The sequence below is a fragment of the Treponema sp. Marseille-Q4132 genome, from assembly GCF_014334835.1.
GTDB lineage: Bacteria > Spirochaetota > Spirochaetia > Treponematales > Treponemataceae > Treponema_D > Treponema_D paredis.
On sequence record NZ_CP060591.1, the window covers coordinates 2,535,061 to 2,592,731 of the forward strand.

Annotated in this window: 45 protein-coding genes, 1 tRNA gene, 2 rRNA genes and 2 pseudogenes (2 of these 50 only partly in view); 30 read left to right on the top strand and 20 right to left on the bottom strand. The window is 50.4% G+C overall.

Annotated elements, in window-relative coordinates:
* The 4 genes from ilvD to H9I35_RS11515 all read left to right on the top strand — a co-directional run.
* On the top strand, positions 1-1,636 hold the 3' portion of the coding sequence (ilvD, locus tag H9I35_RS11500; protein WP_187419497.1) for a dihydroxy-acid dehydratase. It extends 44 nt beyond the left edge of the window; 1,636 of the gene's 1,680 nt are visible here — the last part of the coding sequence; its start codon lies beyond the left edge, outside the window; its stop codon occupies positions 1,634-1,636.
* Positions 1,637-1,651: 15 nt separating this feature from the next.
* Positions 1,652-3,361: a biosynthetic-type acetolactate synthase large subunit gene (gene ilvB / locus H9I35_RS11505; RefSeq protein ID WP_187419498.1), complete on the top strand. Its 1,710-nt coding sequence runs from the start codon at positions 1,652-1,654 to the stop codon at positions 3,359-3,361.
* Between the two features lie 114 nt (positions 3,362-3,475).
* A complete protein-coding gene (locus H9I35_RS11510) occupies positions 3,476-3,844 on the top strand; it encodes a metal-dependent transcriptional regulator (protein WP_016521520.1) in 369 nt (122 codons plus the stop codon).
* A 526-nt stretch (positions 3,845-4,370) separates the two neighbouring features.
* Entirely contained in the window at positions 4,371-5,870 is a 1,500-nt protein-coding gene (locus H9I35_RS11515; RefSeq protein WP_187419499.1) for a carbon starvation CstA family protein, read from the top strand.
* A gap of 67 nt (positions 5,871-5,937) precedes the next feature.
* On the opposite strand, the gene murJ is transcribed toward H9I35_RS11515, so the two are convergent.
* Entirely contained in the window at positions 5,938-7,545 is a 1,608-nt protein-coding gene (gene murJ, locus H9I35_RS11520) for a murein biosynthesis integral membrane protein MurJ (protein WP_187419500.1), read from the bottom strand.
* A 152-nt stretch (positions 7,546-7,697) separates the two neighbouring features.
* Here murJ and H9I35_RS11525 point away from each other — a divergent pair, with 152 nt between their 5' ends.
* Positions 7,698-8,651, top strand: coding sequence for an L-lactate dehydrogenase (locus H9I35_RS11525; protein ID WP_187419501.1), 954 nt, complete (start codon positions 7,698-7,700; stop codon positions 8,649-8,651).
* A 375-nt stretch (positions 8,652-9,026) separates the two neighbouring features.
* On the opposite strand, the gene H9I35_RS11530 is transcribed toward H9I35_RS11525, so the two are convergent.
* The gene (locus H9I35_RS11530; RefSeq protein WP_187419502.1) at positions 9,027-10,169 is read right to left on the bottom strand and encodes a glycerate kinase family protein; all 1,143 of its coding nucleotides are present in this window, start codon (positions 10,167-10,169) and stop codon (positions 9,027-9,029) included.
* An 88-nt stretch (positions 10,170-10,257) separates the two neighbouring features.
* The gene (locus H9I35_RS11535) at positions 10,258-10,890 is read right to left on the bottom strand and encodes an adenylate kinase (RefSeq protein WP_187419503.1); all 633 of its coding nucleotides are present in this window, start codon (positions 10,888-10,890) and stop codon (positions 10,258-10,260) included.
* 540 nt (positions 10,891-11,430) lie between these two features.
* Here H9I35_RS11535 and H9I35_RS11540 point away from each other — a divergent pair.
* The 16 genes and pseudogenes from H9I35_RS11540 to H9I35_RS11615 form a co-directional block, all read left to right on the top strand.
* Positions 11,431-12,068 (top strand): annotated as a pseudogene (locus H9I35_RS11540) (Rpn family recombination-promoting nuclease/putative transposase); the annotation flags it as partial.
* A 147-nt stretch (positions 12,069-12,215) separates the two neighbouring features.
* A pseudogene (locus tag H9I35_RS11545) lies at positions 12,216-12,488 on the top strand (hypothetical protein); the annotation flags it as partial.
* Positions 12,489-12,494: 6 nt separating this feature from the next.
* Positions 12,495-12,704, top strand: coding sequence for a hypothetical protein (locus tag H9I35_RS11550; protein WP_252722666.1), 210 nt, complete (start codon positions 12,495-12,497; stop codon positions 12,702-12,704).
* 318 nt (positions 12,705-13,022) lie between these two features.
* Positions 13,023-13,733 (top strand): DNA-binding domain-containing protein, encoded by a 711-nt coding sequence (locus tag H9I35_RS11555; protein ID WP_187419504.1) that lies wholly within the window; start codon positions 13,023-13,025, stop codon positions 13,731-13,733.
* Positions 13,734-14,107: 374 nt separating this feature from the next.
* Positions 14,108-15,442 (top strand): DUF1566 domain-containing protein, encoded by a 1,335-nt coding sequence (locus tag H9I35_RS11560; protein WP_252722667.1) that lies wholly within the window; start codon positions 14,108-14,110, stop codon positions 15,440-15,442.
* Between the two features lie 197 nt (positions 15,443-15,639).
* On the top strand, positions 15,640-16,074 hold the full coding sequence (locus H9I35_RS11565; RefSeq protein WP_187419505.1) for a hypothetical protein: 435 nt from the start codon (positions 15,640-15,642) through the stop codon (positions 16,072-16,074).
* 308 nt (positions 16,075-16,382) lie between these two features.
* Positions 16,383-16,742, top strand: coding sequence for a hypothetical protein (locus tag H9I35_RS11570; protein ID WP_187419506.1), 360 nt, complete (start codon positions 16,383-16,385; stop codon positions 16,740-16,742).
* Position 16,743: 1 nt separating this feature from the next.
* A complete protein-coding gene (locus tag H9I35_RS11575; protein ID WP_187419507.1) occupies positions 16,744-18,702 on the top strand; it encodes a tRNA uridine-5-carboxymethylaminomethyl modification enzyme MnmG/GidA in 1,959 nt (652 codons plus the stop codon).
* Between the two features lie 68 nt (positions 18,703-18,770).
* Positions 18,771-19,322 carry a signal peptidase II gene (gene lspA / locus H9I35_RS11580; protein ID WP_187419508.1) on the top strand — a complete coding sequence of 184 codons (552 nt, stop codon included), beginning with the start codon at positions 18,771-18,773 and terminating at the stop codon, positions 19,320-19,322.
* Positions 19,312-19,686 (top strand): hypothetical protein, encoded by a 375-nt coding sequence (locus H9I35_RS11585; RefSeq protein ID WP_187419509.1) that lies wholly within the window; start codon positions 19,312-19,314, stop codon positions 19,684-19,686. The genes lspA and H9I35_RS11585 overlap by 11 nt, the downstream gene beginning before the upstream one ends.
* Positions 19,687-19,725: 39 nt before the next feature.
* Positions 19,726-20,448: a 5'-methylthioadenosine/adenosylhomocysteine nucleosidase gene (locus tag H9I35_RS11590; RefSeq protein ID WP_187419510.1), complete on the top strand. Its 723-nt coding sequence runs from the start codon at positions 19,726-19,728 to the stop codon at positions 20,446-20,448.
* A 23-nt stretch (positions 20,449-20,471) separates the two neighbouring features.
* Complete coding sequence (locus H9I35_RS11595; RefSeq protein ID WP_187419511.1) at positions 20,472-21,968, top strand: DUF1538 domain-containing protein; 1,497 nt, start codon at positions 20,472-20,474, stop codon at positions 21,966-21,968.
* 2 nt (positions 21,969-21,970) lie between these two features.
* Positions 21,971-22,618, top strand: a complete 648-nt coding sequence (locus tag H9I35_RS11600; protein ID WP_187419512.1) for a P-II family nitrogen regulator — start codon at positions 21,971-21,973, stop codon at positions 22,616-22,618.
* Positions 22,615-23,625 carry a biotin--[acetyl-CoA-carboxylase] ligase gene (locus H9I35_RS11605; RefSeq protein ID WP_187419513.1) on the top strand — a complete coding sequence of 337 codons (1,011 nt, stop codon included), beginning with the start codon at positions 22,615-22,617 and terminating at the stop codon, positions 23,623-23,625. Before H9I35_RS11600 ends, H9I35_RS11605 begins: the two co-directional genes overlap by 4 nt.
* A gap of 94 nt (positions 23,626-23,719) precedes the next feature.
* Positions 23,720-25,405 carry a hypothetical protein gene (locus H9I35_RS11610; protein ID WP_187419514.1) on the top strand — a complete coding sequence of 562 codons (1,686 nt, stop codon included), beginning with the start codon at positions 23,720-23,722 and terminating at the stop codon, positions 25,403-25,405.
* Between the two features lie 122 nt (positions 25,406-25,527).
* Positions 25,528-27,366 carry an FAD-dependent oxidoreductase gene (locus H9I35_RS11615; RefSeq protein WP_187419515.1) on the top strand — a complete coding sequence of 613 codons (1,839 nt, stop codon included), beginning with the start codon at positions 25,528-25,530 and terminating at the stop codon, positions 27,364-27,366.
* Positions 27,367-27,544: 178 nt separating this feature from the next.
* Here H9I35_RS11615 and H9I35_RS11620 read toward each other — a convergent pair whose 3' ends face one another.
* The 4 genes from H9I35_RS11620 to H9I35_RS11635 form a co-directional block, all read right to left on the bottom strand.
* Positions 27,545-28,159: a DUF2271 domain-containing protein gene (locus H9I35_RS11620; protein WP_187419516.1), complete on the bottom strand. Its 615-nt coding sequence runs from the start codon at positions 28,157-28,159 to the stop codon at positions 27,545-27,547.
* Entirely contained in the window at positions 28,156-28,755 is a 600-nt protein-coding gene (locus H9I35_RS11625; protein WP_187419517.1) for a TetR/AcrR family transcriptional regulator, read from the bottom strand. Before H9I35_RS11625 ends, H9I35_RS11620 begins: the two co-directional genes overlap by 4 nt.
* 199 nt (positions 28,756-28,954) lie before the next feature.
* Positions 28,955-30,148 (bottom strand): TraB/GumN family protein, encoded by a 1,194-nt coding sequence (locus tag H9I35_RS11630; RefSeq protein ID WP_252722668.1) that lies wholly within the window; start codon positions 30,146-30,148, stop codon positions 28,955-28,957.
* Positions 30,145-31,722: a tetratricopeptide repeat protein gene (locus tag H9I35_RS11635; RefSeq protein ID WP_187419519.1), complete on the bottom strand. Its 1,578-nt coding sequence runs from the start codon at positions 31,720-31,722 to the stop codon at positions 30,145-30,147. The genes H9I35_RS11630 and H9I35_RS11635 overlap by 4 nt, the downstream gene beginning before the upstream one ends.
* A 169-nt stretch (positions 31,723-31,891) precedes the next feature.
* Between H9I35_RS11635 and H9I35_RS11640 the strand changes: the two genes are divergently transcribed.
* Positions 31,892-33,682: a hypothetical protein gene (locus tag H9I35_RS11640; RefSeq protein ID WP_187419520.1), complete on the top strand. Its 1,791-nt coding sequence runs from the start codon at positions 31,892-31,894 to the stop codon at positions 33,680-33,682.
* A gap of 196 nt (positions 33,683-33,878) precedes the next feature.
* The gene (locus tag H9I35_RS11645; protein WP_187419521.1) at positions 33,879-35,309 is read left to right on the top strand and encodes an MGH1-like glycoside hydrolase domain-containing protein; all 1,431 of its coding nucleotides are present in this window, start codon (positions 33,879-33,881) and stop codon (positions 35,307-35,309) included.
* Between the two features lie 103 nt (positions 35,310-35,412).
* On the opposite strand, the gene H9I35_RS11650 is transcribed toward H9I35_RS11645, so the two are convergent.
* The 6 genes from H9I35_RS11650 to H9I35_RS11675 all read right to left on the bottom strand — a co-directional run bounded on the left by H9I35_RS11650 (position 35,413) and on the right by H9I35_RS11675 (position 41,155).
* On the bottom strand, positions 35,413-35,961 hold the full coding sequence (locus tag H9I35_RS11650) for an ATP-binding protein (protein WP_187419522.1): 549 nt from the start codon (positions 35,959-35,961) through the stop codon (positions 35,413-35,415).
* Positions 35,962-36,100: 139 nt separating this feature from the next.
* Positions 36,101-36,439: an anti-sigma factor antagonist gene (locus tag H9I35_RS11655; protein WP_016521480.1), complete on the bottom strand. Its 339-nt coding sequence runs from the start codon at positions 36,437-36,439 to the stop codon at positions 36,101-36,103.
* Between the two features lie 20 nt (positions 36,440-36,459).
* Entirely contained in the window at positions 36,460-38,100 is a 1,641-nt protein-coding gene (locus tag H9I35_RS11660; protein WP_187419523.1) for a GAF domain-containing SpoIIE family protein phosphatase, read from the bottom strand.
* A 60-nt stretch (positions 38,101-38,160) separates the two neighbouring features.
* Entirely contained in the window at positions 38,161-39,087 is a 927-nt protein-coding gene (locus H9I35_RS11665) for a transcriptional regulator (RefSeq protein ID WP_187419524.1), read from the bottom strand.
* The gene (locus tag H9I35_RS11670; protein ID WP_187419525.1) at positions 39,084-39,791 is read right to left on the bottom strand and encodes a metallophosphoesterase family protein; all 708 of its coding nucleotides are present in this window, start codon (positions 39,789-39,791) and stop codon (positions 39,084-39,086) included. The genes H9I35_RS11665 and H9I35_RS11670 overlap by 4 nt, the downstream gene beginning before the upstream one ends.
* The gene (locus H9I35_RS11675; RefSeq protein ID WP_187419526.1) at positions 39,788-41,155 is read right to left on the bottom strand and encodes a tetratricopeptide repeat protein; all 1,368 of its coding nucleotides are present in this window, start codon (positions 41,153-41,155) and stop codon (positions 39,788-39,790) included. The genes H9I35_RS11670 and H9I35_RS11675 overlap by 4 nt, the downstream gene beginning before the upstream one ends.
* A gap of 154 nt (positions 41,156-41,309) precedes the next feature.
* Between H9I35_RS11675 and H9I35_RS11680 the strand changes: the two genes are divergently transcribed.
* From H9I35_RS11680 to H9I35_RS11690, 3 genes are read left to right on the top strand one after another with little or no spacing between them, the layout of a single operon-like run.
* Positions 41,310-42,080, top strand: a complete 771-nt coding sequence (locus tag H9I35_RS11680; RefSeq protein ID WP_187419527.1) for a tetratricopeptide repeat protein — start codon at positions 41,310-41,312, stop codon at positions 42,078-42,080.
* 42 nt (positions 42,081-42,122) lie between these two features.
* Positions 42,123-42,818 carry a type VII secretion EssA family protein gene (locus H9I35_RS11685; RefSeq protein WP_187419528.1) on the top strand — a complete coding sequence of 232 codons (696 nt, stop codon included), beginning with the start codon at positions 42,123-42,125 and terminating at the stop codon, positions 42,816-42,818.
* 11 nt (positions 42,819-42,829) lie between these two features.
* Positions 42,830-44,896, top strand: coding sequence for a tetratricopeptide repeat protein (locus tag H9I35_RS11690; protein WP_187419529.1), 2,067 nt, complete (start codon positions 42,830-42,832; stop codon positions 44,894-44,896).
* 59 nt (positions 44,897-44,955) lie between these two features.
* Here H9I35_RS11690 and mutL read toward each other — a convergent pair whose 3' ends face one another.
* The 7 genes from mutL to H9I35_RS11725 all read right to left on the bottom strand — a co-directional run bounded on the left by mutL (position 44,956) and on the right by H9I35_RS11725 (position 51,534).
* Positions 44,956-46,980: a DNA mismatch repair endonuclease MutL gene (gene mutL / locus H9I35_RS11695; RefSeq protein ID WP_187419530.1), complete on the bottom strand. Its 2,025-nt coding sequence runs from the start codon at positions 46,978-46,980 to the stop codon at positions 44,956-44,958.
* Complete coding sequence (gene xseB / locus H9I35_RS11700; protein WP_187419531.1) at positions 46,977-47,255, bottom strand: exodeoxyribonuclease VII small subunit; 279 nt, start codon at positions 47,253-47,255, stop codon at positions 46,977-46,979. The genes mutL and xseB overlap by 4 nt, the downstream gene beginning before the upstream one ends.
* Before the next feature lie 20 nt (positions 47,256-47,275).
* The gene (xseA, locus tag H9I35_RS11705) at positions 47,276-48,514 is read right to left on the bottom strand and encodes an exodeoxyribonuclease VII large subunit (protein ID WP_187419532.1); all 1,239 of its coding nucleotides are present in this window, start codon (positions 48,512-48,514) and stop codon (positions 47,276-47,278) included.
* A gap of 162 nt (positions 48,515-48,676) precedes the next feature.
* Positions 48,677-49,435 (bottom strand): FHIPEP family type III secretion protein, encoded by a 759-nt coding sequence (locus H9I35_RS11710; protein WP_187419533.1) that lies wholly within the window; start codon positions 49,433-49,435, stop codon positions 48,677-48,679.
* 21 nt (positions 49,436-49,456) lie between these two features.
* Positions 49,457-50,089 (bottom strand): hypothetical protein, encoded by a 633-nt coding sequence (locus H9I35_RS11715; RefSeq protein ID WP_187419534.1) that lies wholly within the window; start codon positions 50,087-50,089, stop codon positions 49,457-49,459.
* A 53-nt stretch (positions 50,090-50,142) separates the two neighbouring features.
* Positions 50,143-50,718: an HD domain-containing protein gene (locus tag H9I35_RS11720; protein WP_187419535.1), complete on the bottom strand. Its 576-nt coding sequence runs from the start codon at positions 50,716-50,718 to the stop codon at positions 50,143-50,145.
* A 99-nt stretch (positions 50,719-50,817) separates the two neighbouring features.
* Positions 50,818-51,534, bottom strand: coding sequence for a hypothetical protein (locus H9I35_RS11725; RefSeq protein ID WP_187419536.1), 717 nt, complete (start codon positions 51,532-51,534; stop codon positions 50,818-50,820).
* A 103-nt stretch (positions 51,535-51,637) separates the two neighbouring features.
* Here H9I35_RS11725 and H9I35_RS11730 point away from each other — a divergent pair, with 103 nt between their 5' ends.
* The 4 genes from H9I35_RS11730 to H9I35_RS11745 form a co-directional block, all read left to right on the top strand.
* Complete coding sequence (locus tag H9I35_RS11730; RefSeq protein WP_187419537.1) at positions 51,638-52,666, top strand: helix-turn-helix transcriptional regulator; 1,029 nt, start codon at positions 51,638-51,640, stop codon at positions 52,664-52,666.
* A gap of 431 nt (positions 52,667-53,097) precedes the next feature.
* Positions 53,098-54,634: ribosomal RNA gene (locus H9I35_RS11735) — 16S ribosomal RNA — on the top strand.
* A 144-nt stretch (positions 54,635-54,778) separates the two neighbouring features.
* Positions 54,779-54,852: transfer RNA gene (locus H9I35_RS11740), tRNA-Ile, on the top strand.
* Between the two features lie 246 nt (positions 54,853-55,098).
* Positions 55,099-57,671: ribosomal RNA gene (locus H9I35_RS11745) — 23S ribosomal RNA — on the top strand (it continues 369 nt past the right edge of the window).
* The 16S and 23S rRNA genes sit together here with 1 tRNA gene alongside, the layout of an rRNA operon.

Sequence of the window (57,671 nt, forward strand, 5' to 3'; positions counted from 1 at the left end):
TCGTTCGTTGTTTTATGCGATGGGCTATACGGACGAAGAGCTCGGCCGTCCGTTCGTCGGCGTATGCTGTGCGAAAAACGAAATCATTCCGGGACACTTCGAACTCGACCGCATCGCCGAAGCGGTAAAAGCGGGCGTCCGTATGGCCGGCGGTACTCCGATGGAATTTCCGGCGATCGGCGTATGCGACGGTATCGCGATGGGGCACGAGGGGATGAAATACTCCCTCGTAACGCGCGAGCTTATAGCCGATTCGATCGAATGCGTCGCAAAAGCGCACCGGTTCGACGCGCTCGTGCTTATTCCGAATTGCGATAAAGTCGTTCCCGGCATGCTCATGGCGGCAGCTCGTCTCAATCTTCCGACCGTCATCGTTTCAGGCGGTCCCATGATGCCCGGCCACGTTGCGAATTCTTCGAACCCGTACGCGGCAAGGGGCTTGAGTTTAAGCGATATGTTTGAAGCCGTCGGTGCCGTCGCTGCGGGTAAAATCGACGAGGCGCAGCTTAAAGAGCTCGAAGAGCGCGCCTGTCCCGGCTGCGGTGCATGCTCGGGTATGTTTACGGCGAACAGCATGAACTGTCTTACCGAAGTGCTCGGTCTCGGGCTTCCCGGAAACGGGACGATCCCCGCAGTGACCGGCCGGCGCATAGCCCTGGCAAAAAAAGCGGGCATGCAGGTTATGGAAATGTTTGACAGGGGGATCACCGCACGCTCCATGATGACGGCCGATTCGTTCCGAAACGCGCTTACGGCGGATATGGCGCTCGGCTGTTCGAGCAATACGGTACTCCACGTTCCGGCGATCGCGCACGAAGCGGGCGTCGCAATCGATCTGCACATGATAAACGAAATAAGCGAAGTAACTCCCAACCTCTGTCACCTCGCTCCGGCAGGGCACACGTTTATGAACGAACTCGACGACGCCGGCGGCGTTGAAGCGGTACTCGCGGAACTTGCAAAAAAACAATTGATAAAAACCGATTTGATTACGGTTACCGGAAATACGATCGCTGAAAATATTAAGAGAGCCGTCAACAGAAATCATTCGGTTATTCGGCCGATCGAAAATCCTTTTTCGCCCAACGGCGGCATTGCGGTTTTGTTCGGCAATCTCGCGCCCGACGGTACGGTCGTAAAGCGGAGCGCTTGTGCGAAAGAATTGATGAAGCACACGGGGTCTGCCCGCGTATTCGACGACGAAAAGGACGCGATGGCGGCGGTGCAAAAGCGAGAGATCAAACCGGGAGATGTAGTCGTCATCCGTTACGAGGGACCGAAAGGCGGACCCGGTATGCGCGAAATGCTCGCCGTTACGGCAGCTCTTGCGGGGCAGGATCTCGACAAAGATGTCGCGCTCATCACCGACGGACGCTTCAGCGGTGCAACGCGCGGCGCATCTTTCGGCCACTGTTCACCCGAAGCGGCCGTCGGAGGTCCCATAGCGCTCGTGCACGAAGGCGATAAGATAACGTTCGACATAAACGCGTATACGATCAAGCTCGAAGTGAGCGACGAAGAGCTTCAAAAGCGGAAAGCGGCGTGGCAGGCGCCTTCTCCGAAAGCGACGGAAGGTTATCTTGTCCGCTATGCAAAGCTCGTGTCGTCCGCAGATAAAGGCGCGATTTTACAGTGACGCGGAGGATAATCGATGAAATATACCGGTGCGCAAATCGTTGTGGAATGTCTTATCGAACAGGGGGTCGATATCGTTTTCGGCTACCCCGGAGGGGCGATCCTCAATATCTACGACGAACTGTATAAAAATGAAAAACGTCTCCGCCACATCCTCACCGCTCACGAACAGGGAGCTTCTCACGCCGCTGACGGCTATGCGCGTTCGACCGGCAAAGTCGGCGTCGTTATGGCGACAAGCGGTCCGGGCGCGACGAACCTCGTTACGGGAATTGCGACGGCGTACATGGACTCCGTTCCCATCGTTGCGATCACGTGCAACGTTATAGCGCCCCTGCTCGGCAAAGACAGTTTTCAGGAAATCGATATTGCAGGCGTGACGATGCCCGTCACAAAGCACAATTTTATCGTGCGCGATGTCGGAAAGCTTGCCGACACGATACGCGAAGCGTTTTTTATCGCAAAGACGGGGCGCCCCGGTCCCGTACTCATCGATATTCCGAAAGACGTGACGGCATCTTCGTGCGATTACGTTCCCGCAGATGCTTCTCCCGATGCGCAGTTTTCCAAGCGCAAAGCGAGTCTGCACCGCATTATGAAAGTATGCAATGTCTCGGATGAAAAAATTAACAAACTCGCTTCGCTCATCAATGTGTCGGAGCGGCCCCTTATTTACGCGGGCGGAGGAGTCGTCATATCGGATGCGTGCGAAGAACTCAAAGCGCTCGCTGAAAAAGCGCAGATCCCCGTTTCGATGAGTCTTATGGGAAAGTCCGCTTTTCCGAATACTCACGCGCTTTCGACCGGCATGATCGGTATGCACGGAACGAAAGCGTCGAACACGGCTGTCGATAAGTGCGACCTTTTGCTTGCGATAGGCACGCGTTTCAGCGACCGTGTCATAGGCGATCCCAAGAGATTTGCGGGAAAGGCGAAGATCGTGCAGATCGACGTGGATCCCGCCGAAGTGAACAAAAATATCGCAGTCCACGATTCTCTGGTCGGCAATATAAAGGATGCCCTTTCGCGCCTTTTGCCCCTCGTCGAAAAGAGAAAAGCGTCCGAATGGAACGAGAAGATAACCGAATGGAAAGCCGAAGTTCCTCCGAGTTGGAAACAAAGCGGAAAGCTTTTTCCGAAATCGATTTTCGAATATGTCAACGGCAAGGTTCCTTCCGATACGATCGTCACGACGGAAGTCGGGCAGCATCAAATGTGGACGGCGCTTTTTTATCATTTTGAAAAACCGCGCACCTTTCTTACGTCGGGAGGATTGGGAACGATGGGATTCGGCACGGGTGCGGCGATCGGCGCACAGCTTGCGAACCCCGATAAAAAAGTCGTTCACTTTGCAGGCGACGGTTCGTTTCGCATGAACTGCAACGAACTTGCGACGATAAGCCACTACGGTCTTCCGATCATCATTATCATTTTCAATAACGGCGCGCTCGGAAACGTCCGCCAGTGGCAGACGCTTTTTTACGAAAAGCGCTACAGCGCGACGACGCTCGATTTTGCACCCGACTTCGTAAAGCTCGCCGATGCCTACGGCGTGGCGGGCGTCCGCGTTACGAGCGAAGCGGAATTCAAAAAAGCTTTCGATGCTGCCCTCGCTTCCGGAAAGCCTGCAGTGATCGACGCTGCGATCGACAAAGATGAAATGGTGCTTCCGATGATTCCGCCGGGAAAATCCGTCGACCGCATTATGATGGATATCAATCTGTAACACGCCGTACCCGTTCGGACGATGCTTTTTAAAATACGGCATTTTAAAGATGGCAATTAATCGATATATGCGGTATACTAAATGTGCCGTATAGTGACGGAAACGGAGGCATATATGTACGAGTCCGGCGAAGATTATCTTGAAGCGATCCTCAGAGTCAAAGAATCCAAAGGTACGGTTCACTCGGTCGATGTCGCAAAAAAGCTCGGCGTTTCCAAACCGAGCGTGAGCAGGGCGGTCGGCATATTGAAGCGTGACGGCTATCTCGAAGACAGCGAAGGCACGGAACTCGAATTTACGAAAAAGGGTCTCGAAAAAGCGACAAATATATATTCCCGTCATCGCCTGCTCACCGATTTTTTTGTGAAGATCACCGGTGTTTCCAAAGAACAGGCGGAAGAAAACGCATGCCGCGTCGAGCACGATATCGATGCGGATATCGTTGCGGGCATCGAAAATTGGATGAAAAAAAAGAATAAGTAGGATGCCGCGAGAATAATCTTCCGATCAATCTGACAAGCGGCACCTTTAGCCTACGCCCGCCCGGCGCGGGGCTAAAGGCAGCGACCGCAGCGGAGCGAGGACGCCGAGCGTGAGCGAGCCGCAAAGGGCGGGTTGGCCGATCCGCGTCGTCCGTATTTTCCTTATCGATCCTACAACGAGTTTTCCTCTTTTTTCTCCCCTTGTTTTTCATATTTTATTTTACAAATTATATAAGTAGGTGTATACTGTTCTAAACAAGTGATGTATTGCACTTGCGATTTGTATGGCGGTTGTCGGACGGTAAAGATCGGCACAATCTGCCGCTTTATCTCGATTTTGCGTAAAGTGCATATTGCGATCTGTGCGTAAAATCGTATTAATTATTTATTATTAAAAGTGTGCGCTCGCTCGAAGAGGCGGAGTGGAACTTTTCGTTGTGACCTACGCGCACGGCTAAAAATTTTCGGGATTGCGCTTTGCTTAAAGCTTTGCCGCAAGTTTTTTCGAAGGTTTTTAGGGAGGATCTATGGTTTCTTTCTTTTTATGTATCGGTCTGCTTATAGCAGGGTATTTTGTGTACGGAACGATCGTCGAAAAAGTGTTCCAGCCCGATGCGAATCGGGTGACGCCCGCCATGGCAAATCCTGACGGTATCGACTATGTTCCGATTTCGACGCCGCGCGCGTTCCTTATTCAGCTTTTGAATATCGCCGGTCTCGGACCGATTTTCGGCGCGATTTCGGGCGCTTTGTGGGGACCGAGCGTCTACCTTTGGATCGTCGGCGGTACGATTTTGGCCGGTGCGGTACACGATTATCTTTCGGGTATGCTGTCGGTGCGGAACGACGGCGCGAGTATTTCGGAAATCACGGGTAAATATTTGGGTCCCGTTATGATGACCGTCATGCGCGTATTCAGCGTCGTTTTGCTCGTCATGGTCGGCGTCGTCTTTATGGTGGGTCCGGCGGGCTTGCTTGCGCTTTTGACGCCCGAATGGCTCAATGTAAAAGTGTGGACGGTGATCATCCTCGTCTACTATTTCCTTGCGACGCTGCTTCCGGTCGATAAAGTCATCGGTCGTTTTTATCCGATTTTCGGTATCTTCCTCATCCTCATGGCGCTCGGCGTTTCGGTTGCGACGATCATGAACCACGGCGTCCGCCCGATGATGGATATTACGCTTCAAAACCTGTATCCTGCGGCAACGCAAAAACCGATTTGGCCGCTTATGTTCATCACCGTCGCGTGCGGCGCCATATCCGGTTTCCACGCAACGCAGTCGCCGATCGTTTCCCGCACGATACGGAACGAAAAAGAGGGACGCAGAGTATTTTACGGCGCAATGGTCGCTGAAGGCATCATCGCGATGATTTGGGCATCCGCTGCGATCGCGTTTTTCTGGAATAAAGACGGTGCCGGCACAGGCTTGAAATCGATGCTTGAAATGGGCGGCGGAAACCCGAAATCGGTATACGCAATCTGCACGGGTCTTCTCGGAAAAGTCGGAGGGGCGATTGCGCTTATCGGTGTTATCGCTTGTCCCATCACGTCCGGTGATACGGCATTCCGAAGCGCGCGTATGGTTATCTTCGACTGGTTTAAGCTCGACGAAAAAGATCTCAAAATTCGCCTTTCGATTGCGATTCCGCTGCTTTTGATCGGTTACGGTATTTCGTGGATCAAGTACGGCGTCGTCTGGCGGTATTTTTCATGGTCGAACCAAACGCTTGCGATGATCGTATTGTGGGCGGGAGCGGCTTACCTTGCGACGAATTACCCGAACAGAAACCGCTGCTGGCTCGCTGTGGTTCCCGCAACCTTTATGTCCGCCGTGTCGATCACGTATCTGTGTTACGCACCCGAGTGTTTTAACCTCGTGCGGCTCGGACAGCAGGGTATTACGATTTCCTATGCGGTCGGTATCGCCTTCGCGGTCGTTTTCCTCTTTGTGTTTATGTTCAGAATTTATTTGAATCCGAAACGCAGCCTCGAACTGCAAAACAAAACGATTATCGGACGCAAATAAATCATACGGCGCATGATGCGTAAAAGCCGCCCGAACGTCAGCGATGGCGTCGGGCGGTTTTTTTATACTACCGTGAAGAGAGGCTCTTTTTGAACAGTTTTTCCGCACAGGCTTTTGCGATTTCATCCCTCGTGAAAAAAAGGAGGGCGACGCCGACGGCCGCGAAAATGAGCGCGGAAATGGCGACGACGCTTCCGTCCGAAACGATGCGGCCGTGTCCTGCAAAAAAAGATACGAGGTAGGGCCGTACGATATAGACGGGAAGAGAGGCGGCGAGTGAAAAAATTATTATTTTCAATTCATACAGTACCGACGATTTAATAATCTTTTTTGTATCGACGGAGCGCAGGCGCGGAAGAACCGCGCATAAAAAAACGGTATTCGCAAAGCTTGCGATCGAAAGGGCGAGCGCGATGCCCGCTCCCTTCATACGTCCGACGAAAAGAGACGCGAGTGCGATATTGACGGCGAAGTTGAAAATGCCTGCAAGCGTCGGAAGCACGGTATTTTTTTGCGCGTAAAACGACGGAGACAAAACGCGGTTTTGCGCGATAAAGACGAGGCCGATCATGTGAAAGCGGAATACCGAAAGCGTCATCGCTACCGATTCGTCGGTAAAGTTTTTCGTTTTATAGACGAGCGAAATGATTTCCTTTCCGCAGATAAGCGAATAAAACGTAACCGGAAGCGCTATCAGCGTGATGATTTTTACCGCGCGGATGAGCAGCGCCGTAAAATCGTCCCAGCGTTTTTTTTGCGCAAGCGCCGACATGTCCGGCAAAATAACCGAACCGATCGATACGGCGAATATGCCTAAAATCAATTCCTGTAGCCGAAGCGAATATTGCAGACTCGCGTAGATGCCGATGCCCGCGCGCTTTGCGAGCGTACTCGATACGACGTCGTTTATCTGGTATGCGGCCATACCGACGACGGTCGGAAGGACGAGGAGCATGACGCGTCTCGTGCCGGGATTTGTAAACGCGCTTTTAAGCGACGCGAACGAAACGCGCCACTTCGTGCGCAGTACGAAGGGCAGCTGAAAGAGCATTTGCGAAACGCCGCCTGCGATGACGCCTGCCGCCATAGCGCGCGCGGGATTCGCCGTATACGGGGCGAGTATGTACGTGAGAGCAATGACGACTGCGTTGAACAAAACGGGAGCGAAGCCCGACGGAGTGAAAATGCCGACGCCGTTTAAGATTCCCTGAAAGAGGGCGGCGACGGAAACGACGGCGAGATAGGGAAACATGATACGCGTGAGAAGCACCGCTTCCGGCATTGTCGCCGCATCGGTACTGCCGTAAAATACTTTAATGATCGCGGGCGTAAAGGCGATACCCAAAGCGGTGACGGCTCCCGTCAAAAAAGTGACGAGGGTAAGCGTCGATGAGATAAAATCCTGCGTTTTTTTTCTGTCGGCATCCGACGAAATGTCTTCGACGTATGCGCGGAAAGTCGGGATGAAGGCGACGGAAACGCTGTTTTCCGCGAAGAGCCTTCGAAAGAGATTCGGCAGTTGAAATGCGATACCGAATGCGTCCGCTATGGCTCCGGTTCCGAGAAAAGCCGCTTTGGTCATTTCGCGCACGAGGCCGAGTATGCGCGATAAAAGCGTGACGATCGAAAGGCGGATGCCCGACCGTACGAGTGAATGCGATTTTGTTTCCGTCATTCGCTAAGCATAGCGCAAGAAGCGCCGCTTGTGCAATGTGCCGCGCTTGTCCCGGTAACGCTTTCAGTACACGGACGGCGATTTTTTTGCTATATTTATTATATGCGTATGATCGATATACGATCGAAATCGAAGCTGTAAGGAGCAGAACTATGAGTGTCGTCAACGCGAGAAAAATAGGTGTTATCGGATGCGGATTTGTCGGCGCATCGTCGGCGTTCGCATTGATGGAAAGCGGTCTGTATTCGGAAATGGTTTTAATCGATGCGGATCAAAATAAAGCCGAAGGTGAAGCGCTCGATATAAGCCACGGGCTTCCCTTTGCCGGTCCGATGAAAATATATGCGGGCTCATACGACGATATACGCGATGCGTCGATCGTCGTCGTGACGGCGGGCGCGGGGCAAAAACCCGGAGAGACGCGGCTCGATCTCGTAAAAAAGAACGTCGGGATTTTCAAGTCGATTATTCCGGAAATCGCAAAGCGGGATTTTCAGGGCGTACTGCTCATCGTCGCAAATCCCGTCGATATTTTAACGTATACGGCGGCAAAGCTTTCGGGTTTGCCGGAAAATCGAGTGTTCGGTTCGGGTACCGTTCTCGATACGGCGCGGCTGAAATATCTTTTGGGCGAACACTTGAGTGTCGACAGCAGAAGCGTTCACGCCTTTATCATCGGCGAACACGGGGACAGCGAAATCGCCGCGTGGAGCTGCGCGAACGTTTCGGGTATCAAGCTCAACCGCTTTTGCGATATGCGCGGTTTTCACGAACACGAAGCTTCCATGCGCAGGATCGCCGAAGAAGTTAAAAACAGCGCGTACAAAATCATCGATAAAAAGAAAGCGACGTATTACGGCGTGGCGATGGCGGTCAGGCGCATCTGTCAGGCGATCAGCCGCGACGAAAAATCGATTTTGCCGGTATCGACGATACAGCACGGTGCTTTCGGGATCGAAGGTGTTGCGTTGAGTATGCCCGCTGTCGTCGGAAAGGACGGAGTGGAAACGCAGGTGCCGCTCGAACTCGACGAAAAAGAAAGGGAAGCGCTTTTGCATTCGGCGAAGACGCTCAAAAACGTCATCGACGAATCGGTGTGTCTGTAATAGAAAAACTCTGAAATCCGGCAGACTTTTTTAAAGGCATCCGCTCTTTAAATGCGGCGGTGTTTTTAAAATACGTTTAGCCCGGATGCGGAGAGCGGCAGTTCGCGGCCTTTGCCGCGAATGCGGGGCTGTCTCAAAAGTCGGTTACTTTTTCGACAGCCCGTCGAGTTTAAAATCAAGTCTTTGTATTATAATGACTTGATTTTAAACGTCGCATATAAAATCAAGGAAGCTGTCCAAAAACTTCAGTTTTTGGACAGCCCCATGAGCGCGAGCGAACTCGGAGCAGCCGGCTCTTCCGACCGACCGCTCCGAAAGATATTTTAACGCTTATTTGTGCGGAAATTTGATGCTCCGCTTGTTGACTGACGGCTTTCAGGCTCGCGCTTTTATGCATTCGATAAAGCGCATGATGTTTTCGACCGTGAGTTTGAGATCGTTTTTGGCGCGCGGTTTTGCGCGGCTGTAGTCGACTGCGACGCGGTTTATGCTGAAGACTGCCGATACGCCCGTGTCGTACGCTTCTTCGATGTCGTCTCCGATATCGCCGACGACTGCGATGAGCGGTACTCCCGCTTTTTTCGTGCGGCGCGCGATGCCGATGACGACTTTTCCGCGAAGGCTCTGCGTGTCGATTTTTCCCTCGCCCGAAAAAACGCAGTCCGCGTCTTTGACGAGTTCGTCGAATCTCACCGTATCGAGCACCGTTTCGATGCCCATCTGCAGCTTTGAATCGAAAAAGACGTTCATGCCGTAGCCCATGCCGCCTGCAGCTCCCGCGCCCGGCATGAGAGAAGCGTCTTTGTGCAGATCCCGTTCGACGACTTCGGCGAGGCGGCGGAGTCCCGAATCGAGCCTCTTTACCGCTTTTTCGTCGGCGCCCTTTTGCGGTCCGAATACGTATGCGGCTCCCGTCTCTCCGTAGAGCGGATTGTCTATGTCGCACATCGTGACGATTTCGATGCCCTTGAGCGAGGGATGCAAACCAGACGAGTCGATGTGTTCGATGTCGCAGAGCGTGCCGCCCGTCGGGATGAATTCTTTTCCGGTTTTATCGATGAACTTTACGCCGCATGCCGCAGCCGCTCCGCAGCCTCCGTCGTTCGTCGCGCTTCCTCCGAGTCCCATGATGAGTTTCGTGCAGCCGTCTTCGATCGCGCGAAGAACGAGAGCGCCCACTCCGAACGTCGTCGTCTTTTCGGGATCGCGCCTGTCTTCGACGAGGGGAAGCCCCGCGCAGGCAGCCATTTCGATGACGCCCGTTTTTCCGTCGGAAAGCTTTCCGTAAAACGCGTCCATTTTGTTAAAGTAGGGATCGTCCGCGGATACGGTGATTTTCTTTCCGCCGACTGAGGTGAGAAACGCGTCTACGCTGCCTTCTCCTCCGTCTGCAACGGGAATGCTTATGACGTTCGTTTCGGGATAAAATTTTTTTATCGCTTTTTCCATGATGCCGCATATTTCTGCCGAACTCATCGTGCCTTTAAATGAATCGGGGATCAGTACGATTTTTTTCACTGCATCGCCTCCTTAAGTCCGCTGTCCGTTTTTACGTACAATTTACAGCGCGCACCGCTGCATACGATGCCGTGCGCCGCAGCGGATATCATTTTTTCGGAAAGATTTTTCCGAACTCGTTTAATAATTGAGGGGTTTGAATTGCACCGTCTATATCGGTAAGCTTTCCCCTCGTACGGTAAAAATCGATAAGCGGTTCGGTCTGTTCGCGGTACACGTCCATGCGGTGCAAAATCGATTCCTGCTTGTCGTCGTCCCTCTGGTAAAGTTCGCCGCCGCAGTTGTCGCAAACGCCTTCTTTTTTCGGCGGCAGTGTGAGCACGTTGAAGTTCGTTCCGCATTTTTTGCAGACACGCCTCGTCGAAAGGCGCTTGATGACTTCTTCATCTTTGATAACGAAATTGACGACCCTTACGTCGCCGCAGATTTTCGTAAACGCTTCGGCTTGCGCGAGGGTGCGCGGAAATCCGTCGAGGATAAAACCGTCTTTCGTATCGTCCGCTTCGAGCCGTTCTTTTACGAGCGCGCACGTGATGTCGTCGCTCACCAAGCCGCCCGAGTCGATGATGTTTTTGACTTTTTTTCCGAGTTCCGTTTGATTTTTTATCGCCGCGCGGAAAATATCGCCCGTCGAAATGTGCGGGATTTTGTACTCCTGTGCGACTTTGACGGCGAGAGAGCCTTTACCCGCTCCCGGAGGCCCTAAAAAGATGAAATTCATACTTACCTCTGTGTTTGTTTATACGTTTCGATGATGATGTATTTTAACCGCTCGTGTAAAATACGTCTAGGGCATGGGCGTGTTCCGCACCGGCTGCGGCAGTCTCGCTCTTTCTCGCAGGTTCCTGAGGATTCCTGTTCGCTTCAATTTTATCGGCATATCCGATAATCCGATCCGGCTTTCGAAATCGTTATCTATAAATATAGAGTTTAAGGGGGAAAGCCTTCCCCTCGCGCGCACTCCGTTGCGCGCTGCCCCTTCCTGCGGGGACACCCCGCAACGCCCCGTCCTCCGTACGGTTTGCCACCGCAGAAAATTTTTCGAAAAAACTCCGAAATCACAATATCTCAGCGATTTATATTACTGAAGTATTATCAGGATAACCGTACCGGAAATTGTATTCCTAAAAAATAGCGTATAACGTAAAAAATCGGCTGCACTCCTGGCGGCAGTTCCGCTGCCTCGCGTTCCGCCTTTTTTATGTAAGTATGCGCTTCTTTTCTAAGAACCCATTTCCGGTGCGGTTATCCCGGAGGTTTTATGGCAAAGCATAATCGCCGGTATAAGGATTCGGTCTTTGTCGATTTTTTCGGCGAAGATAAAAGTGCAAAAGAAAACTTTTTGGCTCTGTATAACGCGCTGCACGGACGGAACTCAAGCGGCTGCGCTTGGAGCAAGTGATGTACATGACGTTTTATAACGATGTCGCTCACCTCGTTGATGATAGAATCATCGTTTTAGTCGAACATCAATCGACGATAAATCTAAACATGCTGCTTCGTTGTCTGCAATACGTCGCCCGCCTGTACGAGCAAATCCAAAACCCGCGCGACCGCTATCTCAAGTACTTGAAAAAAATCCCTACGCCCGAGTTTTATGTGTTCTATAACGGAGAAGAAGATTACCCTGAAAGCACGACTCTCCGTCTTTCCGATGCTTTTATGACGATGTCCGAAAAACCTGTACTCGAACTCGTTGTCAGCGTGACGAATATCAATTATAATAAAGGCAGTAAGATATTGCATACATGTAAACCGCTTGCGGAGTACACGCTGTTTATCGAAGCCGTACGCAAGCATACGAAGCTCGACAGTGAAAACGGCTTTAAGAACGCGATCAAAGAGTGCATACAAAACGACATCCTGCGGGAGTATTTACAGAGAAAAAGTCGGGAGGTACGATAACAAGCATCGGCCGAAATTGCGCCTCTGCTTGTTATCTCGAGTTTGCAACGCAAACTCGACTATTGAACGTGTGCGCTCTTGCACACAGAAAAAACTTTTTCGGAAGTTGCAACTTCCTGCAAAAGTTTTTTGCGAGGAATGAACATGCTCATAGCCGAATACGATTACGACGTCGATATAGCCGTGCAGCGGGAAGAAGAACGGGGAATCGCATTGAAAGAAGGCATTGCACAAGGCGAAGCGAAAGGTTTTTCATTGGGCATTGCGCAGGGTGAAGCGAACGGCATTTCGAAAGGCGCATATCAAAAAGCGCTTGAAACGGCGAGACTGATGAAGCAGTCACATTGTAAACTTGATTTTATTATGCAAATGACTGGCCTTTCTGCTGAAGAAGTTGAAAATCTTTCAGAATGAGCAGGAATGAACATGCTCATAGCCGAATACGATTATGACGTCGATATTGCCGTGCAGCGGGAAGAAGAACGGGAAATCGCATTGAAAGAAGGCGAAGTGAAAGGCTCATATCAAAAAGCGCTTGAAACGGCGAGACTGATGAAGCAGTCACATTGCAAACTTGATTTTATTATGCAAATAACCGGTCTTCCCCTGTCTGAAATCGAAAAGCTGTAGCTCCGGTTTCATATTATTAATCCCTTTACTTTTGCACACATACGGCATATACTGTAGGCGATGAAAAACGTATTTGCAGCGTATAAGTCGTACGACGTACTTGACACGCATACGCACCCCGCGCAAAATTCACGGCTTCACGGCTTCACGGCTTCGGGCGAACTCTCTTTAAAATCGAAAACATACGATCGTCTCACTCAATGCGGCGTACGAAAGGCATCTTTCGTGCGCCGTATCCGTTTCGTTTATTGTCGGCTTCAAAGCGGCGCACCCCCGTTTTGAAGGGATCGCTCTTTTTTCCGAAAAGAGGAGGATTCTATGCTGAAGTATGCATTGCGCGAAAACCTGCTGACGCCGGCGCCTGATAAGTATATGGCGCAGACAGCGGATGTGAGATCGTACACGCTTGACGAAATCATCAGCTTGATGATGGAAAAAGGTTCGTCGGTAACCCGAGCGGATGCTGCGGCGGTGCTGCAAGTGTACGGGGAAGTGTGCGCCCTCATCGTCGCGAACGGATCTGCTCTCAATACGCCGCTTTTCAACACGAGTATGAGCATTTCGGGCGTATTCGACGGAGCGAACGACGTTTTCGACAAAAAGCGTCACGCGGTGAACCTGAACCTCACGGCGGGAACCCTCCTTCGGGACGCCGTGCAGGAAGTGAAGTGCGAAAAAACGCAGATTGCAAGCACCGATCCGTACATCACCGAAGTGAAGGACGTGGTTTCCGACACGGTAAATACGGTGCTGACGAAGGGCGGCATCGTGCAGATAACGGGGAGCCGCCTGAAATTCGACGCGAAAGATGAAACGCAAGGCATCTTTTTCGTGCCGGAAACGGGAACTGCCGTCCGCGCTGCGGTTATCGCCGAAAACAAGCCCGCCCGCCTTACGGCGCTGATACCGCCCTCGCTCGATGCGGGGATACGGTATATAGAGATACGCACGAAAATGCTCGACAACAATAAATCGCTTAAAACGATGAAAGTCGGGCGTTTTGCAAAACCGCTTACGGTTACGGCCTGAGCGAAAAAGGGAGGACTGCAATACCGCATAGGGTAGGACTGCGCTCCCTTATGCGGTAGGGATGTCTTACCCTATGCGGTATTACCCTCATACCGCATAAGGGAGGCATGAATTCAAACAGGTTTAGGAGGTACGATAAAAAGCGCCGTCTGAAATATCGCCGTCGCTTTTTATCTCGAGTTTGCGCGGATGTTTGCGGAAGCTATGTATACGTATTGTTTTGATGAAAATCGAATGAATACGATACAGTATAGTTTCGCAAACTCGATTATTGAACGTGTGCGCTTTTGCGCACGACTAAAAACTTTTTCGGAAGTTGCAACTTGCTTGAAGCTTCGCTGCAAGTACCTGCAAAAGTTTTTATGGGAGGAATTATGATACACAAAATCAAATCGTTTACGGCTGCGGCGCTTACCGCAGTATTTTTGCTTGCAGGCTGTCAGCAAAATGCCGAAACGCCGGCAACGGCAACGGTAGAAGAAATCATCCTTTTGCCGGCGCAGATCAAATTCGGCTCGGCGTCGAACGTTTCAGTAACGGTAAAGGGTGCGAATTTCGATATCAGAGGCGAAACGAAGATAAAACTGTGGGACTCTGCCGGACAGGAAGTAAGCGCGAGCACGGTAACGGTCGCTCCGGGCGCCGGGACCGCATCGGAGTTCACCGCTTCCGTCCCGCTTCCGTCCGAAAGAGGCGTCTTTACGGTTACGGTTTATTTTGACGGCAAAAAAGAAGCAAAAACCGCAACGCTGCACCTTTATGACGACCCCGCCATTACAAGCATTGCGATCCCCCGTGCGGGCATAAGCTATGCGGGCAATAAACTTCCGGTAACGATCGTCGGGAAAAACTTTACCGCTCCCGGCATAAGCGCAGCTTCTTTCAGCGGTACGGGCGCGTCCTTTTCGAATTTCAACGTTATAAGCGATGTAAAAGCGACCGCGGAAGTAAGCTGCCCCTCTACGGCGGGAGAGGATCCCGTTACGGTACACTGTAAAAGCGCAAGCAAAACGGGTACTCTTTCCGTAAAAGACTACAGCCTCTGGACGCCCGGAAAGATTGTCCTTGCCGACAATACGCTCGTCGATAAAGACAGTTTTACACTGACTACGAGTAACCCGCCCGTCGCGGTCGTCTGCGGAACGAACCCATACGGAGTTGCGATCGGCGTCGCGCTGCACAGGAGCAGTGATTTGCAGTGGGCAAAAGAAGGTACGACGGGCTATACCACGAAATTCGAAGGGATCGTCTGCACGCCGAGCGTAACGGGGAGCGGAGCGGCCGCTACGGCGACTTTTACGGGAGATGAGGACGGAAGCGACAACTGGGACTATATATGTTCCGTAGACCCCGAAGGTACGGCGAATGCCGCGGTGAACTACCCCGCTTTCAATTGGGTGAATACGTACAACACGGCGTATGCGTCCAAGCTCGGCTCTGCCCGGCCTGCATGGTATATGCCGAGCATAGCAGAGCTCTGCCGGGTGTACAAAAACCGCGAGGCGATAAACGCAAGTCTTTCGAAAATCAACGGGCTTGACGGTGCCTATGCGGACGCAAATCTCGGAACGAGTTTCATCTGGTCGTCGTCGCAGCGTTCCAGCGACAATGACAATGCGTGGTTTGTGTATTTCGACAGCGGCGACCTTTTCAACAACTACGGCAACAAGAGCTACTATTTCAATGTGTGTTGTGTAGCCGGCTTTTAACGTGAGCGGAGCGAACGAACTCGAACGGTTCGATCTGCAGTGCGCTTATGTGCGGTGTGCCGCTTCGAACACGGGGCGACATACCGCGTGAGTGCGCAGCGGTATTGCTTTAAGGATTTGCGTGCACGATCTTCCGTACGGATCGTGCACGCAGGAGATCGGGTACGGAGAGCGGCAAAGCGCCGCAGGAGTCTTTTATGGTTAAGATGTTTGTATTGCAGGGCGTTTACGACAGCGGTAAAACGAGCACGCTTAGAATTCTGGATGAACTGCTTCGGAAAAAATATCCCGATATGAGCGGGGAACCGAAGTATTCGACACGAGGCAAAAATAAGGATTTCCAAGTTATCTATACGCTTAAAGTAAACGGTAACAAGCGGCTCATAGGCATAAAAACCGACGGTGACAACGGCGAGGCTGTATATGAGGATGTGGGCTGGCTCGTAGACAATCAGTGTAACATTATCTTTTGTTCCTGTCGCTCGTACGGAAGCACGGTAGAATCCGTCAAGCGTTTGTCGGAAGAAGCCGATATTACGTTTGTAAAAAAGACCCTTGAAGCGGATGAAGCGAAGCGGCGCAAAGCGAACGTTGCCGACGCACAAAAGCTCCTTACGCTTGCGGGCTTATGATCGGCCGCCGCATATGAGCGCAAAAGCCCGTGCACACGCTTACGATTGTCGCGCGTATCCCGCATCGGGTGCGGCGGTCTTTCCCTCTTCATGTACAGTCCGATTCCGATGACGGTCAGCCGCGGCACTTGCAACGAGGGCGGAGCCCGAAGTTCCCCGCGCAAACGGCAGGGCTGCTGCCGGGAGTGCAGCCTATTTTTTAAGGTAACGGTTATTTTTGGGGAATATAGATTTTCATGCGTAAGCCATGCCCATTAGCTCCCCTCCCGTTGCAGAAAAAACGGCGATGTGATAGTGTTGCACTGCCTATGAAATCCAAACCTTTCGTATCCCTGCTGCTCCTCTCTCTTCCGCTTCTTTTTACCGGCTGTTCGTCCTTTTCCGGTGAAAGCCTTGGTGCGCTCTATGTGATTTTTTTGTGGATAGGCGGCGCTGCGGGTTACGTCATATCGGATTTTATTTGGTCGGGCGACGATGCGGGAAACGAATACACGCCCGCATGGGAAGTGATCGCGTGGTTTTTCTTTACCGCGCTCGGCATCGTTTTAGGCTATGTGAAGCCCTTTTTCCTTTTTTCGGGATTTCTCATTTCCGTTATGACGCCCGTCACCGGCATGACGGTCATTATGCTCATCGTCCGCGTTTTGAGAAAGAGACGGAAAAACTGACATGTCCGGTTTTTACGATTTTTATGACGTCGCTGTCGTCGGTGCGGGGCACGCCGGGATCGAAGCTGCCCTCGCGTGCGCGCGCATGGGATTGAAGACGCTCGTCGTAACGCAGGCTATCGAGTCGGTCGGTCGCCTTTCGTGCAATCCTTCGATCGGCGGTATCGCAAAGGGCAATATCGTCCGCGAAATCGACGCGCTCGGCGGTGAGATGGCAAAGCTCACGGACTCATCTCTCATTCAATTTCGCCTCCTCAACAAAAGCAAGGGGCCGGCCGTACGCGCTCCGCGCGCTCAAGCGGACAAAATCGTCTATTCCGGGCTTGCACGGAAAGCGCTCGAAGCGGAGCCCAATCTTTCGACGCTCATGGACACCGTTACCGATATCGTGACGGCGGAAAGTTCGACGCCGCTTCCGCCGCATTCGGAGGGGAGCGCGGAGGCGGGAACGATACCGGGCGAAAAGAGGGGCGAAACGAAAGGCTCGGCTATGCGCCGGAAAATTACCGGCATCGTAACCGAGCGGGGCCGCGTCGTTCCCGTGCGCGCAGTCGTGCTTACGACGGGAACCTTTTTGGGCGGGCGCATATTTATCGGCGAATACGACGCTCCGTGCGGAAGGCTCGGAGAGGCCGCTGCACAGGGTTTGACGGACTCTCTTCGGAAACTCGGCTTTACGACGGGTAGACTGAAAACCGGCACGCCTCCTCGCGTGCTTAAAAAGACTGTCGATTTTTCGAAGCTCGACGTACAGGAAGGAGACGCCGACGTTATCCCCTTTTCATACGACAATACCTCAGTCGATCGCCCGCTCGTACCCTGCCACATCGTATACACGAATGGCGAAACGCACCGGATAATCCGCGACAACGTTCACCGCTCGCCGCTTTTCAGCGGAAAGATTTTGGGGATAGGGCCGCGCTACTGTCCGTCCATCGAAGATAAAGTGGTGCGCTTTGCCGACCGCGAGCGGCACCAGATTTTCGTAGAACCGGAAAGCCTTGAAACCGATGAAATCTATTTGAACGGATTTTCCTCTTCGCTTCCCGAAAGCGTGCAGGATGCGTTTTTGCGTACGCTTCCGGGCTTTGAAAACGCCGTGCCGTCGAGACCGGGTTATGCGGTCGAATACGATTACGTCGAACCGACCCAGCTTTTTTCGTCGCTCGAAACGAAGCGTGTCGCGGGATTGTTCAATGCGGGGCAAATCAACGGGACGTCGGGCTACGAAGAAGCTGCGGGGCAGGGCATCGTCGCGGGCATCAACGCGGGCTATTACGCGAAAGCGCATCGGAAAATATGCGGCCCCATGTGCGCTGCGTCCGACGATATGCGCTCGTCTCCCGAACGCTTGAACGACGCTCTCGAAAAAGCCCAAAGGGATGCGGGCTTTAACAATTTTCGAACGATACCCGAATGGCAGCCGCTCGTACTTCGCCGCGACGAAGCGTATATCGGCGTATTGATCGACGATTTGGTGACGCTCGGCACAAAGGAGCCTTACCGCATGTTTACCGCGAGAGCCGAATATCGCTTAAAACTCCGAAGCGATACGGCCGACCGCCGCCTTTCTTCCTACGGTTTTGCCGCGGGCTTAAAGACGAAAGCGCAGTTCGACGCCGTAAACCGAAAGTATGCCCTGCGGGAAGAGATATTCGAAAAATTATTAAAAGATCCCGCGCTTGAAAACCCCGGCTACGACGAAAGCGAATGGGAAGAAGCGAAAATCGATTTCAAATACCGCTACTATATCGAAAAGCAGGACAGGCGTGTCGAAAAGATGCACCGCATGGAAAGCGCGCGCATCCCCGACGATTTCGACTACGCATCCGTCGTATCGCTTTCCGCCGAATCGCGCGCAAAGCTCGAAAAGATACGCCCGCGCACGCTCGGGCAGGCGGGACGCATTTCAGGCATCCGCGTAAGCGACGTCATGCTGCTCATGGTATATTTGAGATAGCAAAACCTGTTATCGGCTCGACTGCGGCTATATACGGCAATGCCGTTTATCGGTATACTTATACAATTATGGAAAACAAAACGAAGATCGAAAAGTTCGTGCCGCTCGTTTTGACGCTTTTAGTCGTCGCGGCCGATCAAATTACGAAATATATTGTCGTAAAAACGATTCCGCCGTTTACAATAGGCGCATCGTTTTTCGGCGGCATACTGCGTCTCGTGCACGTTTCGAATACGGGCGTCGCATTCAGCGTCGGCGACAGCTTGCCCGATACGGTGCGGCGTTTTTTGTTTGCGATCCTTCCGCTCGTCGTGATCGGCATCGTATTCGCCGTATACTTCAAAAACAATACGTTTACGAAGCTTCAGCGATGGACGATTTGCGGTATCGTCGGCGGAGGACTCGGAAATCTCATCGATCGGTTTATGCGCGCCGAAGGAGTCGTGGACTTTATCGATATCGATATCCCGAATATCGCCGTGCCGGGATTGTTTTCGCTTGAACGGTGGCCGACCTTCAATATTGCAGACGCGTCTATCGTCGTGTGCTGTGCGATCCTTATCGTTTCGTTTATAAAATCGGCCGGTGAAGAAAGCGGGAGAAGTTCGCATGGAACATAATAATTTTTCCGATATCGACCGCACGGAAATCGAAGCGGAAAAGAAACGGCGTCAGGAAATTATTAAAAAGGGAGAGATCAGACGCAATACGATTCTTTTTACGATTGTAAGCTGTATCGTCCAAGTGATCCTTATGCTCGTTCTTATGATAGCGCTGTATGCCGTCGCGGCCGTTATTTTTTATCGTATCCTCCGACTGCAATCGGCGCTTCCTATCCAAATCGCTTCTCCGCTCGTATTTGTCGGGGGGATGATCTTCGGTTTTATCCTGCATAAAAAAATCATGTTCGTGATTATCGACAAATTGAATCTGTACGGTAAATTGCAAAAGGGACTCGGCGATTATTATCGTCCGCGCAAATAGCGGGATAAAAATCAGGGTAATTCGTAAACCGGAGCATCCATGAAAAAAATCGGCATTATCGGAGCGATGGAAGTCGAAGTGCAAACGCTTGCATCTTCCATGACCGGAGAAGACGGAAGGGGCAGTGTAAAATTAATAAAATCAGGGCATCTTTCGTTTTACGACGGCATGCTTTCGGGTGTCCGCGCGGTCGTCGTAAAAAGCGGCGTCGGTAAAGTAAACGCCGCTCTCTGCGCCGCACGTCTCATATCGGAATTCGGCGTAACGCATATCGTAAATACCGGCATCGCGGGAGCCGCCGCTTCATCGCTCGGCGTATTCGATGTTGTCGTTTCAACCGACGCGATGTATCACGATGTCGATGCGACCCTTTTCGGCTATAAACCCTGCGAAATCCCGCAGATGGATGCGTATCGTTTTCCGGCGGATGAGAATTTGATAAGGGCTGCCGAAAAGGCGTTTGCAAAAACGGATGCGGCGAAAAAATATACATTATTAAAAGGCCGTGTCGCTTCAGGCGATCAGTTTATCGCTGACGGAAAAGTAAAACGGCATATAAAAGAGCTGTGCGATCCCGCGTGCATAGAAATGGAAGGAGCCGCTATCGCACATACGTGCTATTTGAATGATGTACCCTTTGTGATCATACGCGCCATGTCGGATGCCGCGGACGACAACGGGGGAAAAGCGATTGCGTTCAACGAAAAAGCGGCCGCCGAAGAGAGCGCGGCCATCGTTATTGAAATGATGAAATTATTATAAGCGGAGTGTGTACTTAAGCATCTATGAACCTTTTGGAAAAATTTAAAGAGACGGCGTCGTCCGTTCTCCCCGTTATGGCCATCGTGCTCATACTCGGAGTCACTGCAGCTCCGCTCGGAAGCGATCTGCTTTTGCGATTTTTTGTCGGCGGCATTCTGCTCATCACGGGCTTGACGATTTTTTTGCTCGGCGTCGATGTCGGCATTCTTCCGCTCGGAGAGCAGGGCGGTTCGGAGCTGACAAAGCGGAGGAACCTTCCGCTTTTGCTCGGTGCGTCTTTTCTTATCGGCTTTCTCGTTACCGCATCGGAACCCGATATCCAAGTACTCGCCGATCAGGTGCGGAGCGTTTTCCCGCTCGTAAACAAATTGATTTTTATCATGATGATTGCGCTCGGAGTGGGTCTGTACGTTATGCTCGGACTTTTACGTACGGTCATGCGCCTGTCGCTGAAGATGATCCTCGCGATTTCGTACGTCGTTATTTTCATACTGGCCTTTGCGGCTCCGCAGAGTTTTATCGGTATCGCCTTCGATTCGGGAGGAGCGACGACGGGACCGATGACGGTGCCCTTTATCATGGCGCTCGGTATCGGCGTTTCTTCCGCGCGTATGAATTCGAAAGGCGGATCGAGCGATTCGCAAAGCGATAATTTCGGTCTTACGGGTATGGCGTCCGTCGGACCTATTATGGCGGTGCTGTCCTACGGTTTGATGCTTTCGCATCATGCATCCGTCGTTTCCGAAACGGCTGCAGCCGGTGCGGGAGGGGAAGCGGTACAGGGACTTCGCGCATTTACTGCGGTGCTGCCCCATATCGTGCAGGAAGCCGCTTTTTCGCTTCTTCCGGTCGTCACTCTCTTTGTCGTGTTTCAGATTTTTTTGCTCCGTCTGCCGCCCAGACAAGTTGCCCGTATGATCGCGGGTTTTATCTACAGTTATATCGGACTCGTCGTTTTTCTCGTCGGCGTCAACGGCGGTTTTATGACGGCGGGACGAAAGCTCGGTGAACTGCTCGGTATGCGCGCGGCACAAAGCGGCGGTCTTTGGACGGCCCTCCTTATCGGCACGGGGCTTTTGATCGGTGCGGTCGTCGTGTGCGCTGAGCCTGCCGTATGGGTACTTACCGATCAGGTCGAATCGATTTCCGGCGGTACGATAAAGCGAAAAGCGCTTCTCGTCTTTTTGTCGGCGGGTGCGGCCATCGCGATAGGTCTTGCGATGGTGCGGGCGCTTACCGGATTCAACATCATGTATATCCTCGTGCCCGGCTATGCGACCTCTCTTATATTGATGATCTTTTGTCCGAAGCTCTTTACCGGCATCGCCTTCGATTCGGGGGGCGTCGCGTCGGGTCCCATAAGTTCGACCTTTGTGCTTTCGTTTGCACTCGGCGCATCGCAGGCGGCAGGCGGCAGTTCCGACGCTTTCGGCGTTATTGCGCTCATCGCGATGACGCCGCTCATCGCGATCCAAGTGCTCGGCCTCGTGTTTCAATATAAAAAAAAGAGGAGAGGATAAAGATGACGGCATACAATTTAATAATCTGCATCGTTCCGCACGATGAAGGCGAGTTTATCACAAAGACTGCGGTGAGTGCGGGCGCGGGCGGCGGAACTGTTATGATGGGGAGAGGTACGACGGCGAGCGGCGTGCTGCATGTACTGGCTCTCGGCGATATGCCGAAAGACATCGTGTACATACTTGTTCCCGCAGAAAAAAAATCGGATATTGTCGGCGCGATTGCCGCCGCATCGGAAGCGAAAAAGAAAAAGTTCGGCGTACTCGTTACGGCCGATGCTGCAAAATTATTAAAAACCGGAACCGTTTCGGGAGGCGGAGATTATATGACTCAAAAAACGACACATCAGATGATTACCGTGATTGCAAATAGAGGCTATGCGGACGATATTATGGCGGCGGCGCGGAAAGCGGGCGCCGGAGGCGGTACGGTCATCAATGCGCGGGGGACTGCGACTCCGGGAGACGCGAAATTTTTCGGTATGGAAATCATACCCGAAAAAGAGATGATATTCATCATCATCGATTCCGAAAAGCTCGACGGTGTTTTCGAAGCCGTCCGCACGCTGCCCTGCCTTGCAGAGCCCGGAAGCGGCATCGCATTTTGCACTCCGGTCGGAGACTTTACCCTGCTCGGAAAAAAATCTTGAAAACCGCCGATGCCGTACTGTGTGCGCTTTCAAAGCCCGAGACGGCAGACGGTTTTATTTCGGGTGAAGCGCTGGCCGAAAGATCGGGCGTTTCCCGGCAGGCGGTGTGGAAAGCGGTACGGCAGCTGCGCCTGCAGGGTGCCAGGATCGAAGCCGTGACGAACAGGGGTTATCGCCTTTCGGGTGCGGGCGGCATCCTTTCGGAAAAAGCCGTCGCTTCGCTTATAGACGAAACCTTTGGTGCGCGCGTTTATGTCTATCAGAAAATCGATTCGACGAATACCGAAGCGAAACGTCGCTTGGCGGAAGCTTCCGACGTGCGCTCCCTCAACCATACCGTGATCGTATCATCTTCTCAAACGGCAGGACGCGGGAGACTCGGACGAGCGTTTTATTCGCCGGACGGTTCGGGTTTGTATCTTTCCATCATCTATGCACCGAATGAAAAAATAGAATCGCCTGCGCTTTTGACCGCGACGGCGGCAGTCGGCGTGTGCCGCGCGCTCTTTTCGGTTTACGAAGCCGATGCCGAAATCAAATGGGTAAACGATATTTTTATGCGCGGCAAAAAAGTTTCGGGCATCCTCACCGAAGGCATTACCGATTTTGAGAGAGGCGGCATATCGTGCGCGGTCGTCGGTATCGGCGTAAATATCGCACCGCAGACTTTTCCTCGCGAAATAGCGGACGTCGCGACTTCCGTACTCGACGACAAAAAAGCGGATACGAAACGGAGCGCGCTTGCGGCGGCGATCGTAAACGAAGTGCTTTCGATTTACACATCCGGAAAAAAAGGGTTTGTCCGTGCGATGCAAGAATACCGCGAGCGTTCGCTTTTGACGGGAAAAAGGGTAAGGGTGCATCCCGTCATAAACGGCGCCGAATCGTATGAAGCGGAAGTGACGGGCGTCGGAGAAGATGCGAAATTGATCGTAAAAACCGGAGACGGAAAGGAGCGCTTTCTCGACAGCGGGGAAGTGACGCTTCATTCGCACTGTGCGGAATAAAAACTTTTTTTGAGATAACGTGTAATTTCTGCCGATTGCGATAATGCCGGCTGCGTGGTATACTGTAATCGATAATAAAAAAACGGAGTGTGGCATGGACGAACAGGAATTGGATCCCGCGATCGCGGCATTGCTTGCGGAAGCGGAAAAGTCGCACCGAATCGGAGAAGAGGAAATCGATACGGCCGAGCCGGACAATGTGCCGGAAGCGAAAAGCGACAACGGCGCGCGCCGGCCTTCGAAAGGAATTCACGATGTCGATTTGGGCGTCAAGGGGTTCGACCCTCCGGGAAAATTGCTGAACGATGTTTCCTCCGGCGTTTTCGACGATCCGCAGTATTATAAAACGGCGCTTTCCGGCGAAAACGAATCGGCACAGCGTGTGCACACGCAGCTTTCAAAATATCTTACGAGTCAGGATCCGAAAGACCGTTCTGTTTTCCGGCAAAATATTATTTCGGCGTATTGGGAACTTTTGCGCGGTATGTCGGAAAAATCGGGGAATATGCATTTGCCCATGCCCAAGCGTATGCTTATGCGTTTCGGCGTTTTGCTCCCGTCGCTTTTCAAACCCGAACAAAAGGAATTTTTTTCGCGAATCATATTCGAAAATCTCACGAACGAACCGATCCTCTATATGGACGAATGGTTTAAAGAAGTCCTTTCGGGACGCATGAATATTTCGATGACGGACGAACCCGCCTCTTCACGCAAGATCAGCAAAAATCCCGATGAAGCTCAGATGCAGGAACAGACGCGGCTCATGCAGCTGCAGTCGAAAAATTCCGGCAAACTGCAGAGCGCCGAAAGTATGCTCACGATGAAAGAGCACGAACGGGAAATGCTCGAAATCGAACTGAAACGCCTTGTCGACGATATATGCGAACACCAGCCGTGTTTCGGACTTGAACCGCATCGCGCTCCGTATACCGAAGCGCAAAAGCACGAGTTTTCAGAAATAAGCGACAAACTGAGAAACCTTTCTCGCAACGATAAAGAGCTCTCAAAAAATTTGCGCGAATATGAAGAAGCGAAGAGCATCTTCGACAGCGTACAGGAAAAACTCGACGCGGGTCCGGAAATCGTCGAAATGAATACGGGCGATTTGAAAACCGAATTCGATACGGTGCGTCAGATGGCAAAGATGACGGTCGGCCGGCAGGGAAATCAGTTTCCGATTTTTACGCGGGAGTTTTTTCACTGTACCGAAAAGGGAACGGGTACGCGCGAAAACGTGCTCGAAGTTATGCGCTGGATCGAATCGATCGACCCGGGTGCATTTTGCCGCATTCACAAAAGCGTGCCGAACAGGATCATCCCGTATACGCTGCTCGTGCCGACTTACGGCGACCGCGGTTTTTGCTGGCAGCCTTTCGATCGCTACAATCTCGTGACCAGCCGCGGCCGCATCGTCATTCCGATGTATCCGCGCGATCTGCATATAGCCGTGCTGACCGCCGTCGCGGATCTTCGCTGGCAGGTTGCAAAAGAAAAAGCGTCGTATTATTGGATGGAAGAAGGGCTTACCGGTCAATATTATCAATACATTGATCGGCAAAAATTAAAAGGCGATCTCAAACAATTTTTTATCGAAGACTATATTTTATGGATGACGAAAGAATCCTCCGGCGTACAGCGTCTCGATAAAGAAGTTCGCGGCATCTTTTGGCGCAATATGCCGTTTCCGCAAGCACGCAAAGAAGAGCTCAGGAAGCGGAGTCTCGTGTACGACGAGTTGTGCATTAAAGACAATAACCGCGCGATGTCGGACGGCTATTGATCGGCAGTTTGCACGGAGGATTTTACCGAATCCTGTATTTCATGTTCCTATAGACAGATATGGAAAAGCGAGTATACTGGTCTTGACAGATTAATAATTCTGCCAAGGAGTTTGGTATCGTTATGAAAAAGATGTTGATCGTAACGCTTATCGTATCGGCGGTTTTTGTATCGGCTTGTGGAACTAAAAAACTTTCATATACAGCCGGCACATACGAAGCGACAGTCAGAGGGCACAATGCCGATATTACCGTTTCGGTGACATTCGATAATTCGGCGATAAAGGATATCGTCGTAACGGATGCTCACGAAACGAAGCGTGTCGGAGAGGTTGCGCTGAACGAGATGCCCGGAAAAATTATTGCAGCGCAGGGGCTCGGAGTGGACGCCGTTGCCGGCGCGACGATTACGTCCGCTGCGATAAAAGCCGCCGTCGCCGCGTGTGCAAAGCAAGCGGGTGCGGATCCCGAAGCATTGTATAAAATAGCACCGGCTGCGGAAAAGGCAAAAGACGAAACCTACGAATACGATGTTGTTGTGGTCGGAGGCGGTATTGCCGGTATGATGGCAGCTGCGAAAGCGCACGAACAGGGTGCGAACGTCGCGCTGATCGAAAAAGAAGGACTGCTCGGCGGAAGTTCGGTCAATACAAGCGGCGTATGGCAGGGAAACCCCGATAACAGCGATGACGCGAAAGAGCTCTGGATCAAAGCGTGGCTCAATTCGCAAAACGAAGTGACGGCCGTAGGTTTCCCGAAAGAGGAAATGATACGCGCGACAGCCGATATCAGCTACGATTCGATTTCGTTTTTGAAAAATATCGGTTTGAATTATACGGTGCGCCATCAAATCGGTCTCGATAAAACGGCGCTAAATACCGCCGGCGGCAGCAAAGCGTCCGGCAGTATCGCGTCTACGACCTACGTTATCCCCGATGTGCAGGATACGAAGCGCGGCTGGAAAATATGCGAAGTGCTCAATGATTATCTTGTCAAAGAAAATATTGCCGTCTTTTTGAATACGCCCGGTACAAAGCTTTTGATGAATGGCGATGGTTCCGTTGCAGGCGTCGTTTCGGAAACAAAGCGCGGAATGAAAACGTTTAAAGCGAAAGCTGTTATTCTGTGTACCGGCGGATATCATCAAAACGAAGCGATGATGAAAAAATACATGCCGATTTCGGCGGGCAATTATTCCGCGAGTGCGATCGGAAATACCGGAGATGCCATCACGATGGGAGAAGCGGTCGGTGCGCAAGTCTATGACAATCAAGTCGTATTCGGCGGATATTTCGTATTTAATCCGCGCGATGTGTACCGCGGCGGTTACGCGTACAGCGATACGATTCCGAACACGCTTTACGTTTCAAAATACGGCGATCGGCGCTTTAAGGAAGACGGACACGCGTATTCGGCTACGGCGATGTATAATATTTACGGCGAGCCAACCTTTGTGTGGGATATAATCGACAGCGACGCTATCGCTTCCATCGCGATCCGTACCGATATGTATACTATCGGTGCCGACGAAATTCTTGCAAATAAAAACGGCTTATACGAAGTGTATAAGACCGATACGCTTGCAGAGCTTGCGGAAAAGATCGGCGTTATTCCGACGCTGTTTCTCAAAACCGTCGAACACTACAACGATCTGTGCGATCGCGGTGTCGACAGCGACTGGGGTAAATCGCCGCAGCTGCTTGAAAAGATCGATAAGGGTCCGTTCTATGCGATCAAGGGATATTCCTGCGACCGCAGTACGGTCGGCGGCATTGTGACGAACGTCAACAGTGAAGTCGTATCGCAAAACGGTGCCGTCATCCCCGGCTTGTATGCGGCAGGCGATGCGTCCAATCGCGCATTTTACGGCGGTGCGTACTTAGGTGCGAGCGGTCTTACGGTAGCGAGCACGCGCGGATATATGTCGGGACGCAATGCGGCGCAGTACGCTTTACGAAAATAGCATTCGGGAGCTTAGTAAAAACGCGGCGGCACCTCTACAAATCTGACCGAGTTTTTAGAGGCGCCCATTCGTTACATTAATATTATCGGCATCCTGCAGTTGCGGAAGTGCAGCCGAGGGATGCCGATTTTTTATCGGACACGCTTTGCTTTCGTTTTGCAAAAAGAGCCGATGCCGCTTATCGTACGCTTACGATGATTTTATCGACTATCGTTTTCGCCGTCGTCAATTTTGAAACGTCGGTATAAATCTTTCCGTCGCTGCCGTCTTCGGAGCCCGTTCCCGTAAGCGAAAGCACGATTTCGCCTCCCGCACCTGAAGGGATTTTCGCTTCGTATACGACGGAAGGCTGGCCGTTGACGCCGGAATTTTTCTTTGTGTAAAAATCGTTGTAGTCGAAACTCGTATTGAACTCCGCTTTAATAACGTATGTTCCGTCGCCGATTTCGGCGGTAAATGAGACGCCTCCTTTCGGTGTTGCAGCCGTTACGGCGTCCACGTCGGAATTGACCGGAGCGCCTTTCGCGCTTTCGTACTTTGCCGCGTGATACCATACCGGAAGCGATTCCGGCCGGCCGGCTTTCGGACCGACGATCCAATTACGCTTGCTTGCGCGCTGCGTGACGTAAAGCGTGCGCACGTAATTTCCGTTCGCATCTTCAAGCCAAACGGCGCATTGCGACGCCATTTTTTCTTTCCAATTTTTACCGGCTCCGATACTGACGGTCGCTTCTCTTGCGAAAAGCGCCGTACCCAAAAGCAGGATTCCCATAAAAGCACATGCTTTTTTCATTGTATACCTCCAAAAATTGCATTCATCCATATAGCGATAAAGCGATCCGTATACCGCTTTCCGTTATTCCAATATTTTTTATCGCATTTTTTTAAAATGACCGATTCGATGCAGCCCCACAAACCCGAAACGAGAACGCCGACGTCGAGGTCGGGATTTGCGGAATGCGCGATGCCGCTTTGAACGCATTCTTTGAGCAGGGCGGCTCCGGTTCTGTTGCACACATAATACTGTTCGATAATTTTATCGCCCGCATCCGATGCCGATTCGATACCCTGCATGACCAGCAGCGCTCTCCGCGGGTTTTCAAAGCACCATGAGCGGAACGCATCGATCGCGCCGTACAGCCGCTTTTTGCCCGGACGGGAGCCTTTTGCTCCGGCTGCGATTCGGGTGTTGAGTTCGTTTAAACAATCGAGGCTGATCGCCTGAAAGAGTTCGTTTTTGTCTTTGTAATAGTGGTAGATGTTTGCCGCCGTAATTCCGCAATTCGAGGCAATGTCGCGCATGGCGATCTCGTCGGGGTTTTTGTGCATGAGCAGTTCAAGCGTTTTTGTTTTTATCGTCGGAACGATTTCAGGATTCGCATTCCGCAAAGCCGCCTCCTTGTAAGACTTTAGTAAACAGTGATAATTTAACATTGTTTAGTTATTCTGTCAAGAGGTACTGTGAAAAAAAACATATTTTTTCGCCGCCCTTATCGTACCGCCGAGAGAGCGGGCTTATAAAGGGTTTGATCGATTTTCGGAATATAAAGGAGAGTGCCGAAAAAGCCCGTTGCTTTTTCGGCGATGCTCAGTGCGCGGCAAAAAACGCGCCGAAAGATTTTACGATGCCTGCTCCCGCGATAAAGGTTCCGGCCGAGCTTCCGAGGGTGGAAAGCAAAAATACGAGGAGTACGCGAAGGATGCGGTTGCGGTACCAGCCTTTTATGCTTGTCGCATCGGTTTGAAGATTTTCCATGTCGGATACTTTCGGTTTGCAAAAATACGCCTGCACGACGCCCGTGACGAGTCCGACGCCGATGACCGGTGTGAGAGACGTGATCGGAGCTCCTACGGCTGCAGAGACAATCGTAATCGGGTGTCCGCCGGCAATAAGCGTGCCGAGCGCCGCAAGAGAAGCGTTCCACAAAATCCAGCTTCCGATCATTTCGCTCCCGACGTGTTTTCCGCCGAGCGCAAAACCGAGGGCGACAAGCGCGATTATCGCAATCGGGATGATCCAGCCTGCGTATTTTGAAAGCCCCGTTTTCGGCGGCACTTGATCGATGTCGCTCGTGTCGGTCGTCTCGTCGCCTGAAGCGATTTTTTTCAAATGCGCTTCCACGCCGGGAAGATGCCCCGCGCCGAGGACGGCAAGCACTCTTTCGCCGTTCGCTTCCCAAATGCGAGATGCGAGATAGCGGTCGCGCTCGTTTATGAGCACTTCCTTTACAGCGGGCAAATACTCTGCAAGCTCCGTCATCATCGAATCCATTTCATTTGATTTTTTCAGTGCTTCGATTTGTTCGGGCGATATCTCTTCTTTGTCGAATGCGCTTGCGATAAGCGCGGAAATCAATTTGCTTTTTCCCCACAGCGAATTTCTTACCCATGCGCGACGCAGTGTCACGGCTATAGGCCGGTCGACCATGACCGACGGAATGCCCAGTTCTGCAGCCGTGTTCATTGCGGCGAGCATTTCATCTCCGGGTTTTACGCCGACGTTTTTGCCGAGCCGCTTTTGAAAAGAAGCGAGTACCAAATTCGCCAAAAGTAAAAAACCTTCTTTACGTTTCAGTACCGCGATGATGTCGAGTTTGCGGTAGCTTTCGGGATCGGTCATGGAGCGGCTGCGCTTTTCGTCGAGTTCGATAGCGACGCAGTCGGGCTTTTGCTTTTTAATCGCGTCCGTCACTTCTTTGATGCTTTCGTTTGAAACGTGCGCCGTTCCGAGCAGCGTGATCGTCCGTCCGTTAAGGGAAATTGTTTTTTGCGTATTGCTCACTTTCCGAGGCTCCATTCGGCAAGCCGGTATTCGAAAAACATCGGCGCCTGCATTTTAATAATTTTCGAATAATATTCGTTTGCTATTTTTGCCGAACCTTTGAGTTCGTAGAACAATCCCATGTAGTACCACATTCTGCCTCGCTCGGACGGTTTGTCGATTTTATCGATTTTCAGGCGGAGCGAATTTTCCGCGTTGAATCCTCCCTGATCGTGATAGAGACGCATCATTTCGTAGGCGAGAGAAGTGCGGTCCAAAGAGCGCATTGCCTGTGCTAAAAATTTTTTACAGTCGATGAGGTTTTTCGCTTTGAGATAGGAAGCCGCCGTCATGAGCGCGTAGGAAAAGTCGTTTTTGTCGTATGAGTACGCTTTTTGAAATGCGGCCCGCGCTCTTGCCCAGTTGCCTTCGTGCCACTCGAGCAGTCCGATATCTTTGTATGCGTAAAAATAATCGGGATTCGTTTCGGCAACTTTGTAAAAATCGGCGAGCGCTTCTTTGTATTTTTTTTGTTCATCGTAGAGTTCGCCCCGATACACGTACGCGAGAAAGTAGGCGGGATCGAGGGCTATAGCCTTTGTCCACGCCGCTTCCGCTTCTTCGAATTTGCCGCGGTAACGGAGGTATGTGCCCCAATCGAGGTAAAAATCGTAATTGGAATCGTCGGCTTCGATCGCCTTTTCTATGTATGTGGATGCGCGAAGATAATTTTTATCGTCGGCTGCGATCTTTCCCAAATACGAGAGGGCAAGCGCGTGAGAAGCGTCCTCTGCAAGGATCGCTTCGAAAGATTTTTTCGCTTCGGCCGTGTCGCCGATGTAAAACGCCGTCTGGGCGAAACCGAAAAGCGCATCGATATTGCCGCTCTCTCTTTGCAGCGCTCTTTTATACGCGGCGTTTGCGAGTTTGAATTTGCGTGAAAGAGCGTATTGTTCTGCAAGCGCAATGTTTGCCTGAGCATTGTTCGGATCGGAAGCGAGAAGACGTTTGATAAGCGAATCCGCTTTTTTTCTGTCTCCCGCCGCAAGAGCCGTGCGCATATTGAGTTCGATCACGTCGATATTGTCCGCGTCCCGTTCCAAAAGCGCTTCCCCCGCCTTTTTCGCTTCTTCGGTGCGTCCTGCCGAAAGGAGAAGCGATGCACGGAGTATTTCCAGCTGCACGTTTTCTTTGAGTTCATCGGGAAAATTTTCAAAAGCTTTGAGTGCGCCCTCCGTATCTTTTACCGAAAGAAGAGCCTGCAGTTCCCGAACGAATGCGACGTCCGCGGGAACGGGCTGCTCTTCGTTTTGAGCGACGGATGATGCTTCGGGAGCGGAAGGAGTCTCCTGCGCTTCGGCCGTTTCCGTTTCGCGCTCCGGAAGAATCGTTTTTGCCGCATCGGACGGCTCTTTTACGGATGGAACCGTTTCTTCTCCGGAAACGGCTGAAGTCTCTTGCCGTGCGGGAAGAGACGGCTCTGCGCTTCTTTCAGGAGTTTTTTCCGGCTTTGGCGTACTTACGCACGATATGAACGATATGATGAGTGCTGCCAGGAATATGCCTGCTATAGGGCGGCTGCGAGATTTTTTCATCGTGTGTTCCTTAATTGTTTTCTCGTAATATAATACATAAAAAAGAGGAAAATTACACCGGTTGCAATTCCTTGCGCCATTGGTTAAACTGTCGTCAATGCATAGGAATATTGTCCGGAAGTCACTTGGGCTTCTTTTTACGTATATCGTTATAATTGTCGGCATTTTTATGCTGCAATTTAGAAGCGATTCCGTTATATCCGAAAGGATCGGAAATCTCCGCATATCGCTTGCCGAAACGAAGGGCGACGACGGCGCTACTGTTTTGAAAAATCGGATGACCGCATCGTTTAACGGTATCACTTTTACGGCCGACGACACTCATCCTCTCACCCTTGCCGTGCGCGGCGAACGCGGCCGCCGGAATCTTGCGCTCATGTCATGGAAAAAGCCGAATTCCCGTTCCTGTGAATTTGCGTTCAGCGAAGGCGTTTCTCTTTCGTTTGCCGTAAGCGGAAGCGGAGAAGGAGAGCGCTTGACCGTGCACGCCGTTCTTCCGGAAAATGCGGACGACGTACGCCTGCATTATGAAATCATGTCGGGTGCGGCCGTCGTTTCGGAAACGGACACGCACGTACAGCTCGATATCAGAAACAGCCGATGGGAATTCGAAGCGGCGGAAATATCGGGCGGTACGGTTTCGTTCGGCGGACGAGGAACCGTGGCTTCGTATTCGTATTACGATGCGACGAAAAAATTCTCGTTTGAAAATACATCTCGGTTCGCATCTGCTGAACGCAGCGTGTATTCGACAACGATCGCTTCGTTCAAACAAAATTTAATAACGGCTTTTACTTCTCAGCAGGATATCACCGAGCAGGAAGCCGTTTCGTTTGTCGCGGCTATGTCCGAGCGCGGCCGTTACAACGATGCGATCAACGCGGTGCCTTCTTCGTTCAGGCGCGGCGTACAACGCACCTATCTTTCATCTCCGTACTTCGATTCGCTTGCGACAATGAACCGGTCGCTCGAACAGCAGATGTCGGGCTTCCGCGATATCGTCGCACAGAATACGATCGATGCGTTTGCCGTTTCCGGCATCGTCGATTATATGTGCATGCATCCGGCTTCAAATGCGGTCAGAACGCTGCTTTCGACGGGAGCGGCGGTCGGTGCGAACTCGATTACCGTTTCACAAGCCGCTTCCGTTCTTTCGGCCTACGATTCGTTCCTTGCCAAAAATGCCGAGCTCGCGTCGATCCTTCATCCTGCAGCTCAAGTCTGCATCGATAAAATTACCGAAGCCTGTTCGGCCGAAAACGAAAAGATTACGATTTCCGAAAACGGCGCTTTCGTTTCGGTTATCCAGGCGGCCGAAATCGGAGATGCCCTCGTGCGTTACGGGCGCGCATCGGGAGAAGTAGCGATCGAGCGGGGCGGTTACGTCATTTTGAATTCGTATCTTGCCGAAAGCGCTTCATTCGATCTTCGAACGCTTGCTTCTTTATATCCGATCGTCGTACACGACAATCCCTATTATCCGCACTTTGCGCTCCTCGGTTTCGACGGCGGCAATGCGGTGTGGGCGTGGACCTGTGCCGCGAATATGACCTATGCGAACGACGGCAGGGGAACCGTTACGGTTACGATCGATTTTCCGCAGTCCTATACGCATTACGTTATCATAAACGGCATACAGCGATTCAGAACCATCTATATTTACGATTTGGCATTCCGCACCGACCCGCGTTTTGAAACCTATAATTCTTCGGGCTATGTGTACCGTGCCGATACGAATACGCTGCTTTTAAAGTCGCGTCACAAATCGCAGATAGAGACGATACGCTTTATCTATTCGGATGCGGCGCGCGAAGCTGCCGAACGCCGGACGCTTACCGAAACCGATGCGGCAGGCAACGTCATCGCACCTCCTCCCGAACCGCGGCTTCCGGCAAGCGCGCTTCCCGAAGGCAATATTCCGATGTCGACGGGCAACGCCTCTCCCGAATCCGCAGAGTGACGGCGGCGCCGAGCGGAAGTTTCCGTGCGATTTTTGAAAGACGCGTATCCGATTCTGCCCGTTTTTGCTTTTATTCGGCGGTTTCGGCTTTCAAATTATAAAAAAATCTCTATTTTTATAAAAAAGATTTTGCCTTTTTATAAAAATGTGATATACTGGTAAAGACTACTTTCGTACAGCAGTTGCAGGAGCACAAGTGAATAAGCACGATTTTCCGAAAATTCATTTTTACGATCAGGATTTTGTAGATATTTATAATAAAACGTGGTCGATGCTTGCAGATTTTTGGATCGACCCTGCGACATCGAAAGAATCGCTTTCCGGCTGTTTTTTATATCCCGAAAGCGGCAAGAGCGTCATCGATCAATTCGAATCGATTTTCTCTTCTTTTTTTCTCGTGTATTCGAACCGCAATTTCAACGCAAGTCAAAACATCGATTACTTTTACAACAAGCAGGAAAAAGACGGCGCGATCCGCTGGAGATACGACGCGAAAACCGGAAAGCCCATTCTGCCGAAAACGAATCCCCAAGGAGCGGGTATGCCGCTTTTTGCATGGGCGGAATTCAACCTCTACCATAAATCCGCGAACAAGCGGCGCATAAAAGAGATCATGCCGAAACTGCAAAAGTACATGACATGGCTCGACGAAACGTTTAAGCAGGAAAACGGTTTGTATGCCGTTCCTTTTTCCGCGAGTACGATGTTCAACTCTCCGCGCGAAAAAAGCGTATACCCCGTCGATTTCAATGCGGCTATGGCGATCAACGCATCCCACATGTCGGCACTCGGCGATATCCTCAACGATAAAGATTTGAGTTTCCAATACAGGCGCATGTACTTTTCGATCAAAACGCGGATCAATTCTCTTATGTGGGACGATGCGACGCACTTTTACCACGATCTCAACAAAGACGGAAACCGTTTGAGCGAAAAAACGATAGCGGGTTTTTGGCCGCTTCTCGCCGAAATCCCGAACGCCGATAAAGCGGAACTGCTTATCTCCCACTTGAGCAATCCCGAAACTTTCGGTACCGATCATCCGTTTCCGACGCTTTCGGCCGACAGCAGATCGTTTAAAAAATCGGGTGAAGGGTTTTGCGGCAGCGTGTTTCCCGCGTTCAATTTTATGGTCGTCAAAGGACTCGAAAAATACCGCCACTATGAACTCGCGCGCGAGTGTTCCATACGCCATCTCTACTATATCCTCGAAGGGCTTATGCCGAATAATCCGAAAGAAAAGGGCGATGTGTACGAAGCGTATTTGCCGACAAAAGAAGGCAAAGCTTCCATGTCGAAAGACGCAAGTTTTCCGCGTCCGCACTATCTCATCACCGTCGGTCTTTCGACGATAGCGCTGATGATAGAAAACGTCATCGGTCTTTCGATAAGTCTTCCGCGCAAAACGGTCGACTGGATTATCCCGAATCTCGAAATTATGGGTATCGAAAACCTGTCGCTCAAGCGAAACCTCATAACGATATTGAGCAACAAAAGCAGCCGCGGCTGGGAAATCCAAATGGAAAGCGAAAAGCTTTACTACTTTACGATCAATATCCTCGATCAAAAGAAAAAGACGCTGCCCATTCCGTCCGGCAAGTGTTCCATGCTTATCGACAAATTATAAACGCCTCGAAAAGCCTTCCGTTTTTCGAGGCGTTCTGCAGCCGAGAGGAGCTTGCTGTATTTTCAAAAGCGGATCGATCCGTCTCAGACAAAAAGCGAATGCGTCAGCTGATGGAGTGGTGTTTTTGTTTGAACTTTTTCAGCATTGCGACGGCGTTCCGTTTACCGTTAAAGACAAAGCCTCCGTTCCAGTACTCTACCGCTGCAAAGAGTGCGTTTCCGCCGTCGTGTTCGTCGCTTGATGCCGTGCGGAATGAAACGTAGTTTGCAAGGTCTTCAAAATTCTGAGTACGCAGGCATTCGATTCTTTTGCGGTTGAATTCGTTCCACTTTTCGAGATTTTTAAAACCTTCGCCTTCGTCCTGCACGATAAGGTGCGCATGGGTGGGGCTGAACGAATACCAGACGGTCACTTTTTTATTCATGTCGCAATTGTTGCCGTGTTTGACGGCATTTTTGATCACTTCGCTTATCTGCTGTTCGAGCAGGTTCAGCTCTCTGATTTCCGTCGGCGCCGACTGGACGATGAGGAGCGTAAAGTATCTAATCTGTCTGAAATCCGACGGAAAGGTTTTTACGAGCATGTTTTCCGTATTGAAGAGGGGATCGTTGTCGTCCGAGTGAAGTTCTTTTATTGCTTCTTCGCGTGCCATTGTGTAAACTCCTTTATTAAATTTTCGTTTTGCAATAAGTTCGTATAACGGTATTATTTAATTTGGCTTATGAAAAACGAGCGGAAGCGCCGATTATCCGCCTTCCGCTCATGAATCGTATTTTTGCAAGATAAGCGCTTTATTCTTTTACCATTTGCAGCGCATCTTCGATGCTGTTTGCGATCGGAAAATATCCCGTAAGCTTTGTCAGTTCGATGACTTTTTTTACAGAGCCGTGGATATTCGCAATGGAAAGGTGCAGGTTCATCTTTTTTATCGTAGAGCAGATATAGATGAGTGCTCCGATTCCCGACGAATCGATATAATCGACCTGTTCCAAATTGATGATGAAAAACTTGACGTTTTTTTCCAGCATTTTCATGACAAGCTCTTTGAGCTTGTAGGAATTGTACAGATCCATCTCTCCGTTTACGTCGATGATATAGATGTCGCCGTTTTTGCGGATTTTCAGTTCCATAAAATACGCTCCTTCCTAATTCATTTTATCTTTATAATCAAAAGGCTTTGATCGTCGTATTGCTGTGCCCCTGCCGAATGCCGCTTTACATCCGCTTTTACGCGTTCGGCAATTTCCGCTCCTGCAAGCTCGTGATTTTCTTTGATGACTTGCATGAGGCGCGATACGGAATATTGTACACCGGATTCGCTCAAGCATTCAAGCAATCCGTCCGTACAGGTTACAAGGATGTCTCCTTGTTCGAGCTGTAATATTTCATCGGCAAAATTCGAAGTTTTTTCGACGCCGAGCGGTTCGTTTTGTTTTGACAGCTGCGACACTTCGCCGTTTTTCGCCCGGTAGACGAGTACGGGATTGATACCGCTCGTCGAAAGTTTCGTTTCCTTTGTCAACGGATTATAGTCGATGAGCGCGATGCTCGCAAAGTGATCTTCTATGCCGCTTTCCGCACACAGTCCGCGGTTGATCCATTTTAAAATAGCGGCAGGGCTTTGAGGCGACGGTGCGATCATGCGCAGCATCGTGCGGATCATCACCATGACGCTGAACGAGTTCATGCCTTTGCCGACGACATCCGCCATGACGAAGAGCGTGCGGTCTTTACGTACCGCCAGGATGTCGTAGTAGTCGCCGCATACGTTTTCGTTTTGTACCGACCACGCTCCGAGCGATATGCCGGCCATTTCCGGAATTTTTTCAAGGATGATCTTTTTTTGAAATTTTGCCGCAGTATTGCCTTCTTCCGTGAGACTGCGTTTTTCGCTGTAGTCGAGAAAGCTCAAAAGAGAGCGGAGAGCGGAAGATGCGGCATCGGTAATCGTTTTTGCATGTTCGAAATCGATTTCGGAAAAGCTTTCGTTTTTCGGATCCCGCGACAGCGCCGAAACGCCGACGGTTTTGCCTTGTATGCGGATCGGAACGCAGATGTAGCTGCCGCATGCGAGAAAGTCTTCCGGTCCGTTTTGATAAATGCGCGGGTCGTGGGTGGAATCTTTTATAAGCACCGCTTCGCCCGAAGACGCGACTTCTCCGAAAAGGGTTTCGGAAAGCTGGAACTGCATATAGCGGAAATTCGCTTCTACCCGTACCGGTGTATGCGGCAGCGTATCCGGCAGTTTATACGGAGGCGGAAAAGAGCCTTTCATGGAACGGACGGTGAGAAAGTTGTCGAATTCGTCCGACAGGAGGATGACGCAGCCGTCGGCTTTGACCGTTTCGGTGAGCTTTGCGTTGAAGTAGTCGAGAAATTGATTTAAGCTGTCGTCCTGCGAAAAAAGCTCGGCGGCTTTTGCGGCGAATTCTTCGTTTGCCCCGAATTTTTTTTCATACGATATGTTTGCAAGCGAGTCGTATTCGACTTTTTCGTGTACTTCGGGAGCTTGCTTTTTTTCCCGTTTTTTCGGATCGCCGAATGCAAGAATGATAAAGTAGGGCAGGAGAAAGAGTTCCGAAACAAAAAAAGCGGAAACGAAATAGATGCCGCTCGACGAACGGAACATACGGATGAGACCTGCAAAAAGGATGCCGAGCGCGATATAGAGTACAAAACTTGCTTTTGCCGTATTTCGGTAGCGTATGACGACCAGCAGCGCGAATAAAATTGCGAGCAGGACCGCCGCTCCTATAATCGGAATGTGTATAAACGACTCGATTGAATACAATTTTTAACTCCACGTAAAATTACGATTATTTTACTATTTTATCATCGAAGCTCTAAGAGGTCAAGGAGATTTTATTTTCCATTTAAATATGATGCGTCCGATTCCGTTTTTTATGCGGGAGACGAAATTTATGCCTTTACTGCGCGTAAAGGAGCGCACCGCATCGTTGAGTTCCACGTCTTCTCCGAATTTTTTCCGAAGCTCTTCCCAGTACAGCATAATCCATACATACAGATCGCTTTTCGTATGCGCTCTGAAATAACGCATGACGTGTCCGTCGTCTATCGTTTTGATGATCGGAAGATAGACTTCGTTAAACCACGAAGTGATCGCGTCGGTAATCGCCATATCCGTATTTTCTTTTTTTTCGACGTACGCTTTATGCGTCAGGATGTGATTGTAGATGATATCGTACTGTCCGGTCGACGTAAAATCGAGCGTCCAAAAATCGGTGATGTCTCCGAAATTCGTTTCGGTATAAAAGACGCGCTTTTCATACGAGATGATTTCTTTTATCATCGATTTGAGCGTATAGGCGGGCTTCAGTTTTATTTCGCTTTGCAGTGAAACGATTTCCGCATCGATGAATTCTATACCGCGCGCTTTTGCGACCGAAACCCGATGATTGCCGTCGCGCACAAAATAGAGACCTCCGAGTTCGTATACTTTTATCGGTGGAAGGATGATCGATTCATATTGCGCTTCATCGACGTGTTTCCATCGTTCGCGCAAAAATCCGCTTTTCGGAAAAAAACGATTGTCGAAATCTTTGTAGCGGCCTTCGCTTCCGACGATCTTGTCGATCGGGATCGTCTTTAAACCGATATAGATTTCGTCCTTCGGTTTTAAAATCGATTTTATTTCGGAAAACGAAATGAGAGATGCTTCTTCGGGATTTAGAAAATGCTGTATTTCGTTGAAAAGCGCTTTGCTACGGGCTCTGTTGAAATCTTCTTCCGTCTGCAAGGCAAATATGCTTGCTTTCATTGTGCCGCTCCGGTTTTCGGAAAGTCGATAAGCCAGTGCGCGTATGCGTTTACGACCGTCGTCGTGCCGGTTTCAGTAACGCGCTTCGTACGTATGTCGTAGAGATGAATGTGTCCGTGCACGAGGTAGGCCGGTGAAAATTTTTTTATAAACCAGTTAAAGCATTCGAAACCGATATGGCACGGATCTTCTTTGTCGTGGATACCTCTCGGAGAAGCGTGCGTCAAAAAGATGTCGAGGTATCTGCCGTAGCGAAGTTTGTTCCATATGAGCGAAGGGATCATTGCGATGAGACGGCGCTTCATTTCTCCTTCGCTGTACTGGTTGAGACCGTTGTTGTATTTTCGCGACCCTGAAACTCCGGCGATAAGGAGCGGCGTCATTTTTCCCGTTACGGGATCGGTAAACGAAAGCGCTTTATCGCGGATAACGCGGAAGCCGCAGTATGCCGCACCGTGTCCGTGCGCATCTCCCCTTTTTTCCGACGGCGCCGCGACACCCGAATGGTAATAATGAAATTCGTTTAAATTGTGATTGCCGAAAATAAAAAACGTCGGCTTATTAAAAATCGAAACGATAAAATCCACGTAGTCCATCGGAAGATCGCCGGCGCATAAAATCATATCTACGTCGGCAAACAGCGAAGAGGCATTTTGATTGTAGATGAGAGGATCGATCATATCCGAAACGCAAAGTATTTTCATTGTATACCCGATTTTTTGAGCGCCTGTTCAAGCTGTTCTTTGCCGATGAGTTCGATTTGTCTGTTTTCCGAAAAAGCGCGTGCGCTTCGCGAAAAATCCGAACTTGAAAAAATATATGCGCGTGAACAGTTTGCCCCTTTGAGATCGTCGAGCGCCTGCCGTACGACAGAATCTTCGAGCGCTTCGGAGGTGCGGTAAAAACGCAGCAAGTACGATTGTTTTCTGCCATTCATCCAATCCCCGCCGCGATCGGATGCGATGATTTGGCAGCCCCATTTTGCCGCATCCGAACGGCGGACGGTAAAGGACAGCGCGTTTTGCGCGATCTTTTCACACAGCGCGGTAAAGTCGCCGGACGGGCACGTAAGATAATCTTTGAGAGCATCGTTTGTCCGCACATCTTTATATTTTTCGAGCTTTGCAGCGACATCACGGAATGCATGGTTTTTTTTGTAGATGATTTCCCACTGCTCTATAGCTTTGTCGATTCGGCGCATCGTTTCAAAGCACGAGGCCATGCAATAGCGCGCGTGGAGCGTTTCCTGTTTGACGCCCGCTTTATCCTGTTCGATCGCGCGGGCGAAATCGATGAGCGCGTTGTCCGGTCTGCCTGCGAGCATGAGGCACACTCCGCGTTCGATGAGCGAGCGTTCACGGTATTCCGAACTGCGCTGCGCTTTTTCAAAAGCTTTGACGGCGTCGGCATAATTTTTATTTTCTTTTAATATTTTTCCGAGATAATAATAATTTCCGTATGCTTCGGGATTCAGTGAAAGGGCGAGATCGATTTCTTTTTTCGCTTCGTCAAATTGTTTTTCGTTTGCGAGGAGGAGAGCGAGGGATGCGTGTGCTTCGGCATGGCGTTTATCGAGTGCGGCCGTTTTGCGGAACATCGAAAGCGCGGCATCGGTGCGGTTTTGTTTTTCGTAAATTTTCCCCGCGTTATAATAGGCGTCGGCGTTTTTCGGATCGAGCTTTGTGAGTAAAAGAAATTCACGCAGTGCGTTTTCTTCCTGATTGAATTTCAAATACAACGAAGCGATATCTTTTCGAAACGGAACTTCGGCGATGTCGTCTCCGAAGACGGCATTTTCATTTACGGTTTTGTATTCCATGAGCGCAAGTTCCGCTCTGTTTTCCGCAAAGTAGACTTTACCGAGATAATAGTGTACGAGATAATTTTTCGGATCTTTTGCGAGTATCTGTTTTGCCGATTTTTCAGCTGCGGAAAGTTTTTTTTGTTTTATGAGTTTGAGGATGTTTTCGGCGCGCTTGGGTGCGAGCAGGGATTTTACGAGGAAAACCAGCAGTCCGGCGATAAACGCTGCGAGAGCCGCAATGACCGCAATTTGAATCGGTTCCATTGTAAAATCCTCCTCTTTAAAATCGGGTAAAACGGGCTTTTGCAAAACTCCGTTTTACTGTATAATAGAGTAGTAGATTTATTAAACTCTGTCAAATGTCCGATAATTATATCGATATAATTACCGATTGCATATCGGATATGGGAGCGGTGGAGTGAAGCGGACGAACGGCGCTGTATTTTTTTTATTGTTTTTCGCGGTATCGCTTTTTGCCGAAAGCGAAGGCGAGCGCCTCTTTAAATCGAATAATCCTGCAGCCGCCATTCCGCTGTTTGAACGGGAGCTTGCGTCGGGAACGCTTTCGAGCGCGGCGTATAATTATCTCGGACTTTCGTATTATCAAACGGGGCAGTACGATAAATCCGTCGCGGTATTTGAAAAGGGACTTTCCGTACCGGGTACCGATAAAAAAGTGCTCGCATACAATGCCGGAAATTCCGCTTTTGCCGCAGGAAATTATGCGAAAGCCGACGAGTGTTATTCTCTCGCTCTTGCAGCATCTCCCGATTTTACAAAAGCGCTTTTAAACCGTGCGAACGCGAGACTCAACCAGATGCGTCTTCAGGATGCGCTCGGCGATTATGAAACTTATATCGTTCGAGTGCCCGGCGATCCGCAGCGTACGGAAATAGAGCGCGTCATTGCGCTGCTCCGAGCCGAACTTGCCAGAAAAGAAGAAGAAGCGAGAGCTGCCGCGGCTCTCGAGCAGGCGAGAAAAGCTGAGGAAGCGCGTATGCGTGCGGAGCAGGAGAGGATTGCCGCCGATAAGGCCAGGCGCGAAGCCGAAGCGAAAGCGGCTGAAGAAGCGCGCAAAAAGAAACTGCTCGAAGACGTGGCGAATTCGCTTCGAGCGACAAATACGGAAAATATGTCGGGCGGAGCGGAAGATACGCTCGGCTATGAATCGGAACCGGAACTCGATTAATATTGTTGCGGGTGCGGTATATTTTCAGCAAAGGAAAGGGATATGGCTAAGACAAAGACCACTGAAAAAACGGCAAGCGCTAAAACGGCGAAAAAAGCGCCGGCGGAAAAAACGGCAAAGTCCGCTGCCAAAAAAACGGCCGAAAAACCGGCTGCAAAAAAAGCCGTTGCGAAAACCGCGGAAAAAGCGGCTGCGAAAAAGACAAGCGTAAAGACTTCGGTAAAAACGGCTGTGAAAAAAGGCGATGTGAAAACGGCGGCAAAAGCGGGCGTAAAAAAGGCCGATACGAAAACGGCTGTAAAGACCGCGCCGAAACCGGCTGTTAAAAAAACCGCCGTAAAGGCTTCCGGTAAAACTGCGGTAAAAACAACCGCAAAAACGCAGAGTGTAAAGACGGGCGGCGAAAGCGTGCGTTCGAAATCCGCCGCAAAAAAAACTGCAGCGGAAAAATCTCTCGTAAGTGAAAAAACGGTTTCCGCAAAAATAACCGAAAGCGTCGATGCGGCAAAGGCTCCCGTTTCAAAGCCTCTCTTTTCGGACGTGAGCACGGCTTCGTCTCATACGGACGAACAAAAGCCGGCTGCCGAAAAAATATCGTTTACGGATTTTTCCGGAGTAAGCAAGCCCGTAAGCCGAGCCGTTTCAGAAAGCGAATCCGAAAAAAAATTGAATAAAAAAATCGTTATCGCAATTATCTGCGCGGCAGTCATCATCGCCCTTATCGCGGTTTTTTTTTAAATAAATCCGGTTTGCCGGGGTCGAGCGCGAGCGCACGGGGCGATACGCTCTCTTCCGTTCAGCTCTACATGGACACGGGCGAATACGATCGCGCACTGGATCTGCTCGAAAAGCTGCTCAAAAAAAATCCCGATGATGCCGAAGCTCGGCGGCTGCTCGACGAACTGCATGCGTTGAAGAGTGCAAAGTCCGGCGACGGGGCCATGCAGGACGAGCTTGCTCGAAGTACGGCGGAAGCTCAGCGGACGCAAAAAGAACTTGAAGAATTGATTGCCCGCGGACAGAATTCTCCGCTTTCACAGAATGGGGCTTCCGGTTCCGCGCAGCGTCCGGGAGAACGCACCGCATCGGCGGAGACTTCGGCCGACAAAAATGCGGCGCAGCAAAAGCTGCGAGAAGCCGAAGAAGCCGCCCGGCGCGCACGGGAAGCGGAAATCGCCGCGGAAAAAGCGGCGGCTGCCGCGGCGGCGCGCGAACGGAAAGCCGAAGCTGAAAAAGCCGCTCAAGCGCTTGCAGCGCAAAAGCAAAGAGAAGCGGCCGCGCGTAAAGCGGCCGAAGAAGAACTTGCGCGCAAAAACCGAGCGATTCAAAGAGAAATCGACGGCGTAAACGGCGAAATCGCGCAGGGCAAATCCGATTTGACGGCAAATAAAATCGACTCCGCCCTCAATCATTTCGGCAAAGCGCAAAAGATGCTGCCGATTTCCGCAGGCGAGCCGCTTTTTTCAGGCAGCAAAAATTCCGAAATGGCGACCGCCCTTTACGAAGCTTCGCAAAACGCGGCATCGGATGCCGATAGAAAAAAACTCCGCGATGCGGCCGTAAGTTATGCCGAAGAATCGATCCGAAAGACACCGAACGATGCCGCAGCTCACTACGTACTGGGCATGACGGCGATGGATGCAAAAAATTATCCGAAAGCGCTCGACGAACTTTCCAAAGCGGTGCAGAACGATCAATCGAATGCTCTCTATCACTATAATCTCGGACGGGTGCAGTATCTTTCGCGCCGCTACAGCGACGCGCGTTCGTCGTTTCAGAGAAGCGTCGATTTGGACGGACGCTTTGCACCGGCTCAATACAATCTCGGTCTTGCAAATTTGAGGACCGGAAACGAATCCGAAGCGCTGTCGTCATTCCGCCGCGCGCGGACGACCGATGCGAATTACGAAAAAGCCTACCTTGAAGAAGCGCGCCTTCTTTCAAAACAAGGCGATCAAAACGGTGCCGTCAAAGCCTATAATGCCGTTCTCCGCATTAACGATGTGAACGGCAACGCGCTGCGCGAACTCGGTTCCGAGTACTACGCGATGGAAAATTACGCCGCATCCGAAAACTGCTATCGCCGCGCGCTCGCGCTTTTGAGTCCGACGGAAGAAGACCCGACGACGTATTACAATCTTTCGGCGACGCTGTATGCGGAGCGTAAAGATGCCGAAGCTATCGCCTATGCGAAGCGCGCGTATGCTTCGAAGGCGTCGCTCGGTAATACCGCTCAAGCGAACGTAGTATACAATTATGCGCTTATGCTGCAGGACTCGGGTAAATTCGAAGAAGCGATTCCGCTCTATCTTGAAGCGCTGCGCTTGAATCCGAATCATGAAAAATCGAAAATCAACCTCGGAAAGATGTATCTCGAAATGAATCCGCCCGATGTCGACACTGCGCTTCGGCTTTTCAAGCAGGCCTACGATGCGGACAATAAAAGTTTCGAAGCGAACAATAATCTCGGAAGCGCATACCTCGCAAAAAAAGATTATAAAAATGCGATTAAATTTTATCAAAATGCGCTGCGCCTCGATCCGTCAAACAATACGGTACGATCGAATCTCGCACAAACTTACGCAAGCGACGGTCAGTTCGACAACGCGAAAACGACGTATACCGAGCTGATCAAGCGCGACGGAACGAATTGGGATGCCTATGTGGAGCTTGGAAAAGTATGTATGTCGACGGGAGATACTGCGGGCGCGGAACGCTATTTGAGCGAAGTGCAGGCCAAGCGTCCGAATCACCGCCAGGCGGAAGTGACGGAACTTTTGTCGGCGCTTCGAAGCGGCGGTATTCAGGCAAAATAGCAAGCGGGAATTTCAATGTTAACACTGATTAATTCGCATTCGAATTAATCAGTGTTTCCTTAGGTGCGCTTTACGAGGGCGAAAAGTTCCGCCCTCGTAACCGCCGTCCACACCGGTCTTCCGTGCGGACAGTGCGGGTCGGGGAGGGCGAGCGCCTTTTCCGCCAAATCCGAAGCGGTCGCATCGTCAAGCACATAGCCGTCTTTGACCGCCGCTTTGCACGCGGTCATTGCGGCTATCTGTGAAATGACGTCTTCGGGTGCGACTCTCTTTTCGAGGAGGGCGCGGTACAAATCGTTTTCGCTCCCCTTCCAGCGCTCCGGCACCGATCTTATCTCCCACACGCCGTTTCCTTTGTTTTTCGCCGCGATACCCGCTTTTTTCATCTCTTCCCGTATGCGCGTCAAATAAATATCGTCCGCGGCGTTTTGCGTGACTATTTCATAGGGCACGAGGAGTTTTTGGCTTTTTCCCTGATTTTGCATAATAGCGTCGTAGAGGAGCCTCTCGTGAGCCGCGTGCTGATCGATGATATAAAGCGTATCGCCTTTTTCCGCGACCAAAAAAGTGCCGAGCGCGCTTCCGAGAAAGTGAAAGTTTTCGTTTACCGTTTTGATTTTTTCGGCTGCGTTTTCGACGTCGTACGGTTTTGTTTTATCTGCCGCGTCGCTTGCCGAATCATCCCCCGTTTCGCCGAACGAAAGCGCTTTTTTTGCAAGTTCGAGCGGTACGTCCCGCGCTTCGTGGTTTATCGAATAGCGCGCTTTGTATGCATCGGTTTTATATTCGCGGGCGTAGGGATTCGTAAAGTCGCCTGCGCCCCGGTGCATGACGATGCGCGAAAAATCTTTCGCCTGCCGCCCCGAGTCTTTGTTTTTTCCGTAGGATATGCCTTTTCCGCCGGCCGTATCGAAAGCACCCTTACTGCCGGCGCTCGTATGCACGCCGAGCTCATCGTTTTTTCGAAGAGCGTATAAGCTTCCACTTTCTTTGCCGTCCGCACTTTCGGCGGGTGCGTTTCCCGTATCGAAATCGAAAGATTGAAAATTATTAATTGCGTCGCCGCGGTCGTTTTTCATTTCGCGCAGAGTGTATTGATGAAAAAAGTTCCGCAAAGCTCCGCTTACGCCGTGGTGCAGGCTTGCGATGTCGCGAAAGCGCGCTTCTTTTTTTGCCGGGTGAATATTGAAGTCGACGAGATCGCTTTTCATCGTGACGAAGAGGGCGGCTGCGGGATAGGTGCCGTTCGGAAAATAACCCTGACCGCCGTACTCGATCGCCTGTACGAGCGAATACTCGGTAATCCTTCTCCCGTTTACGAAGATGTATATGTCTTTTTTATTTGCGCGCGATACGCCCGGTTCTCCGATGACACAGGTAAAACTCCAGTCGGGATTTTCTCCGCCCGAAGAGCCTGAGATTTCGTAAAAGAGAGAAGCGTTTTCGGAAGGGAGCGCCGCTTCTACGAATCGATTTTTTAAACTCGTGCCCGCTTCGAGCGTTATGCGCCGCTCGCCGTCCGCGGTAAACGAAAATGCTATGTCCGGACGTGCAAGCGTCTTTTCGATAAACGTGTTTTTGCACATGAGCGCTTCGGCTGCAGGGCGTTTTAAAAATCTTCTCCGCGCGGGAAAGTTTTCAAAAAGACCTTCCGCCTGCACGATCGTACCCTCAGTCGATGCACTCCGTTCGATGATGTGATCTTCGGTTACCGATGCCCGCATTTTCCAGCCGCCCGATATGATCGAAAGGCGGCATACGGCGGCAATCGACGAAAGCGCTTCTCCTCTGAAGCCGAGCGTCGTCAGGCGCAAAAGATCGGTTTCCGTTTCGATTTTGCTCGTCGCGTGCGGACGCGCACAGTTTTGCAAATCGCTTTTCGTCATGCCCGAACCGTTGTCGACGACGCGCACTTTTTCGATGCCGCCCGAATCGATTTCGACGGCGATGCTGTCCGCACCCGAATCGACCGCGTTGTCCATGAGTTCGCGCACAATCGCATTCGGCCGGTCGATGACTTCGCCCGCCGCAATTTTTCTTGCGACTTCGGCGGAAAGCTTGCGTACCGGTTTTGCATCGCTCATTGACGCGTGCCCTCTTGCGGAGCGCCCGCCGTTCCCGTCGCTTCATCGGCGCCCGAAAAGAGATCGAGTTCGGGCGTATCCGCGCTTTCGGGTGCGGGTTCGTTCATGAGCATTTGGATCTTTCCTTCGATCCTGTCGATTTCGGCTTCCATGCCGCGCGCGAGTTTTATGCCCATTTCGAAATCTTTGAGCGCATCTTCGAGCGATATGTCGTCGCGCTTGATGTCGGCGGTAAGCTTTTCAAGCGTTTCAAGGTTTTTTGCAAAATTTTTCATGACGGACTCCTGGTAAATTATTAATTAATAAATCGGTTTGCCTCTGTGCATACGCTTTTGACGGTCGCCGTAAGTTGTCCTTTTGCCGGAACGATTTCGAGCTCCGCTCCGACTGCGACGAGCGACGCATCCCGCACGACTTCTCCGCTTGCCGTATCTCTCACCATCGAATAGCCCCGTGCAAAAATTTTTTCCGGGCTTGCGCTTTCGAGGACGTGCGTACACAGGGCGATACGGTGCTTTGCGTCTTTTAATTTTTCATCGATGTTTTGCAGCAGCGCGACTTTTGCGCCGTCAAAGCGTGCAAGAAGCGGCTGTTCGATAGTTCGAAACTGCAGTTCGAGGTTTTCGGGATTGAACGTGCGCACGACGAGTTTCATGTTTTCGACTTTGCGTTTTATTTCCGTATGGAAGGTATCGGCATAGGTTTGCAGCGTGCGAATGATATCGCTTTTGAGCGGAACTGCGGCTTCCGCTGCGGCCGACGGAGTCGGGGCTCGAAAATCGGCTGCGTAATCGGAAAGTGCCCAATCGATTTCGTGTCCGACGGCCGAAATCACCGGTATATCCGATTCATAGACGGCACGTACTACCTCTTCATCGCTGAAGGGAAGCAGATCTTCGAGGGAGCCGCCTCCGCGGCCGACGATGAGCACATCGCAAAGCCTGAAATAATTTGCGGTCTTTATCTGCCTCACGATCGTTTCCGCGGCTCCTTCTCCCTGTACCGTTGCGGGCAAAATGACCGCCGATACGCAGGGGTTCCGCCGCTTCATAATCTGCAGGATATCGCGCAGGGCAGCTCCCGTTGCGCTCGTAACGATGCCGACTGTTTTCGGAAAAAGCGGCAGCGGTTTTTTATGCGCTTCGTCGAATATGCCTTCCGCTGCAAGACGCTTTTTGCGCTCTTCGAGCATCTGTAAAATATTTCCCGCGCCCGCCATTTCCATACGCGAAATGACGAGCTGATATTTGCCGTGCGGCGGGTACACCGTAAGACGTCCGGTACAGCGCACGAGCATACCGTCTTTCGGCGAAAACGAAAGAGAGGGCGTCGCGCTCCGCCACATCGCAGCTCCGAGCTGCGCGCCGGAATCTTTCAGCGTCAAATAGATGTGGCCGGCGCTCGTCAGTTTGCAGTTGGAAATTTCACCTTCGACTACGACGGTGCCGAACGAACCTTCGATCATCTCTTTGATGAGATTTGTGATCTGTGTCACGGAAAAAAACGCGGAGCCGTCTTGTGCCGAATGTGCCATAGCGGTAATTTTATAGTGAATGGAAAGACTGGTCAACGCGTGTGATTGAGGTTTTGCCGACAATAGAATTGAAAGTATTTCGTTGCAGAATCTTTTTTCCGTTTCACTTTGTACGACTTGTCGTCTAAAAAAATAATTTTTCCCCTTTCATTCTCGATTGTTTTACAATGATTTTTTAATTCCAACGGTAATTCCGAATACTATATATAAAACAATGAACGGAAAACTTATTCCTACGACGATAGGAATATTTGAAAAAATTGCCATTTTTAACAATTCGTTTTTCAAAAATACATCCATTCCGATTCCTAAAGCAAAATGAATACACGTCAAAACGACAAATGCCGTCATACATTTAAAAAGCACAGCAAAACATTCTTTTTGTTCGGAATAAAAATCAGCTTCCGCGCCGACTTGCTGCCTTAGCTTTTCCGCTTCATTTTCCGTAATCTCTTTTTCAGTCACTTTATTATCAATATCAAAAAATTTCGTATTCATTGTGTCTGATGAAAATCTGCTGTTTACTTCCGAGATTTCAGCTGTGTTCTTCATAATGAAAAGTGCGATATAGATAATCATAATAAATTGTGAAAACATCACTGAAATTTTCTCATCGGATTCAAGCGGCTGTTGAAACAACCTTACAATAAAAAGATGTTCATCGGATTCTTGTGCTAAAAGCGAAATATGTATCAACTGCACGTAGAGGACTAAAGAAAGTATTGAACAAAATTCTATCCGATTTATCTTTGTTTTTCTATTCCAAATCAAAAAACACACAGTAATTGAAAACAAATAAAATCCTGCCGACAAGATTTCTATCAATAATTTCGGATAAGCAACCGACAAAAGCGATAACGGGAAAATTATAACCAGCGCAATCGCGAACAAAGACTTTAAAATATACAAAAATCGATTCATGGTTTTCCCCTTAAAATATTTTCATAGCAATTTAATCCATTCCTTAAAAGCATCTAACTGCTGCTGATATGAATCCGCAAATAAAAACGACTTGAACTCGTCAGTGTCGAATTTTGTTTGATTTTCAAAATAATAAAACCATTCACAGCAGTTAAATTTATTATATTCATTCCGGCAATTACTTTCTTCAATAAGATGAATTATTTTATTTTCCATTGAAAAAAAAGCCGGAAGAGATCGATATATGTGATCCGGCAGAGACCAATCAATTTTACGTAAACGCTTTCTTACTTCAGAAAGAACTTTTTTATCACAAACGCTTATTGAAGAATTTTGTAGAGGTATGTAGTACCACCCTTTCCGAAAATACAGTTTTTTGCCCAGTTTGCTATTATTTCGATTCCCTTCGATTGCAAGGGAAAGAAAAAATTCTTTTTCACAGCAAGGGCTAAATCCTATAAAGAAATTATTTGATTTGTAAGTATAATAAAAACCGGCGCCATATTCATCTGCCTTTTTGGTTGTACTGTCCCGTTTGTAGGCTATCAGACTTTGGTCTATTTCGCCCAGAAATATTTCTTTTATTGAAAATAGTTCACTAAATAAAGACGGTACAGCGAACAATAATGTTTCCTCACGGGTTAATAATGTCATTTTTATCTCCTTCAGCGGCTGACTGTTTATAAAAAATATAACACAGGCGGCTATCATAGCGTGATAGTGGAAAAGTTGTTTTGAAAAAATAATCGTTTATCAGCGCCTCGTGTGATTGTTTGAATGACAGTATCCAGGGAACGAAAAACTTCCCATCGTTCACGGTTTGTTACGGCTGCGATTTTTGCCGCTGCCAAATCTTCCAACTCCGCCACACGACTTCCTTTCCAGATTTTATCGGCAAGTGAAACTGCGAGTTCTTCAAGCGTTGAGCTTTCCGACCATAAAGCATGAGAGGCGGCAAATTGTGATTTTTCTTCGGAGAAACCGAGAGACCGTAAAAGGCGAAAACCTTCCCGTTCGTGCTTATGTCCTTCTTCCGAAAGTTCGTTAATGTAAACGCTTTTTCCTATGTCGTGACCGGCTGCACCGAATAAAACGAGATCTTTATTGATGTTCAGATTTTTCCACGTACCGTTTATCTTTTCAAGCAATTTATTTGCAACATCGTGAACAAGCAGCGAATGAGCGTATAACCTTGGCGGAACTCCGAGAGTACTGAAAACGGATTCAATCTCATCTGGAAGAGAAAGCAGATTTCGACAATTTATATACTGATATTCCGCCATTCGAATTTTGTCTTAATGAACAGAGAGTTGATTCCCCTGTTAAGATTTACAGATATAGTAACAGGGGAGAATATCAGGCCTCGATAGCGGAAACAAACATTACAAAAACTTTCTTACAGCCTTAACAACACTTGTTACATAATCAGAGCTCCCGTCTTCACCACCTTTGCGAGACGGATGATAGGCATCTATAAGAATCGTATTGTTTTTTTTATAAGCATCAGTATTCCATTGTCCCGAAACTGTACGAATCGGTTTTTCTGTGATTTGTAAGTCTTCTTTAAAAAACTTGAATGTATTACCGAAAATGATTATATCAGGTGTATAAAGCTGAATTTGTTCCAATAAAATATCTTTCCAAATTTGATAGCACTCCCAAAGATGTGCATCCGAACTCACAGTATCGTATGGCATTTTGCTAAGATTTATATATGCAATTTTACTCAGTTCTTTCTTCATCTCAGGATTATCGGAGATATAATCTAAGTCTTTCCAATTCAGATCATTATGTATGGCATAAGTGATTTGTATCATTAACTTCCACATTGCCTCATCTTGCCAAATTTTACTTTTTCGAAGATGTGTTGTAAGCGGCCATCCGCCACCTTTCGGCTTTCCTTTAACTGTAAAGTCATCGTACGGTTCTTTTAATAACCACATAATTTTCGGATTGGATGATAAATAACCTTCAATATCTGGTACACCATCACAAATCGGTTCCCAAAAATTTTCCTTAATCATCCCTTGTTCTTGAGCGCACTGGTATATTTTTGCGTGCATTTTTCTTTGATTTTTCTGTAATTTTTCTATGGTCATATCTTCATTATACCACACATTCTCTATCATATCACGATAGTTGCAAAAAAATAAAAATTATTCGCTATCACCAAATGATAGCGGTTTATGTTATACTAGTTTTATGAAGCGGGAAAACAAAAAACAGCAGACACGGCAGCTGAACAGAAAAATACTTGAACGGATAAATATTATCCATAGAGCAATCAAATCCGGAAGTTATCCCGATAATCTGAAGTTACAGCGGCTTTACTGCGAGACGACAGGCTACAGCAAAGTCGGCGAGGCTACAATTAACCGCGATATCGATATGCTTCGTACTTATTTTCACGCACCTCTGGAATTTGACAGACACAAAGGCGGCTATTATTACAGCAATGCCTTTGAATTCCCTTTGAATGATATTTCCGCAGAGGATGTTTTTTATCTTTCGGCAGCAAAAACATTACTCTCAAGTTTTGAAGGAAGTCCTATTTATAAATCGATTTCCGAAGTTATTGATTTTGTAACGGACACTCAAGGCTTGAGCAAAAGTTCTCTTTTAAAGAGAATCGCCGTTCCTCCCGTCCCGAAAGTCGTAACGAATGAAGATGTTTGGAAAAAAGTTATACGTTCTTTGCAGGAAAACGCAGTTGTCGATTTTGAGTATAGCGGCAGGTGGAATACGAAATCTACACGGCGCCGCGTCGAGCCGTATCAGATTCTTATGGATGAGGGGCTTTGTTTTTTATTCGGCTATGATTTGAATAAAAAGGCCGTGCGTCTTTTCGCCTTGAACAGAATGAAGGACTTTATCGTTACGAATGAGCATTTTGAAATCCCCGATGATTTTGAATTTTCTTCCTATTGCGGCGGCGGAAAGTTCGGTGCTTTTATGTCGGAGGATTCGGTCGATTTTATAATCGATTTTTACGGAGATGCTCGACCGTATGTAAAAGAGCGTCTTTGGGCGGACAATCAGAAACTTACCGATTTTGAAGATGAAGAAAAAACACGGATAGAATTTTCTTCAACGCAAGTCCTGAAAGTTATGGAATGGATTTTAGCGCAGGGAGCGAATGCCGTTCCGCAAACTCCGCAGTGGTTTGCGGCGGATTGGAAAAAGACCGTAAAAGCGATGATGAAAAAGGCGGAAAGCTATATTAATAATTAATAAATTTTCGAAAGGTGATTTTATTCGCGCGCTCATTGTTTGCAGTACATATTGCCTGTGCGGCCGCGTCTATGTGTCGTGCAAACGCTGTGGAAGACGGACTCGTCGTCTGAGAGAATAGGGTTTTTGCGCGGGCTGCGCGGTGTTTTCAAGCTGCATTTGGGGGCAGGGTGCGAGTGCCGGCGGGTGTGTGGGGTAGTGAAAAAAGGTTTGAAAAAAGCGGTAGGAAGTACTTGACACACAAGGGGAAAAAGCGGTAAATTACAAGCTACCCGCGAAAACCGCAGGTGCGCTGTTTGACAGGCAAAGGGAAGGAAAGAAAGCAAGACGCATGCGGAGACACAAAAGTCTCCCGAACTAAACTTAAGCGAGAGCAAAAAGGAAGCGGGGACAAACGAACGAAATTAGACCCGGAGCAATCCGGGAACATAATGATGGAGAGTTTGATCCTGGCTCAGAACGAACGCTGGCGGCGCGTCTTAACCATGCAAGTCGAGCGGCAGGCAGCAATGCCGAGAGCGGCGGACTGGTGAGTAACACGTGGATAACGTACCCCGCTGACCGGGACAGCCTGTAGAAATAGAGGGTGATACCGGATAGATCACTGTTTACGGAAGGTAGACAGCGGGAAAGGAGCTTCGGCTCCGCGACGGGATCGGTCTGCGGCCCATCAGCTAGACGGCGGGGTAATGGCCCGCCGTGGCGAGGACGGGTATCCGGCCTGAGAGGGCGGACGGACACATTGGGACTGAGATACGGCCCAGACTCCTACGGGAGGCAGCAGGTAAGAATATTCCGCAATGGGGGAAACCCTGACGGAGCGACGCCGCGTGAACGAAGAAGGCCGGAAGGTTGTAAAGTTCTTTTCTGTCCGAGGAATAAGTGTTGGAGGAAATGCCGACACGGTGACGGTAGGGCAGGAATAAGCACCGGCTAATTACGTGCCAGCAGCCGCGGTAACACGTAAGGTGCGAGCGTTGTTCGGAATTATTGGGCGTAAAGGGCATGCAGGCGGGTCGCCAAGCTTGGTAAGAAATACCGGGGCTCAACTCCGGAGCTATATTGAGAACTGGCGAGCTAGAGTTGCCGAAGGGTATCCGGAATTCCGTGTGAAGGGGTGAAATCTGTAGATATGCGGAAGAACACCGATGGCGAAGGCAGGATACCGGCGGACGACTGACGCTGAGGTGCGAAGGTGCGGGGAGCAAACAGGATTAGATACCCTGGTAGTCCGCACAGTCAACGATGTACACTGGGCGTGTGCGCAAGAGCGTGCGTGCCGAAGCAAACGCGATAAGTGTACCGCCTGGGGAGTATGCCCGCAAGGGTGAAACTCAAAGGAATTGACGGGGGCCCGCACAAGCGGTGGAGCATGTGGTTTAATTCGATGGTACGCGAGGAACCTTACCTGGGTTTGACATACACAGCGATCATATAGAGATATGTGAGCGTAGCAATACGGCTGTGAACAGGTGCTGCATGGCTGTCGTCAGCTCGTGCCGTGAGGTGTTGGGTTAAGTCCCGCAACGAGCGCAACCCCTACTGCCGGTTACTAACAGGTAGAGCTGAGGACTCAGGCGGAACTGCCTGCGACAAGCAGGAGGAAGGCGGGGACGACGTCAAGTCATCATGGCCCTTATGTCCAGGGCTACACACGTGCTACAATGGCCGCCACAGAGCGGAGCGAAGCCGAGAGGCGGAGCAGAACGCAGAAAAGCGGTCGTAGTCCGGATTGAAGTCTGAAACTCGACTTCATGAAGCTGGAATCGCTAGTAACCGCACATCAGCACGGCGCGGTGAATACGTTCCCGGGCCTTGTACACACCGCCCGTCACACCATCCGAGCAGGGGGTACCCGAAGCCGGCAGTCCAACCGCAAGGGGGACGCTGTCGAAGGTACGCTTTGTGAGGGGGGTGAAGTCGTAACAAGGTAGTCGTACCGGAAGGTGCGGCTGGATCACCTCCTTTTCCAAGGGAAGAGGAGCGCGCAGTGTACGCGCGCAAACCGCATGTGTCAGGCTGTTCGAGCCGTATCGGTTTTTGAACAGTTTTCGCTTTCTTTCTTTCCCTGTGCCCCTTGATCAGTAAGCAAGTGCGGCTATTATCAAATACGGGACAGTAGCTCAGTTGGTTAGAGCACCGCTCTGATAAGGCGGGGGTCAATAGTTCAACTCTATTCTGTCCCAGATTTAAATAAAGGACAGACGTGAGGGGGCTGTCTCAAAAGTCGGTTACTTTTTCGACAGCCCGTCGAGTTTAAAATTAAGTTTTTATATTGTAATGACTTAATTTTAAACGTCGCATAGTACATCAAGGAAGCTGTTCAAAAACTGAAGTTTTTGAACAGCCCCATGCTCTTTGAAAATATAGGGAAGGGAAGAAGGTTTGAGCGTTTGAGCGGTTGGAAGCTTAAAGCGCGGGAAAGAGAATATGGTCAAGCAAGAATAGGTCTGTGGCGGATGCCTGGGAGCTGTCCGGCGAAGAAGGCCGCGGTAAGCTGCGAAAAGCTGCGGGGAGGAGCAAACATCCTTAGATCCGCAGATAGCCGAATGGGGTAACCCGTATGTCGTAAGGCATACACCGCGCGCGGGAAGAAGATACTGCGGCGGAGCGAGACTGCGTGAAGTGAACCATCTAAGTAACGCGGGAAGAGAAATCAAAAGAGATTGCGCAAGTAGCGGCGAGCGAACGCGCAGGAGCCTAAACCCTTTATAGGGTGTTGCAGGGCCGCACGGGGATGACCCGTGGAGTTAGGAAAAAACCGATTTTTAGCAGAAGCGTCTGGAAAGGCGCGCGAGACAGCGTGAAAGCCGCGTAAGCGAAAAGGATCGGACTCCATGGTGCGGTACCTAAGTAGGGCGGGGCACGAGAAACCCAGTCTGAATCCGGGTCGACCACGATCCAAGGCTAAATACGAGACAGCTACCGACAGTGCAGCAGTACCGTGAGGGAAAGGCGAAAAGAACCCCGGTGAGGGGAGTGAAAGAGAACCTGAAACCACAGATCGACAAGATGTCACGGCTCGCAAGAGTTGTGGCGTGTCTTTTGTAGAATAAACCTGCGAGTTGCGTTGCGCGGCGAGGCTAAGGGTTGGAAGATCCGGAGCCGGAGCGAAAGCGAGTGTGAAAAGTGCGAAAAGTCGCGTGACGCAGACCCGAAGCCAAGGTGATCTAATTATGGGCAGGCTGAAGGCAGGGTGAAACCTGTTGGAGGGCCGAACAGTAATCTGTTAAAAAAGGTAGTGATGACCTGTGATTAGGAGTGAAAGGCTAAACAAACCTGGAAATAGCTGGCTCTCCCCGAAATGCCTTTAGGGACAGCCTCATGCAAAGCGGAAGGAGGTAAAGCACCGGATGGGATAGGGGGCGTCACAGTCTACCGACACCAATCGAACTCAGAATGCCATCCGCCAACGCATGGGAGTGAGACTGTGTGCTCCAAGGTTCATAGTCGAGAGGGAAACAGCCCGGACCGTCGGCAAAGGTCCCAAAATAACGCTCAGTGTGAAATGAGGTGCGTCTACACAGACAGCCAGGAGGTTGGCTTAGAAGCAGCCATTCCTTAAAAGAGTGCGTAACAGCTCACTGGTCGAGCAGGCGTGCGCAGACAATGTAACGGGGCTAAGCGTTATACCGAAGCCGCGGGTCCGCATTGTAAGATGCGGGCGGTAGGGGAGCATTGCGCTAACCGGAGAAGGCGTACCTGTGAGGGGCGCTGGAGGAAGCGGAAGAGAGAATGCAGGCACAAGTAACGAAAAGACGGGTGAGATTCCCGTCCGCCGAAAGCCTGAGGATTCCCGGGTAAAGGCAATCTGCCCGGGGTAAGTCGGCCCCTAAGGCGAGGACGAAAGTCGTAGTCGATGGGAAATCGGTTCAAAATCCGATACCCGGCTCAGTTTTGAAGGCAGGACGCATGAGGTGAAATCCGGCAGGAGAACGGTAGTTCCTGTCCAAGCAGTGAGGTGTTGAGAGGGCGGATAAAAGAGCTCTTGAGCTGAGCTGTTACGGGGAGCGGAGCGCAGGCGAAGCGAAGCGGACGTAATCAAGGTGCCGGGAAATACTGTCTAAAGTTAGGCTGAGTCGGACCGTACCGGAAACGGACACACGCAGGCAGGATGAGTAATCTAAGGCGCACGAGCGACCCCGCGTTAAGGAACTCGGCAAAAAGCACACGTAACTTCGGAAGAAGTGTGGCTCACGCTGATAAGGATGTGAGCGGCAGAAAGCAGGCCCAGGCGACTGTTTATCAAAAACACAGCCATCTGCGAACCAGTAATGGGACGTATAGGTGGTGACACCTGCCCGGTACCGGAAGGTTAAGGGGAGGGGTTAGCAGCAATGCGAAGCTCCGAACCGAAGCCCCGGCAAACGGCGGCCGTAACTATAACGGTCCTAAGGTAGCGAAATTCCTTGTCGGGTAAGTTCCGACCCGCACGAATGGTGTAACGATTCTGGGCGCTGTCTCAACGCGGGACTCGGTGAAACTTATATTCCGGTAAAGAAGCCGGATACCCGTAATTAGACGGAAAGACCCCGTGAACCTTCACCGCAGCTTATCACTGGGATTCTATCCGCCATGTGTAGGATAGCCGGGAGGCTATGAAGCGTGCGCGTTAGCGTGCGTGGAGCCGTTGGTGAAATACCGGCCCTGGCGGATGGGATTTCTAACTCCGGTCCGTGAAGCCGGATGGGGGACAGTGATTGGCGGGCGGTTTGACTGGGGCGGTCGCCTCCTAAAGGGTAACGGAGGCGCGCGAAGGTCTCCTCGCGGTGGTTGGAAATCATCGTACGAGTGTAAAGGCACAAGGAGGCTTGACTGCGAGTGAGACATCACGAGCAGGCGCGAAAGCAGGTCTTAGTGATCTGGCGGTTGCAAGTGGAAGCGCCGTCACTTAACGGACAAAAGGTACTCCGGGGATAACAGGCTGATTTTCCCCAAGAGTTCACATCGACGGGAAAGTTTGGCACCTCGATGTCGGCTCATCGCATCCTGGGGCTGGAGCAGG

Bases quoted from the DNA above. Each gene is read 5' to 3' on its own strand.
- H9I35_RS11610 (WP_187419514.1), top strand. From the start codon at position 23,720: ATGGACGAACAGGAATTGGATCCCGCGATCGCGGCATTGCTTGCGGAA.
- H9I35_RS11570 (WP_187419506.1), top strand. From the start codon at position 16,383: ATGAAATCCAAACCTTTCGTATCCCTGCTGCTCCTCTCTCTTCCGCTT.
- H9I35_RS11595 (WP_187419511.1), top strand. From the start codon at position 20,472: ATGAACCTTTTGGAAAAATTTAAAGAGACGGCGTCGTCCGTTCTCCCC.
- H9I35_RS11510 (WP_016521520.1), top strand. From the start codon at position 3,476: ATGTACGAGTCCGGCGAAGATTATCTTGAAGCGATCCTCAGAGTCAAA.
- H9I35_RS11720 (WP_187419535.1), bottom strand. From the start codon at position 50,718: ATGGCGGAATATCAGTATATAAATTGTCGAAATCTGCTTTCTCTTCCA.
- H9I35_RS11730 (WP_187419537.1), top strand. From the start codon at position 51,638: ATGAAGCGGGAAAACAAAAAACAGCAGACACGGCAGCTGAACAGAAAA.
- H9I35_RS11550 (WP_252722666.1), top strand. From the start codon at position 12,495: ATGAACATGCTCATAGCCGAATACGATTATGACGTCGATATTGCCGTG.
- H9I35_RS11710 (WP_187419533.1), bottom strand. From the start codon at position 49,435: ATGAATCGATTTTTGTATATTTTAAAGTCTTTGTTCGCGATTGCGCTG.
- H9I35_RS11560 (WP_252722667.1), top strand. From the start codon at position 14,108: ATGATACACAAAATCAAATCGTTTACGGCTGCGGCGCTTACCGCAGTA.
- H9I35_RS11655 (WP_016521480.1), bottom strand. From the start codon at position 36,439: ATGGAACTGAAAATCCGCAAAAACGGCGACATCTATATCATCGACGTA.
- H9I35_RS11585 (WP_187419509.1), top strand. From the start codon at position 19,312: ATGGAACATAATAATTTTTCCGATATCGACCGCACGGAAATCGAAGCG.
- H9I35_RS11715 (WP_187419534.1), bottom strand. From the start codon at position 50,089: ATGACATTATTAACCCGTGAGGAAACATTATTGTTCGCTGTACCGTCT.
- H9I35_RS11565 (WP_187419505.1), top strand. From the start codon at position 15,640: ATGGTTAAGATGTTTGTATTGCAGGGCGTTTACGACAGCGGTAAAACG.
- H9I35_RS11670 (WP_187419525.1), bottom strand. From the start codon at position 39,791: ATGAAAATACTTTGCGTTTCGGATATGATCGATCCTCTCATCTACAAT.
- ilvB (WP_187419498.1), top strand. From the start codon at position 1,652: ATGAAATATACCGGTGCGCAAATCGTTGTGGAATGTCTTATCGAACAG.
- H9I35_RS11640 (WP_187419520.1), top strand. From the start codon at position 31,892: ATGCTGCAATTTAGAAGCGATTCCGTTATATCCGAAAGGATCGGAAAT.
- H9I35_RS11665 (WP_187419524.1), bottom strand. From the start codon at position 39,087: ATGAAAGCAAGCATATTTGCCTTGCAGACGGAAGAAGATTTCAACAGA.
- H9I35_RS11650 (WP_187419522.1), bottom strand. From the start codon at position 35,961: ATGGCACGCGAAGAAGCAATAAAAGAACTTCACTCGGACGACAACGAT.
- H9I35_RS11600 (WP_187419512.1), top strand. From the start codon at position 21,971: ATGACGGCATACAATTTAATAATCTGCATCGTTCCGCACGATGAAGGC.
- H9I35_RS11675 (WP_187419526.1), bottom strand. From the start codon at position 41,155: ATGGAACCGATTCAAATTGCGGTCATTGCGGCTCTCGCAGCGTTTATC.
- lspA (WP_187419508.1), top strand. From the start codon at position 18,771: ATGGAAAACAAAACGAAGATCGAAAAGTTCGTGCCGCTCGTTTTGACG.
- H9I35_RS11635 (WP_187419519.1), bottom strand. From the start codon at position 31,722: ATGAAAAAATCTCGCAGCCGCCCTATAGCAGGCATATTCCTGGCAGCA.
- H9I35_RS11620 (WP_187419516.1), bottom strand. From the start codon at position 28,159: ATGAAAAAAGCATGTGCTTTTATGGGAATCCTGCTTTTGGGTACGGCG.
- H9I35_RS11525 (WP_187419501.1), top strand. From the start codon at position 7,698: ATGAGTGTCGTCAACGCGAGAAAAATAGGTGTTATCGGATGCGGATTT.
- H9I35_RS11515 (WP_187419499.1), top strand. From the start codon at position 4,371: ATGGTTTCTTTCTTTTTATGTATCGGTCTGCTTATAGCAGGGTATTTT.
- H9I35_RS11615 (WP_187419515.1), top strand. From the start codon at position 25,528: ATGAAAAAGATGTTGATCGTAACGCTTATCGTATCGGCGGTTTTTGTA.
- H9I35_RS11535 (WP_187419503.1), bottom strand. From the start codon at position 10,890: ATGAATTTCATCTTTTTAGGGCCTCCGGGAGCGGGTAAAGGCTCTCTC.
- mutL (WP_187419530.1), bottom strand. From the start codon at position 46,980: ATGAGCGATGCAAAACCGGTACGCAAGCTTTCCGCCGAAGTCGCAAGA.
- H9I35_RS11685 (WP_187419528.1), top strand. From the start codon at position 42,123: ATGGCTAAGACAAAGACCACTGAAAAAACGGCAAGCGCTAAAACGGCG.
- murJ (WP_187419500.1), bottom strand. From the start codon at position 7,545: ATGACGGAAACAAAATCGCATTCACTCGTACGGTCGGGCATCCGCCTT.
- H9I35_RS11590 (WP_187419510.1), top strand. From the start codon at position 19,726: ATGAAAAAAATCGGCATTATCGGAGCGATGGAAGTCGAAGTGCAAACG.
- xseA (WP_187419532.1), bottom strand. From the start codon at position 48,514: ATGGCACATTCGGCACAAGACGGCTCCGCGTTTTTTTCCGTGACACAG.
- H9I35_RS11725 (WP_187419536.1), bottom strand. From the start codon at position 51,534: ATGACCATAGAAAAATTACAGAAAAATCAAAGAAAAATGCACGCAAAA.
- xseB (WP_187419531.1), bottom strand. From the start codon at position 47,255: ATGAAAAATTTTGCAAAAAACCTTGAAACGCTTGAAAAGCTTACCGCC.
- H9I35_RS11555 (WP_187419504.1), top strand. From the start codon at position 13,023: ATGCTGAAGTATGCATTGCGCGAAAACCTGCTGACGCCGGCGCCTGAT.
- H9I35_RS11575 (WP_187419507.1), top strand. From the start codon at position 16,744: ATGTCCGGTTTTTACGATTTTTATGACGTCGCTGTCGTCGGTGCGGGG.